Below are 57,671 nucleotides of genomic sequence, written 5' to 3'. Positions count from 1 at the left end.
TGGGGCTCAACCTCAACCAGACCCTGACCGCGATCTTTTTCTTCCGCGTCGCCAAGGGGGCCAGTTTCGAGGATGACTACGTCGACCGCTTCCCGATCCACTACGGCGAATTCAAGGCCTTCTTCCTGCGCCGTCAGATCAAGAAACTGGTGGGCCTCAACCATGTGCTGGTCAAGCAGATAGAAGCCTTCAAGAACAACAACTTCGTCAGCACCCTCGACGTGAGCGGCCTCGACGAAAACCTGCAACCGGTGTTCCACGGCCTGACCGACCTGGGCACCGTGCTCGACCAGGCCAACCGCCATCAGGAACAGATCGCGGGCCAGTTGCAGCACTATTCCCAGGAGCTGCACCTGTCGATGGACGACCTGGCCACCACCATCGACCGGCAACACGACGTCGCCGCCGAAGCGCGCTCGACCTTCGACGGCCTGTCCACCCAGGCCGACGAAGTGGTCGGCGGCGCCCGTGAGCTGGCGCAATCGAGCCTGCGTATCCAATCGATCGTGCAGGTGATCCAGCAGATCGCCGGCCAGACCAACCTGCTCGCCCTCAACGCCGCCATCGAAGCGGCCCGGGCCGGCGAAATGGGCCGAGGCTTTGCCGTGGTGGCCGATGAAGTGCGCAAACTGGCGGAGATCACCCGCAAGAATGCCGGGGAGATCGGCGTGGATATCGATCGACTGTCGTCCGAGATCCAGAAAGTCGCGGTGCAGATCGAAGACCAGTCCACGGCCGTGGGCACCCTGCGCAGCTTGCTCGACGCCCTGGAAGACTCCGGCCAGATGACCGAAGGGACCTCTCGGCGGACCAAGACAATTGCCGATACACTAACGGGGCTGACACGCCGCGGTTGAAGGCCCCCCAGCAATAGCAGACCCCGGGAACGATAGGGCCGCGTAAGCCACGCGCGCCCATCGTCCCCGTGCTTCACCCACGCTACAGGTATTCCCATGTCTATCCGGATCTCATCAAATGCCCACCCGGCCAAAGCCAACGCTTAACCTGCGCACTCTCATCCTGCTGATTGCACTACTCTCCGCAGTCACCACCCTGGCCAACAGTTTCTGGGTTATCTACAAGGTTCAGAAACAGGAACTGATTACCCACGCACTCGATAACAACAAGGACTATGCCTCAAGAATCGCCGCCGGTATCGAGCAAGTCCTCAGCTCCGACATCGACAAGCTCAAATACAGCGCCAGTGTTATCGGCAAGGGTTTTAACGACCAGGGACGCCTGGGTGACGAAGCCCTGCGATTGCTGAATCAGGACAACAGTTTCAACTCCATCCTGATGGCCAACGCCTCCGGCACGGTCGTGGCATCGGCGCCAGAAAGTCTGAACATCAATGGCCAGGCGCTGCGCAACACAGAGCCCTTGCAAAGCCGCGAGCCGAAGATCAGCAACGCATTCAAGTCGATCGCCGGCAATCTCGTGATCTTCATCTCTTATCCCGTATTCGGCGCCAGGGGAGAATACCTGGGCCTTATCGGCGGCACCGTCCGGCTCGACCAGGAAAACGCCCTGCACACCCTGGTCGATCAGCATGTCCGCCATGACGGGGCCTATGTTTATCTGGTCGACAAAACACGTCGCGTGCTCTATCACCCTCGACCCGAGAACATCGGCACCATCGTGGGAGATGACCCCATCGTGGATGCTGCCTTGCAAAACAAGAACGGTAGCCTCCAGTCCCACGATGCCAACGGCATCGAGATGCTTGCCGGCTTCGAAACCGTTTCCAGCAGCGGCTGGGGCGTGGTTTCACAACAGCCGCTCAACAATACCCTGGCGACGCTGAATCACCTGATGGCCAAGGTCGGCAAGGGAATAGCCCCGCTGGGACTGCTCGGCCTCGTGCTCATCTGGTGGTCGGGGACGAAGATAGCCAGCCCCCTTTCCCTGCTGGCCAGGTATGCGAAACGCCTGGATGCGCCTGACAGCTACAAGCGCATCAGTGCGGTTTCAGCCTTTTTCAACGAAGCCTGGCAAATCCGTCGGGCCCTGCTGTTCAGCGTCGGCCTGCTGCAGGAAAAGATCAGCCGGCTGAACCGGCAGGCCCAGAGTGATGCGCTGACCGGGCTGGCCAATCGCCGGGCTATGCAAGATGCGCTGACGCTCTGGGAGGAAACCGGTCATTCATTCGCCGTTGTGTCCCTGGACATCGATCACTTCAAGCGGGTAAACGACACCTTCGGTCATGGTGCGGGCGATGAAACCCTTCGAATCGTCGCCGACCTGATGAAACAGAACTCACGGGCGAACGACTTGCCCTGCCGGGTGGGCGGTGAAGAGTTTGTGCTGCTGCTCCCGGACAGCTCGCTCAAGACGGCGGCCGAAGTGGCCGAACGGCTTCGGGTCTCGATCGAAAGCAAAGCCATCGATACCGTCGGACATATCACGGTTTCGTTCGGCGTTGCCCTCTGGACACCAGAGAAGGAATCCGTCGCCGCGGTATTCGACAAGGCGGACAAGCTGCTGTACCGGGCCAAGCAGAACGGCCGCAACTGCGTGATGGTGGAAGAAGCGGAGCTACCCGAGAAAACCTAGACTGGCGCCGGGCCGACCACGTGATCGTTGCTCGGCACACTTGGCCGCCATCAGGGTACATCTCTGCGTCAGTCGTCCAGGCGCAGCCCCATTTGCTCTTCATCATAAAAGCGTCCGCCGACCCACAGCACGCGGGGCTTGATGCCGAAGGACTCGAAGCCAAGCGAGCGATAGAAGTTGCTGGCGGCGAAGTTCTCGGTATTGACGGACAGATGGAGCTGAATGACGCCAGTCGCCCTGGCCTGCGCGACGACGGCTTCGAAGAGTTTGCGCGCGACGCCTTGTCGACGATAAGCCGAATCAACAAAGACGCCCCATACAAAGCCGGTGTGCTCGGCCTGTCGAACAGGCTCACGGTGCAGGCTGGTGACCCCTATCAGGTGTTCTCCGACAAAGGCCCCGAACACAATCTCATGCACAGTGGCATGAAGCAGGGCCTCGGTTTGCGCCACGGGCCACGCCAGCTCTTCCTCGGCCGTTGGCCACATGGTGGAGGGGGCATCGACAATCGCGCGAAGGCGGATTTCCCTGTACGGTTGCGCATCAATCTCCGACAGCGGCCTGATGGTGATATGGCTGTCTTGCATAGACGCGAAACCTCTTCTGCGAATTGAAAGCCAAGTTCCGGCATGCGGTGTCAGGCCGGGTGCCTGGCTGTTGAGTCTGAGGACTCTATATAGGGGTATAGCTGAGACCGGCGATATTCGCTGATGCTATGAAACACCTCAAGCTTTCGAACATGAAACTTTTCGAGCAGGCGAAAGTGGCGTGCCGCCGCTCAGGAGAAGCTTACGGAAGTTACTCAAGCATGCACAAATCGACACCAGAGAACATGAAAAAATGTGTCAAAAGTAGCTACAATTTGATACACATCCATAAGAAGGCATTTATTAAAACTGTTGCCATCCCCAATAAATGATAGCAATCGATAAAAACAGCATCCCTAAGTAAAAAGGGACGACGAACCAGCGCCTGAGGGTTATTGGAATGGACTCCAACTCTTGCTCGGTAAGCCACCCACGTCGTATGCAACGCGTTGAAAACACGAAAAGCCCACCGATGGCAAACGTCCTCGCCATTCGGTCGTTGTAGGAGTTACCTCTCCAGTATCGGCGTTCCGCCATCACCACCACATTATCCTTGAGGTAAACCTCAGCCAGATCCAGCTTGGTTTTAGCGACATAGGCCGAAAGACCGAGACCAAAGAAAATCAGGAGCAGAACTAGAAAAGCACCCGCGATCTCTAACGTCATCATCAATGTGCCCCCTCATAAATCACATCCCCTGTAAACTCTCCCGCTCCTCCCCCGAGCAGTCCGCCGATATAGCCACCTGCGGCTCCACCAATGATTCGGCAACTCAACGCTCCCCATCCCCCTGATACGATGCCCAATCCAAGGCCGCAAACCAGCAGCCCCGCACGTGCTCCAAATTTTCCTCCGTAGTAAGAGCCCGTAATCCCGCCCGCCGCTTTGGCTCCTTCCACATAGCGCGCCTTCCTGCACTGTTCCTCCCGCCCCATCGAACACGCCTCCTGAATCGCCAACCCCGCCGCCCCCACGTCCAGCGCCATACCCACATAGCCACCTTTGCTCAGGAAACGGGAGGTGCTGGCAATCTTGTTGATCCGTTGTGCATACCCGTCGACTTCCTGGCGATGCAGGTAGCTCCGGGTGGAAATGCCGAGCATCTTCTTGATCGACTTGTTATGCCGCAGGCTGGTTCCGTAATGGCCGACGCCCTGGAGTTGCGTGTCCAACTTCTGGAACAGTACCTGCCGCTTGGCGATGAACTCAGCCCTGGCTGAAGCACCGCCTTTCAAATGCTGCTGATGCAGTTTTTCGATTTCCTTCAAGGTGTCCTCAACCCCACTCAAATGCCGTCCCCAGGCCGCCGTGGTGCTGCCGATGCCAATCGAGCTGTAACCCAGCAACCCCTGCAACAAATCATAGTTGTTCAGGATCTCGACACCTGCCCTGGGTTCGAGGCTCAGGGCCAGATCGACTTCCCGGGCCCGGGTCATCAACCAGGCTTCTTCAAAGGTGCAGGAGGCCGTGCTGTCGTCGGGTACGATCACCAGTTGCCCTGGGGTGACCATCGAGCGGCGCAGGTGACTATTGGTCGTGTCAAACTTGGTGAACGCATGTGAGCCGCGCTGTATCAGCAACTGGCTTTTTAGACTGGGGTAATGGGTGGTCTTTTCATTGATGAATCCGTGCGCCATGCTCCACATCCTTGATGTGTGAAAGATGACGACGGATATAAGGGCAGATAAACACTGAAAAAAAGAGCAGCTTCGCTGCTTAATACAGATCCTAACTAATTATCAGAAAAATCCTACTAATCAGCCAATACTGATAATACCTTACAAAATAGGAGCGTGCTCGCTCGACCGCGATCAAATAGCCCGTGATCATTTCGTTGAACGCCACGCCATGCCGCGTCAGGGCCTTATGCGCGATTCAACAAACCACAACACATCACAACCAGCTTGCAGACTCAATCCTGGATCGTTTCAAATCCCCCCCTCACTCCGGGACTGAACACCAAAGCCCTACCCTCGGAGATCTGTAGTGTCCCCAAAGCATTGGCGTTCCTATGTCAGGGTGTACAAAAAAACCGCCGATTAGGGCAGCTTTTGCTGATTCAAAGGTACTTCAGCCGGCAAGGCGGCCAACAGGCTCGAATTCGGCACCCTGAGCAAGGGCAACGTCAAGGAAACGGTTGCGCTTGTCAGAGCGCTTGACCAATGCGGCACGGGCCTCAGCCTGGAAGCGAGCGGCCATCATCGGCTTGGGTTCATGCTTAGGCTTTTTCATAGACACCTCACGGGTCATGAGATTTGATGGAGTAGCATTAATGCTCAACGGCAATAACAAGGCGGCCGATCGGAGGATCTGGTAGCGGTATCCATTTCCACGATTTTTAGACATGCAAAACCAATGGGACAATGCTGATTGCCGCCAGAATAACGCCTGAGAACTAGATGGGTTGGAGCCTTTCGTTTCGAGGCGTTACATAGAGCTTTCCGCTGACACCAATACAGAGTCAGCTAGGCTGGAATCGTTGGACCAAGGTGCAAAACGGTTGCGGGACCAGCCCTGAAGGTAGGGTTGTGTGTACCCGCCGCAATCATATGAGGCGTAAGGTCATGAGCCGCCAGGGCTGATGTCGATGCCCATCGCTCCATCAAAACAAACTGGTCGTCATTGCCAGCAACCCGATGAAGATCGTATTGCAGGCATCCCTCTTCATTTCTGACCAGTGGGGCAAGCTTTTCAAATGCATCAATCTGCGCCTGCCCTCGCCCTGCCTGGGTGGAAATCAAAACAACCAGCTTCACTTCACTCGACATAAACAGGCCCCATGCTGGTATTCAGAAGTTTGATTGCACATTGCGGTAATGCCACCGATCCGACGGATATGGCTGGAAAGCATGATTGGCGCCCGTACAGCAAGCCGGGTCGGAGTAGCACTTGCCCTTGGGGGCCATGCTGGCAATGTCTTTTCGGCATCCAGCCCTGAATAACCAATGGCATCAAATTGATATTGCAGCTTCAGAATTGTCAGCTAGCCTTATCGGCCAGGACGTTTGAAACCCCGACCCCAATAGCCGGCCCATAACGATGCTCCTCTTTCATGGAAGAAGACATGACCAGCCCAGGTGTCACCTCGAGTGTGCGACACCTCTTCTTCGCCCTGACAGCCCTTCCCCCGCCGAACCGGGTTGCCCCGGCCTTCGCTGACAGTAGATTTCTTTCTCCTGCACAGGCGCACAGCAGTGCGCGGGTACAGGCGCGGTCGACACCCACCATCTGGTTTCCATAGAGAGAGGCGACATCATGAAGTCATCGCAGCTTGCGCATCCTCCTGTTCCTGTTCCCATTCCCCCGTCCGAAGTGGTCCTCCACCTTCCCAAGGACCAGTACCTGCACGTCGGCGCACCGACTGAATGGTGGTGGCATACCGGCACGCTCAAGGCAGGCGAGCGTGTCTTCGGCTTTGAGATCAACACGGCGGCGTTCTATCCGTTGGGTTTCTTCCAGGTGATGCTGACGGATGTAGAGAACCAGAAGCACTATCAACTGACCTCCTTGATTCCGGGTATCAAGGATTGGGCGGAAAGCGACCCGAGCAAGGACTGGTGGGTGAAACAGACAGGCCTCGACGGTGTGTCCTATGTGACGATGAAAGCGCCGCAGGCTGATCCGACAAAAAACATGCAGGTAGAAGCCGTGATCGTGGACACGGACACCAAGACGGTCGTGAAGTTTTCGTTGAGGATGTCACAGGAAGGACGCCCGCTGTTTGTATGGGGCCATGGTGTGCGGGACTATCCGGAAAAACCGGGTGGCCTGAAGCAGAACAACTACTACTACTCGCTGACACGGATACACACGGAGGGGACACTGACCGTCGGCGACGATGAGTTTGCGGTGAAGGGGCTTACGTGGATGGACCACGAGTATGGCAATTTCGGAGACGCTGCCCACCCGGTCATGTGGTTCCTGCAGGCCATGCAGTTGGACAACGGAGTGCACATCTCGCACTACACGACATTCAGCAAGAGCGCTCCTGCGCCAAAGCTCGATGTGCCGGTGCCGAGCAAGGCAACGATCGAGTTCCCCGATGGAACCACCTACTTCCAGACGGATTGCACGATGACGCCGACCGGAAGAACCTGGACCGGTCCGACCGGCGTGGTGTTCTTCATGGAGTTCAAGGTCGAGATTCCATCGTTCGATGCCGTGCTCCATGTCGTCAGTTTGGTGGATGCGCAAGACTTTCCCTTCCCCACGCTTCCTGGCACCAAGCCCAGTGATACCTATGAAGGCGTGGCCAAGGCCAGCGGTACCTTCAAAGGCAAGCCGGTGCAGGGCACGGCCTGGAACGAGCAACAGTCGTAGGGGGATGGCCCCGATGTCTTTGTTTCAGGCATCGGGGCCGGTCTTGCTCGGAGGAGAGATCAATCGATCGACGCTCCCACGTTGGGCACTCCGCTGTCAGCTTCTTATACGTTGCTCGACGACCCGCAACACATCACAACCGTCTTGCAGCAACAACGCGGCCACGCCAGAAATGCGCATCAAATCGATGCCGTCCGAGTGATGAGTGCTCATGCACGACACGCTGTCCAACATATCCCGCGCAGACGTAATGCGTTGGGCGGCACAAGCCAGCAGATCATGCAGTGGGGCTTGTCTGTCGATGAAGAGGATGGTGTGTTCGGTGGGTTTGGATGAATCGAGAGGGGTGTAGTCCATTGAGTGAAGCTCCCGTTGGTTGCCAAGAGCTGTTGCCATTCCGACCGGCCAAAGTCGTTCGCGGAGTTTGCCGCGAAGGCCAACTGTAGGCCGCAGGGTATGGCGATGCAACCGAAAGTAGTGGTGCAGCAACCTTCAGCAACACTCACACATTCGGAGCTTTGTACTCACTCTACCGCCGCTTCTTCGTTGACCAGTACGACGTCACCACGATGATGGCTTGGGCAGCTTAATAGCTCTTCCCCCTGCTTTACCTAGGCCAGGTAACGACTCCGGCAAGCCCAAAAATCACCAAAATGATCGCGGCGATACCACCTGCATCTGTGACCACATATCAGCGTAGGTAATCAGGTCGATTCCGTGCAAAAAATCCGCCTATTTTGAAGAAAAATTTTTCGCCCTAGCGTGATTTTTTTGTTGATATTAGTGATTGCAAATTGCCATTATACGCCATTAGGGAAAGCTGAGAGGGCATGATGCGAGTATTAACTAAAGAAACTGCTATCGGTAAGTACACTCAGGGATCAATTTTCAACTGCCTACAAGTTTCAGATGGGAGTGAGCGATTTGGAATAATCGTAACGGCTCGATGCGACATCGCACATCAAAAATCACGCCCCCTCGTATGCTTGCCGATCTATCATCTGTCTGACTGGATGCAACACAGAGGAAACAATGAAGTCGCAGAGCAATCTAGATCCGCAATTCACAACCTAATTTCAGACATACTTAAGAAATACGACATTTCAAACAAAGCGATTGAAATATACGGCCTAGATAAAACATTGGAAATTTTAGACCAAAAAAAAAATCAAGAGCGCAGACAAACTAAAGCTACAAGAACTTGAAGGTTTTATCAAGAGAAACGAAGTAACAACAAAAAACAAAACAATAAAAGAAAATCGAAAAAAATATTTAGACACCATAATTCAAAATCTACGAAACGATACATTTTTTTTGGAGCGAATAATTCACAATAACGAACCTCCAACAGGTTACGTAATAGACTTGTCAGAGCCTATCTGCCTTTCAAAAAAAACTCTAGGCGAGATATCAAAGGGGCTTGAACACATAAAATATGAAAGAGAAAAAGATACAAACTATAAAAACATAACCATAAAGCAAGGCGAACAAGCATACTTCATCTCAACTCTAATTTCCCCTTTTGTAGAGCTACTACTTCAACGATTCTCACATCTCTACAATAGAATAGGCACCCAAGACATTGCAAAAACCGATCTAACTACAGTAAGGAAGCTATATGAAATTGACTGAATTTTTAGGCATAACGGAAGAGTCTGCAAAAGCGATAATAAGCAATAGAGAGCTGCAGAGTATTGATTTTGAAACCTCTCTTTCACTAATCAACATACTGTGTGGGCGTGGAGAGCCTCAAGATGCTGGCGCTATAGGTTTAAGGCTTACACCGTATAAAAGTGGACAGATTCTGCTTTCCCCAGGCGAACAATATAACGCCGAAAAAAACACAATAACCATTGACTTTGAAACACTAAGTTTTTCTGACGTATCGCCGGCCATGATTTTAACTGCGATACAAAAACTATTAAGATTCGCAATAAAATTCTGGAATAATTTAAATCTTAACAACAATGAGTACTTACCACCAGGCTCGACAAAGGCGATAATTTTTCCATTCCCAATTACAGCCGGAACATCTTACAGGCTAACCATTGAGCGAAATGCAGGAGAGCGCAGGCTTTCAAAACGCTTTTTAGGGAAGCACTTATTAACGTATAAGTTTGGGACCACTGAAGGCAACGGCGCAAAAGAAGAGTTCTCCACCACAAATTTCAACAAGTCAATTGAAGCAATATTTGATAGAACCTTATATAAATCTGAACCTGAGCCATCCCCTCAAAGCAGTTTGGTCTTCAACACCACAAATTTAGACGGCGAACAACTTTCAACCTCCCTTTTGTTAGGAGCGGAAGATCCTTATAAAAAACTATCTTCAAAACAAATTGAGTTCATAAACAAACCTTTCAACTTACCATCTAGAATCGAGGGACCAGCGGGTAGTGGAAAAACAATCTGCTTGGTATTAAAGTGCCTACACTGGCTTAGAGAAGCACATGGATCGGGAAACGCTGTAAAATTTCTGTTTATTGTACCAAGCCAAGAAATGGCACAAAACGTCCAATATTTTTTTGAGATTTTAGACCGAAATCAAAGCTTTGATAAAAACAACGACTATCAGAAAGTGGAAATAAAAACACTTCAGGACGTTTGCAGCGATTTTTTAAAAAACGACATTCATGAATCTGAGCTGTTAGACGAAGACACATTCGAATCAAAAAACATTCAACTCCTTCATTTAGTCGAGGTACTGCAAGAGTACATATCAGATTTAGCAGGCCACAAGGAATTTATCTCAAAAGAGCTGTACGAGTTTTTTGAAAAGGACGACCTGTTCAAGATTGCCGAACTAATGCGGCACGAAATAAGCGTAGTAATAAAAGGACGCTGCGACGAAACATTTGATAATTATCGTTTAGTCTCCAGACCTGCCTACGGCCTTCCAATCAACTCGGAAGAGGATCGTCGGTTCATTTTTGATATCTTCAACAAATACTCAGAAATACTAAACAAACTTTCACAGTTCGACGTAGACGATATTGCAATATCAGCCATATCCAAACTAGACTCACCAATATGGCGCAGGAGACGGAACCAAGAAGGGTATGATGCGATCTTTATAGATGAAGTCCACCTCTTCAACATGAACGAACTTTCGCTCGTTCACTTTCTAACAAAAAACTCCAAAACGACACCTATAGCGTACGCAATTGACCTATCTCAAGCATTAGGCGATATTGCATGGAACGATGCCGAGTTCTATGAATCCATAGGAATTACTTCATCTGAAGAAAAAACCACATTAAGCGCAGTTTTTAGGTGTTCGCCATCTATCACTGACTTAGCGTTCTCTATTACGTCTCACGGGGCGAATATTTTTACAAATTTTGACAACCCCATATCACAAACCCCTTATATCTATGGAGGCCTTGTCGAAGAAGAAGCACCACAATATTTCATGCTGAACAATCAGAAAACCCTGCTAGAGCAGACATTCAAAGCGGCGGAAAAACTACGCACCACGAAAGGTCTAAAACGGCATCAAATTGCAATTATATTTTTTGATCGATTTCTTTTTTCAGAAGCAATAAAATACGCGTCAGATAACAAAAAACCCATTTCTCAGATTCTAAAGCGCGGAGATATAGAGGCGATAAAGACAGCTGAAAAAAGCTCGGCGAACATAGTTGCTATCTCAGACTATGTAGGCGGATTAGAATTTGAAGCAGTTATATTAGCAGGTGTAGACAAGGGCAGAGTACCTAACACAGCAAACATCACATCAACGGCAAGTAAAATGTACCAAAACTACATATCACATAACAGACTTTATGTTGCAGTGACACGGGCAAAAAATATCGTATGGATTATAGGAGAGGAAATTCGCGGCTCTTCTGAAGTCCTCGAATCAGCAGTCCACAACAACAAGATAATAGTACAGAAAACTTATAGTTTCTAAAACAGCCTTGCCTAGATGTGGCAGCCAAAATAGAGCTGTCACATCCGAGTCTAGATAGCGATGTTACTTACACAACGCACCCTAGACGCCCCCATTACTCCGCCTTTAATAGTGCGTCGAGTGATTCTTGGCTATGCCACTGACTAGTCGCTGATAATGACACAGACGAAAGTACGACTCAGCCGTAGACAACGATGAGAAAACAGGTTCAACCGATTAGGTGGTATAGAAAAGTTGACAGATTTATTTAACCCTCACTGATAGCCAACAGGCGCGAAAATGAGATGGATCGATTTAACTTCAGAGACAGCCTTCAAGCACCAGTAGCGGAAAAACTGGAAAATAAATCCGTTCTATTCCCCACGCTCTACGCCATCAGACGAAACCAATCTTTCAAAGTCAATTTTGGAAATGGGGACGGATTTATTTAACTCAGGCTGTATCAGCCCAACGCGCCCACACTTTCACGAACACCGGATGCGAGATCCTCCAGGCTTGCTCCAACATGAGATGTTCTGCGCATGACATAATTATCGCCGACTTTATCGAGATCAAAAGTCATCAATGTATCGGGAACAACAAGATCACTATCAGCGACATTTATTTTCACACAAAACACCCCCATCATATGCAACTGAACGAGAACATAAACATCGCTTGCAACGCACACTGTTGCCAGAAGATAGCTAAAATTCAATTCTACGGGGAAAGCGGTAGGCAACAATTGCAACTGCAATACCGGCCCATTCCACGCCATCGACGAATCGATTTTCCCGTTAAGAATATATTGCCTCATAGACTCGAACTCATCACCAAAGCGGCAGCTTTCATCAAGTACGCTGAGCAAGTAAGTGAACGCTATTTTCGATAATCCTCGATCACGATAGCCGACACTCCAGTCCAAAGAAAAACTCATAGAAGCATTTCCTGTAGCTAAGCAACTTGCCATTGCTAAGAGCTGACGCCGATTCGCCCAAGCTACGAACATTTCTAAAAGGTCACGCCAGCCGTTAGCCGTTATGAGGTCGCCGTCGGCCCAAAACGCGACGCCGACCGCCGTCTCTGGTACGTCATTCACGACCTTATCAAAGAAGTCTAGAGCGAGCGGGCGCGAGAGGGTATCAGGAAGAAAAAAATAGCTGATCGGCGCTTTATCGGCACTGGTCAAAATCACCTGTGGCGGCCGATAAAGTCCCGATGCCCCTAACCCCAATCGGATCGGTGGAAATCCAGGCTGAATCTCTAGACTCAGCGGATGCCCATGTTGGTCGAACCCAAAAATAGGAGCGTTACGTCGTCCTCGCAATCCTAGTTGAGCCCGTATCATCGAAATGAAATTCGATCCTTTCAAAAATTGCTGTTCGAAAGAGGAGTTACAACGCGTCTGACATCCATGGCATGATGCGCGCTTCAAGAGAAAATTACTGGCAAGAGCTTTAGGAATTATGTGCTCGTCGGTGAGCATGTCTTTTTCTTCACAACAAAAAATGCACTGCATATCTTCCTCCAACAAGTTGCATCATGCCGCCCCTATGTTACAGCTTGTCAACCCAAACAATTGCAGTATGACCAACGAACCAGCAAACTTAAAATAACGCATCCCCCTCCCCCCCTTGCCAAACACTGCTTACTTAAGCAACCGAGTATCCAGCCCAAACTGCTCCTGCGACACAAGCCTGAACTGCTCAGCCGCCAAATCGCAGCTCACCAGCAAATTCCAGGAATGCCGAGTCACCGCCGAAGGGATCAGCACGAAGGGATGCTGCGCCAACAACTCATCAGCAAACTGTCGCTGATTGGGCGAGGGTAACGAAGGGACAAGCCAATTCGGGTTCGGCACATCTTCTGGCTGCACAACCTTGATAAGCGACGAATCCAGCACCTCAAAGCACGTCAGCACATGGGGCACCCTATCCAGTGCATCGACCCCCAAGTGGGCCGCAACTTCCAGAATAGCCGTGGACGGGTCGGACGACGCATAAATCACCCGGCGGCCGGGTGGGTTCCATCGGCCACCGGATCGTTGCGCACCAATGCCACTGTCCCAGGTGTCCTTGTAGATCTCTCGGTCAAGGCGCCAAGCGTGCCACCGCCCGTCCCAGGGCAAAGGAATCATTGGTAGACCCCGTGTTCAATCCGGGTCAGGTAATCCTCCACCACCTGGAAGCCAAGCGAGTTCTCGATCAGTTCCAGCGGGACATTACCGTCCAGGTACTTGCAGGGTTTCTTCAGCCAATCCTCAGCCAACTGCTGGCTGCCAAACACGTTGGTGGCGTGCTCCAAGGTCTGGGCATACTGAAACGCAACCGTACTTTGCTGCTGGTTCAGGCGTACCGGCTTGGTCTCTTTCGCCAAACGCTGGACGGTCCTGACAGACTTCCCTGTAATGCGCTGAACCAGGTCGTGCTCCATGTACAAAGCGGATGTTGAAAGCATGTCCCTGACGTCACTCAGGTCAAAGCCTTCCTGCGTGTACCGGATAATCAGCATGCGCTCATCACCTTTGCGGCCATGTAATAGCACCTCAGTAGGTTTTCTGGTAACACTCTCTGTCCTTGGCACCGTTACTCCTTTTCCTGTGGATTTAACGGTTGGCTTGTTAGCTGGCTTCGCTGCAGACATGGCGGTGACCTCCCTACGACATTTGGCACAATCATAGCGCCAAATGTCGCGATGCGAGCAGCTGAGTTTACCGGCCTAAGCGTCGCGCCCTTCATCTGCTTCCAGCGCGGCATCCAAGGAGAGTGCTTTCGCGCAATACAGCAGAAGGGAGAATGGGCAGCAACAATAAGGGTAGTGGGGCACTCGAAGCGCTCAAGCCAGCATTTGAAGCGAAACATTTCAAACGCCTGCTGCCCTCGCCAGCCCCGGCGATCAAACCCATTTCCTGATAAACTGCGCCCCATTCAGCCTCACGCCACTCAAGCCCGCGCCCTGCCCCATCCGCGCCGGCTGCGCCTACAGCGACAGACCTTCCATGCCTTTGAACGACGCTACACCTTCCCGCTCCGAGCCATCTCGACGCTTTAGCGTTGCACCCATGATGGACTGGACTGACAGACATTGCCGATTCTTCCTACGCCTACTCTCCAAGCACACCCTGCTCTACACCGAAATGGTCACCACGGGCGCCATCCTTCATGGCGACCATGAGCGGTTCCTGCGTCATAACGAAGCCGAGCACCCACTGGCCCTGCAATTGGGTGGTAGCGTGCCGGCTGATCTCGCCGCCTGCGCCCGTATGGCCCAGGACGCCGGTTACGACGAAGTGAACCTCAACGTCGGCTGCCCCAGCGACCGGGTGCAGAACAATATGATTGGTGCCTGCCTGATGGGGCATCCGGAGCTGGTGGCCGATTGCGTGAAAGCCATGCGCGATGCCGTGTCGATTCCGGTCACGGTCAAGCACCGTATCGGTATCAACGGCCGTGACAGCTACGCCGAACTCTGCGATTTCGTGGGTAAAGTGCAGGAAGCCGGTTGCCGCAGCTTCACCGTGCATGCGCGGATCGCGATTCTGGAAGGTCTGTCGCCGAAGGAGAATCGGGATATTCCGCCGCTGCGGTATGACGTGGCGGCTCAGTTGAAGCAGGACTTTCCGGGGCTGGAGATCATCCTTAACGGCGGGATCAAGACGCTGGAGCAGTGTCACGAGCATTTGCAGACGTTTGATGGGGTGATGCTGGGCCGTGAGGCGTATCACAACCCGTATCTGCTGGCTGAGGTGGATCAGCAGTTGTTTGGCAGTGCAGCTCCGGTGATTTCACGGGCTGAGGCCCTGGCGCAGTTGCGGCCTTATGTGGCGGCCCATATCGCTGATGGCGGTGCGATGCACCATATCACCCGGCATGTGCTGGGGCTGGGTACCGGGTTTCCGGGGGCGCGGCGGTTTCGGCAGTTGCTGTCGGTGGATATTCACAAGGCCAAGGATCCGCTGGCTTTGCTGGATCAGGCTGGGGAGTTGTTGGAGGGACGGTAGCGTGATCGGCTAGAGACCGCGTTATCGTTCATCGCTGGCAAGCCAGCTCCCACAGGGGACCGCGTCAAGCCGGCACCTCCAGGTTCGGGAGAAGCGCAAAAAGGGCGGCACCTGGGAAGGTGTCGCCCTTTTTTGTACGCGCTCGGCGTCAGTCGGTCAGGAACGCTCCAGCGCATTCACCAGGTCGTGGAAGGCTTCGCGGTTCGAGTCGTTCAGGCCCATCAGGATCTTGTGCGCTTCCAGCACCTTGACCCGCACCACCTCTTCCGACTGGTCCTGCGACGGCAGGTCGGTCAGGCAATCCGTGCACGGGATCGGATGGTTGACGATGTTGAAGACCTGGTCAAAGCCCATGGACTGCAACAACCGGGTGATGTCTTCGTGGGTGGTGACCACGGTCGGCAACAAGCCCACCTTCTGCCGCGACAAGATCGACAGTTTGGCCAGCAAACCCAGCGTGGTGCTGTCGATGCTGCGGGTTTCCGTCAGGTCGATCACGATCGCCGAAAAGTTCAGCGCCGTGAAGATCCTTTCAATTGTTGCATCCAACGCTGAACAGAGGGTCAGGCGAACTTCACCGACAAACTTCAGAACGAAGGTGCCATCCTGCTCGGCGAACTGGATTCTACCGGTACTCATCAAATGTTCCTGCTCAACACTAACAGGGCGATATCATCCGGCATCTCCCCTAGCGTGGCCAATCCAAAGACCTGGCGCAAGCCATCCAGGCTGCCCCCGGCTGTTTTTACCAGTTCAGGTAAAGCAGCCTCTTTCTCTTTGAGTGTATCTTGCTTCAAAAGGTCCAGAATGCCATCAGACATTAGCGTCAAGCTGAACGTCGGCGGCAGTTCCAGGATGTGATCTTCATAGGTGGCCTCGTTGAACAAGCCCACCGGCAAACCACGCCCTTCCAGGTAACGCACGCTGTCCGGGGTGTAGAGCACCGGCAACGGCAAATGCCCACCAATGCTGTAGGTCAGCAATCCGGTTTCTTCATCGATCACGCCGCCGACCATGGTCACGTGCTTGCCCAGCTTGCAGTTGATCAGGCCGCGGTTGATATGGCCCAGCACCTGCGACGGGGTGAACTCCGGCAAGGTGCCGTTGCGCTTGGATTCGAACAGCAGGCGCGTGGTCATGAATTTCAGCAGCACGGTGACGAACGCCGACGATGCCCCATGGCCGGACACGTCCGCCAGGTAGAACGCCACGCGGCGCTCATCGACGCGGAAGTAGTCGACAAAATCGCCCGACAGGTACAACGACGGAATGATCTGGTGCGCGAACTGGAAGTCGTCGATGCTCCACGGGCTGGTCGGCAGCATGTTCATCTGCACCTGGCGACCGGCGTTCTGGTCTTCCTGGAGCAGGTGCAGGCTGGCTTCGAGCTCGCGGTTGGCGGTTTCCAGCTTCTCGCGGTAGCGCTGGTTCTCCAGCAGCAGCCGCGCACGATCCAGCGCCCGGCGCACGGAGTGCTCCAGGACGGCAAGGTCCTCAAGGGGCTTGATGAGGTAGTCCGCGGCACCCAGGCGCAACGCTTCGACAGCGTCGTTCATGACGCCCGCGCCGGACACCACGATAACCGGCGTCTGCGGCGACAGGTCGGTCACCTGACGAATCAGCTCGAGGCCGCCCATCTGGGGCATGCGCAGGTCGCAGATCACCAGATCAGGCTTGGACTGCTCGAATACCTCAAGACCCTGCAAGCCATTGCCGGCCTGCAGGACGCTGAATCCGCTGTCTTCCAAGTAGGCCGCAAGGCTTGCACGCACTACTTCGTCGTCATCAATTATCAGCAGCGTGGCACTGGTTTTTTGCATGTGGGCAAACGGCGCCAGAATTAGGTTGGCGTAGACAGCAAGGCAACGTGCCCGACTCGTACTACTGGATTCGCTTTCTAGCCTCTCTGTCCCGAATCGGGTCGGACGATCACGTCCGGTGCATCGGTATCAGAGGTGCCCTTCTAAGGCGCAGACGGTACTCCCATCCGCCGGGCGTTTCAAGCTCATGCCGATGGTCGCCTGACGTCTTTACACCTCAAATCACCGGGAGTTATAAGAACAGTGCAAACCACAACGGAATCGAAGGACAGAAGTGATGAGCCGAACCGATCAGGACTATAGTGAAAAGCGCGATTACATCCGTATGCGCGTCGACGCCGACGTGACGCTGATCCATGCCGGGCTGGAGATTTCCGCGACCTGCCTGGACCTGTCGAGCAGCGGCATGCAGATCGCCGCGCCACGGGCCTTCAAGGCCGGCGACACGTTGCTGGTGCGTATTGATTCCGACCATCCGGCGCTCAAGGGCCTGGAGGCCGAGACGGAGGTGGTCTGGGTCCAAGACGAAGGCGGCGGCCAGCGGCTGGGGTTGCATATCCTCAAGATGAACTGAGGCCCGCCAGGCACAAAAAAGGCGACCTCGTGAGGTCGCCTTTTTCATTTACCCGACAAGCCCTTAGAAATCGTCTACAACCTTGCCGTCCTTGACCTTGAACTCGCGGTTCTGCAGGTAGGCGTTGCGGATGAAGATGTACTTGTCGCCGGTGATCAGCTTCTCGCTGGACAACAGGCTGGTGCGGGTGTCGATCACTTCCGCGCCGAGCGCCATGTTGCGCGCCGGAATGTCGTTCATGTAGCGCCAGGGCTGGGTGTAGGTGTCGACGTACTTGGACGGCGCATCACGCAGGGTGCTCGGGCCGAAGAACGGGATCACCACGTACGGACCGCTGCCCACGCCCCAGTGTCCCAGGGTCTGGCCGAAATCTTCGTCGTTACGCTGCAGCCCCATTTTGGTGCCGACATCGAAGAAACCCGCGACACCGAAGATGGTGTTGAAGAAGATCCGCGAAGTATCGACGCCCGCCGCGTGCGGCTTGAGCTGCAGCACGTCGTTGGCCAGGTTCTGCACATCGCCGATGTTGCGGTACATGTTGTGGATGCCGTCGACCACGAACTGCGGCGTCACCGCCTGGTAGCCCTGGGCCAAAGGTTTCAGTGCGTAGGTGTCGAGCACATCGTTGAACTTGAAGATGGGGCGGTTGACGCTCTCCCATGGATCTTCGTCTGCCGCCTGTGCGGCAAATGGCACCAGCGCAACGCCGGCACACAGGGACAGTTGAGCTAGACGATTGATCCAGCGCATAAAAAGAACTCCTTGGATAACACGGGGCTGGGCAACCGCACCCTCGAAAAGCGGCCAGTATAAAGCGGATAACTTCGATTAGGCAGTCTGCTCGAGACAAGTCCTGCAAAGATTTACAGATGACACGGGGGCAGGCCGCCGTCATCCTACTGTCATGGCAGTGTCTTAACCTGCGGAGTCATTTCAGGGACGTTGCCATGCCATTACCCGCCGCCGTACCGCTGCCCGCGCCCACCGCCCTGCTCTTTGGCCTGAGCGGTTGCCTGGTGGATTTCGGCGCCCGCGCCCGACCTCATCTGGACCCGGGCGAGCACAACCACGCGACACCGGGCGCCCTGGAAGTACTCCAAGGCCTTCAACAACGCGGCGTACCCTGCGCCTGGCTGGATGAATTGCCCCACAGCCTCAGCGCGCCCCTTGCCGCAACCCTGCCGCACTGGGTCAAAGCCTCCCGCCCCCCGGCCAATTGCGTTCAATGGCCGGCGCCCAACGCCTGCTGGCATGCGCTGATGACCCTCGGCGTGGGTCAACTGGACGGCTGTGTGCTGGTCAGCGGTGAGCCGCGCCTGCTGCAATCGGGCCTGAATGCCGGGCTCTGGACCATCGGCCTGGCCTCCTGCGGGCCCTTGTGCGGCCTGTCGCCCGTGGAGTGGCAGGCATTGCCGCAAAAGGAACGGGAACGCAAACGCGGCAAGGCCACCGTCGAGCTGTTCGGCCTGGGCGTGCACTCGGTGATCGATCACCTGGGGGAACTGGCGACCTGCCTGGACGATATCGCCCTGCGCCGGCTCAAGGGCGAGAAGCCCTGACGCGGCGATCTTGATCAAGGTCATGCAGGCCGCGCGCGAGTGGATTACTCTGACATCAGGTACAGACCTTTATCGCCACATGGCGGTCTATGTGCCAGAGATTATCCAAAGAGGAAGTACCACAATGCCTGCCCGCGAACTGCAAGACCAACTCAATACCCTGCGCGTGCAACTGGAGCAGAACCCACCGCTCTCACCGGAAGAGCGTGAACACCTGCACGTGCTGATGCAGCAGATCGAAGCACAAATCAAACTGGAAACCCTGAGCCAGGACGCCAGCCTGGCGGACGGCGTCAACCTCGCCGTGGAGCGCTTCGAGATCAAACACCCCGCCATCGCCGGCACCTTGCGCAACATCGTGCAAACCCTGGGCAATATCGGTATCTGAACAGGGCCATGCACCGGCCCGTCCCCCTCCGACGCAGCAGCGGCTGTGTTCAAGGGACGGGCTTCACAGGTCTGAACTCTCGGGCACCTGCTGCGCACGGTCCAGCGCGCTCTGGGTGATCCGCACCTCTCCGGCCTTTCGCTCACGATCGATCTTTTCGAGCGCCTGCTCATACACCGTATCGCTCATTTCCCGGCCCATGGGAATGTCCCCTTCGGCGATCCCCAAGGCACTCGCCCCCTGCCGCACCGTCTCGGTCCAACGAGTGATGTCTCGCGTCGAGGCTTGTGGCTGGCGTGCCAGCTCTTCCAGCGCCTCACGCAGTTCTTCCAGGGTTTGCAACTGCTCCTGTGCAACGACCCCATGGCGTTCCGTCTCGGGCAGGGTCTTCAGGTAATCTTTCCACACCGGCTGCTCAAGCAGCAGCTCGACCTGCTTGCCGGGTATGTTCTCGGCCGCCAGGATGCGATCACCCGCTTCCTGGGTCATATCCCGGGTGACATTGCTGGAACCCCGATACAGCATGGCCAAAGGTTGCCAAGGGAGCGCCAGGCGTACCGCGAGATCGACACGGTAGGCCAGATAGATTTCGACCTCATCGACATGGGGCCAGCGTTCATCGGCGGCCTCGGCAGCCACACGCCCAGCCATCTCGATATCGGCCTCGCTCTGGTGCCGCTCGCGCGCCGCGGCCATGGCCTGGGCCCTGGCGTCGTCGATGCGGGCGGCCCTGGCAATCTCCTGGCTGGAGGTTTCGACTTTGGAGATATCGTTCAGTCGCGCCAACCGCGAGCGTCCCCGGGCCAACGCGAGGTACGCCGCTTCCCTGGCATCGCCCACCAGTTGATTCGCCTCGTAGAGCAATACCTCGCCGCCCAACCGGCTGAACACCTCGGTAAAGCCATCGGCACAGGTGTCCAGGTCGGTCGTCCAGTCGAACAGGATCTGACGCAAGGTGGTGCTGGCAGTCGCCGCCTCGATCATTCGCCAGACACGTCGGCTCAACTGGCCCCGGTATTCGACGCGATAGTCCGCCGAGGTGCGCAGTGCGGCGATGGACTCCAGGAAGGTTTCGCTTCCAGGCTCCTGGGCGACCAGTTCCCACAACGCCCTTTTGCGCTCCTGCTCCTCAATCGAATAACTGCTGTCCAGCCAGCTTTCCACGAAAGGCGTCAGCTTCGGCACCCCCTGCTCCGGGATGTCGGTGTCCCCCGGCAAGGCGAAACGTATCGAGGGTCGATCCATGAACTGGGCAATCGTATAGAGCGTCGTGTTATCAAACGGATTGCCGTAGAGCAATACCGTTCGCATCCTGCGACTGCTCAGGCTGAAAAAGCTCCAGGGGATGGAGGTCAGTTGGTTGCCCTGCAAATCCAGCACCGCCAGATCGAGCAGCTCCAGTACCCCGGTCGGCCAGGCGGACAATTCGGTACGCTGCAACTGCAGCCCCTGCAACTGGAGCATGCCCCTGGCACTGAACAGCCCCAGGGGGTTGCCATTCAGGTTCAGCCGCTTCAGGCGCGCCATACTGCGCAATTGCTGCCCCAGTAACGAGGTCCAGGCGATCCGGTTGTCGTTGAGCTGCAACCTGCGCAGCTCACCCATCGCGCCCATGCTCGAAGGCAACTGCGTCAACCTGCCCCCGGTGATCTGCAACTCACGCAACTTGGGAAAACGCTTGAGAAAGGCATCGAAGTCACGCCGATCCCGACGTCCGACCAGGGTCAGCTTCAATGAGACCACATGCTCGAAGCTGCCTTCTTCCAGTTCAGGCAACTTCAGCAGGCGCTCACTCGACAGGTCCAGCTCATACCCCAACGGTTGGCCACTGGCGTCGAGCAGCAATTGCGATTCCCGGCGCCAGCACTTTTTTATCCGGCTCGCGACCCGTGACTTGGAAGCCCGGCTGACCAGCCAACTGCCTGTGCCGCTACCGCCATGCTCATACTCACTGTCGATGCTCCAGTATTCGAGCGCCAGTTTCAGCTTGTGGTACTCGACCTGCTGCTTCTTGAGGACCTTCAGGAACGCCTTGTCATTCTGCCCTTCGAGCGACAGGAACTGTCGAACCGTCTCCAGATCCCTGCCGGGATAAAGCTTGTCCACCAGCAGCCACAAATGACTCGGCGACACCGCCTGCGCCCCCGGCTGTCCACCCAGCGTATAACCGAATCGCCCATCGCTCAAACGCATTGGCGACCTGAACCCGGGCTTGATCGCCTGTATGTTCAGCAACGCGCGAATGCGCGGACGGGACAGCATCAGGTGGTTCACCACCGCCTGCTTGAACAGCTCCGGGCGGGTTGTACGCGAGAATCCAAGTGCCCGGAGCTGGTTATTCGGCAGAGCCTGCAATAGCGTCACCTGGAGGTTGCCAGGCAGGTCCTGCCCTTCGATCTCATAGCCCCCCGACTTGCGCAGCAACTCCAGCGGTGCTTCGGAGGAGGTCGCCCCCAGGCTGTCGACCAGGCGGCGCCCGCCCGGTGCCAGTGCGGAAGGCTCATACAGCTCGATGCGCAGTTTTTTCGACCAGCCCGGCAGGTTTTCCAGTGAGTGCAGGAACAATCGATCAGCATCCAGACTGACCGATGATTCGATGAAAAACCCTTCATAGGCCCGTGCGATACGGACCTGTTGCGCATACCAACGACTTTCCTCCGCCAACCGCAGCGGCACCCTCCCCGCCTCCAGCGACGCGACCTCATAGCTGTTGGCCGCACTGGCCAACTCATCGGCAATCACCGTCGGCAAGCTGGGGAAATCTTGCTTGAACACGGCGACAAAGGCATTTCGCGAACGGGTACGAAACTCGTAATAGGCCTCGAACAGCGCACTGCGCTGGTTCTGCGCCTCGACGGCCAGTCGCCGGTTCAGCGCCGACAGTTGTTCCGTGCTGGTCAACCGCGCCTCACCCGGCCGACGCCCGAGCAATAGATTGACGTCGTCATGATCAAGCCCCTGCAACACCACGTTCAGCAGTTCGGCGTCATGGATCTGGGCTTCGCTGACGATCACCACCGGCAACCCCGCGTTAGCCACCGGGCCGTATTCCTTCAACACCCGCCCTTCGCCATTGACGAAGCGCAAGACCTTGGTCGGCGGCCACAAGGCCTCCAGCAACTGTTCCTGGATACGCCAATCGACAACGCCGCCGTTGGTGGTGCCGGTCTCGATAAACCGCTGGATATCGGCATCGACCCTGAAGCGCTCCACCGTATCGCTCAGCAGCGCCGGCCGGCTTATCTGGTCCAGGTAGACCGGACGCAACTGATCGACCTCCACGCCGCTGATGGTCATGATTCGAGTCGCCTGCTCCGGGGAGAAGTCCGCCAGATCAGGCCCCAGGCGTTTGAACAGCTTGAATGCGTCCCAGCGCAACGGCTCCTCCAACTCATGGGTCCAGGCACCTGAGCCGTTATGGCTGAACAGCGGTGAATAGGTCGCCCGGGTGGGATGCTCGGCGCGGAACTCATGGCTGACACGGCTGGGCTTGAGCTTGTAGTAGTCGCCGTCCAGATCCAGGAAAGTATTGCCATTGCGCACATGCAGCCCTGACTCGTCGGGCTTGAGCCCCTCGGGCAAGGCCGGTTGATGTCGATAGGGCGCCAGGTCGGCTTTCCATAACCGCTCTCCTCCATCCGGCAGCTTGACCCGCTTGAGGGAGTCAATAAAAGCCGCCGCCTCGTCGTCGCGCGCCAAGACCTGCATGAAGGCGCCGAGCTCCAGGTTCAGCACCACACCGAGAAACACCAGCACGGCCTGCTTCTTGTCGCCGTGCTCCCACTCCTCGATCCCCTCGTAGAGCTGGACGAGCATCTGGGCACCGGCTACCGCCAACATCGCCTCGCCAAGCCCCGGCACGAAAAACAGCAGGTTGACGCCCCAATCCAGAAAGGCATGCCAGCGAGCGCTACGGCTCTTCTTGTCCTCCGCATCCGTCGACACCGCCAGCATCCGGGCATCATCGAGCATCTTGTCGGTGTGGTGCACATAGAACTCGAAGAAGGGATCTCCGGTTACCCGGGCGAGTTGCAGTTGCAGGCGCGCCTGTTCATCGGGCATACGCCGGCGCGTCTCGGCACTCAAGGGATTCAGGCGTTCGTTCAGCTCGGTGAAAAAAACCGGTTGCGTGCGCAAATGGAGATAGCGCCGAAATGCCTGCTGATAGCGCTGATCACGCAACCTGCGCCTGAGGTCATCCTCGAAGGCCGCCAGGCTTGAATACTGCTTGAGCGCCTGCTCGGCATCACCGGACAGGTACACCACACAAGGGCAAGACTCGCGGGATGCCGAGACGTCGAAACGGATCAGCAGTACACCCTTGAGCAAGGCGCCTCGATAGCCGCTTTCGGGAATACGCACATCGAGCATCTTGATCTCATGAAACTGCACGGCATGCTGGCTCCAGAGTGGGCTGGCGTTCCCACTCACCCACTGCTTGAGCATGCGGTAGGCCGAGTCGTCGATATGCCCTTTCATCACGGCAATATCGGCCTGGAGCGCCAATTCGGAGATCTCCTGGGCCACGAACAATCGACGAAACTCATCATCGCGCTGCCCGGAAGCACTATTGCGCAACAGAAAAGACTCGATATGTTCCTTATATTTCCCGCCCAGATCCAGCTCACGGCATAACCGCGCAAACGCCCGTGGCGTAAACGCCTTGAGCAAGACACCCTGCCCCTTGCGAAGTATCTGCGAACCTCGATCGAAGCCAAAGTAAGTCGTTTCACTTTCTTCGAAGTTCTGCAAGGCCGCCTGTAACAACGTCTGTTGCGTCAGTCGTTGCTGATAAGATGTGGAGGGGGTTTGTGCCGATAGTATATGAACATGCCTGAGCTGATCCTCATACACATCCAGGCCAGTGCCGAATTCCTTGTCCAGGGCACCTTGCAAGAGCGGTGCGGCAAAGTCCTCCGGGCTCTGCAAGCCCTCCAGATAAGCGCTCAGGTCGGCCTTGCTCGCCTGATTGCGCTGCATGTTGCCCACGTAGGAACTGCGGGTTTCGAAGGGCGCGGCCTTCAGCCAATCCGGCAGTCGACTTTTCACCAGGGCATGATATTCCTCACCCTCAAGAGCCACTGCAACATCCGATGTTTCAAGCGTGGATACAGCCATCTCCAAAAACCTTAAATAACTTCAATCTTTTTATACTAATCTTCATCCGCACGATAAAAAGTTCAAATAACCAATCACTTCCTCTACCGTCCCATCTACATTACCCACCCATGACATAGATATTAACGCCCTCCAACAGCTCAACCCGTGAACGGCTTTCGGTTGATCACGAAGCCCTTTATAAAACCGCGAACATTCTTATATCGTTCTAACAAAAAAAGCCCCGACTCTCACGAGCCGGGGCTTTTGGTTACCACTTGCTTCAGGCTATCAAAGCACCGGTTGACCGCTCAATGCCAGGTCCATCAGCTCACGGTTGGCCACCGCGTACATGGCGTAGTCGGTGCCGCTGGCGGCACGGATCTCCACCAGCATCGAACGCCAGCGCTCGGCCATGCTCGCGTTGCGCTCAAGCCACAGGGCCACGCGGGCTTCCATGTCTTGCGGCGCGTCGGCCAGTTTCAGCACCGAGATGGTGATCGCACGTTGCTGCCAGTCCACATCGTCGCGGAAGGTTTCACGGGCCTGGGCCTGCCAGTTGTTGCTCACGCGCAGGTCACTGATCTGCTGGGAGTACCAGGTCAGGTCCAGCTCACTGCCCACCGCGAAGTAGGCCTTGGCCACTTCGGCGGCATCGTGGCCGGAAACGTCGGCGGCTTCGATGATCGGCAACAGGGTGTACAGGTGCGTGGTACCGGCCACCATGCGTGCCAGCAACTCCGGCACACCGGCCTGGACATAAGCCTGGTAACGGGCCTGCCAGACTTCCCGGGTCGGGCCTTCCAGCAGTTCGTCGAGTTTCAGGCCCAGGGCCGCCAGGTGCGGACCGAAGTGCGCGACATCACGGGCAGCATCCTGCTCGTTGCGACGGCTGCGCAGGAACCAGCGCGTGGCACGACGGCCCAGGCGCATCAGTTCATCCATCAGCTCCAGCTGGGTCTCGGCCGACACCTTGTAATCCAGGGCCTCGATCTGACGGAACCAGTGCGGGAGGTGGAAGATGTCACGCACGATCACATAAGCACCGGCCACGTTCGCCGGGCTCATGCCGGTGGACTCCTTCAGGCGCTGCACGAAGGTGATGCCCATGTGGTTGACCAGGTCGTTGGCGATCTGGGTGCTGACGATCTCGCGCTTGAGGCGGTGACGGCGCATGGCGTCGGCGAACTTGCTCACCAGCATCGGTGGGAACGCGGTTTCCATGTCGCGGGTCAGGTACTCGTCGTCCGGAACCTTGGACTCGAGCAACGCCGCCTTGAGGTCGATCTTGCTGTAGGAGATCAGCACCGACAGCTCGGCACGGGTCAGGCCCTGGCCTGCCGCGACGCGCTCGACCAGTTGCTCTTCCGACGGCAGGAACTCGATGGCACGGTCCAGCTTGCCACGGGCTTCCAGATCACTCATCAGGCGCTTGTACTCGGCGATCCGCTCGACTGCGCGACGGGCCGCCAGGGACAGGGCCTGGGTCTGCTTGTAGTTGTTGCCGAGGACCAGGCCGCCGACTTCGTCGGTCATGCTGCCCAGCAGCTGGTTACGCTGCTTCTCGGTCATATCGCCGGCCTGCACGACTTCGTTGAGCAGGATCTTGATATTCACTTCGTGGTCGGAGCAATCCACGCCACCGGCGTTGTCGATGAAGTCGGTGTTGGAACCGCCGCCATTGAGGCCGAACTCGACGCGACCGAGCTGGGTCATGCCCAGGTTACCGCCCTCACCCACGACCTTGCAGCGCAGTTCGTTGCCGTTCACGCGCAGTGCATCGTTGGCCTTGTCGCCGACATCGGCGTGGCTTTCAGTGCTGGCCTTGACGTAGGTGCCGATACCGCCGTTCCACAACAGGTCCACCGGTGCCTTGAGCAAGGCATTGAGCAGTTCGGTCGGGGTCAGCTTGTCGGCGTGGATGTCGAAGCGCTCTTTCATCTGCGGGGAAATCGCGATGCTCTTCGCGCTGCGCGAGAAGATCCCACCGCCTTCGGACATCAGGCTGGCGTCGTAGTCCGACCAGGCCGAACGCGGCAGGTCGAACAGGCGCTGGCGCTCGGCGAAGCTGCTGGCCGGCTCCGGGTTCGGGTCGATGAAGATATGCAGGTGGTTGAAGGCCGCGACCAACTTGAGCTTGTCGGACATCAACAGGCCGTTGCCGAACACGTCGCCGGCCATGTCGCCGACGCCCACCACGGTGATGCTGTCTTCCTGGACATTGATGCCGCGCTCACGGAAGTGGCGCTGTACGCCGACCCACGCGCCCTTGGCGGTGATGCCCATCTTCTTGTGGTCGTAACCGGCCGAGCCGCCGGAGGCGAAGGCGTCGCCGAGCCAGAAGCCGTAGTCGATGGCAATGCCGTTGGCGATGTCGGAGAAGGTCGCGGTGCCTTTGTCCGCCGCCACCACCAGGTAGGGGTCATCGTCGTCATGACGCACGACGTTGGCCGGTGGCACCAGGGCGCCGTCCTTCAGGTTGTCGGTGATGTCCAACAGGCCCGAGATGAAGATGCGGTAGCAGGCGATGCCCTCGGCCGCGATCTCGTCACGACCGCCGCCCAGTGGCAGGCGACGCGGCAGGAAGCCGCCCTTCGCACCCACCGGCACGATCACCGAGTTCTTCACTTGCTGGGCTTTTACCAGGCCCAGGACTTCGGTGCGGTAGTCTTCTTCGCGGTCCGACCAGCGCAGGCCGCCGCGGGCGACGTTGCCGAAACGCAGGTGCACACCCTCGACCCGTGGCGAGTAGACGAAGATTTCGAACTTCGGTACCGGCTTGGGCAACTCGGGAATCGCGTGCGGGTTGAACTTGAAGCTGAAGTACGACTTGTTCTGGCCGTTGGCGTCGGTCTGGTAGAAGTTGGTCCGCAGGGTCGCCTTGATCAGGTCAAGGTAGCGACGCAGGATGCGGTCTTCGTTCAGCACCTGGACGTCGTCCAGGGCGGTCAGGATCGCTTGTTCCAGGCGCAGTTGCTTGTCGTCGAGGTCTTCGACGCTGAGCTTGCGGGCCAGGTAGAAACGGGTCTTGAACAACCGGGTCAACTCGCGGGCGATGTCGGTGTGGTTGTTCAGGGTGCTGGCGATGTAACCCAGGTCGAAGCCCAGGCGGATCTGCTTCAGGTAACGGGCGTAGGCCCGCAGCAGCGCCACATCGCGCCATGGCAGGCCGGCGGTCAGCACCAGGCGGTTGAACGCGTCGTTCTCGGCATCGCCACGGACGATGTGGACGAAGGCGTCCTGCAGGGTGTCGTTGAGCTGCTGGATATCCAGGTCCAGGCCTTCGGCGGCGGTGAAGGCGAAGTCATGGATCCAGAACTCGCGACCGTTGTTGTGACGCAGGCGGTACGGGAACTCACCGAGCACGCGCAGGCCGAGGTTTTCCAGGATCGGCAGGACATCGGACAGGGCCAGCGGCGTATCGGCGTGATACAGCTTGCAGTGCAGCTCGCGCTGGCCGGACACCTGGCCCAGCGGCTGGTAGAAGCTCATCACCAGCGGATTGCTGTCGCTCAGGCTCAGCAGGTGCTGCATGTCGACCACGGCCGAGTGCGCGGCGAAGCGCTCGCGGTAGCCGGCCGGGAAGCCTTTCGGGAAGTCCGCCAGCACATTGGTGCCCTGGGCCTCGCCGAAACCTTCGACCACCAGGCTCTTGTAGTCGTCCTGCCAGCTGCGGCAGGCCTGGATCACTTCGTTTTCCAGTTGCAGCGGGTCGATATCGAGACGGTTCTTCGGATCGACCCGCAGGATCAGTTGTACACGGGCCAGCACGGACTCGGAGAAGAAGGTCCAGAACTCGCAGTCGGTGGCTTTCAGGCGATCCATCAGCACTTGCTGGATCTTCTGCCGCACTTCGGTGGAGTAGACGTCACGCGGCACGTAGGCCAGGCAGTAGCAGAAACGACCGTACGGGTCTTTGCGCAGGAACACGCGGATCTTGTTGCGTTCCTGGATCTGCACGATCGACATCACGGTGTTGAACAGCTCGTCCACCGGGGTCTGGAACAGATCGTCGCGGGGCAGCACTTCGAGGACCTGGGCCAGTTCCTTGCCCAAGTGGGCCTTGGCCTGGAAGCCCGAACGGCGCTCGACTTCGGCGACCTTGCGGCTGATGTAAGGAATGACCCGCACGCTTTCGCCGTACACCGAAGAGGTGTAGAGGCCCATGAAGCGGCATTCCTTGATGACCTTGCCGTCGGCGTCGATCTCACGGATCGAGACATAGTCCGGGTAGGCGTTGCGGTGCACACGGCTCGGGTGCGCGGCCTTGGCGAACGACAGCGGCGTCGGTTCGCGCAGGTAGTTGACGGCGTAGTCTTCGATGCGGGTGTCGTCGGGGGTCAGGCCGGCGCGGAGCAATTTGGTCAGACCGAGGAAGGACTGGGCGTCATATTCGATATGACCGCCGTCCTGCTCGTCACGGACCACGAACTCTTCGTAGCCGAGGAAGGTGAAGTGGTTGTCCACCAGCCACTGCAGGAAGGTCTTGATCTCGGTTTTTTCTTCCGGGTCGATGGCGAACTGGCTGGCGTCGATACCGGCCAGCAGCTCCTGGACCTTGGTCTTCATCGGCTCGAAGTCGGCGACGGCGATACGCACTTCCGTCAGGACCTGTTCCAGCTCCTTGGACAGCACGCTCAGCTCGGCGGCGTTGGCGCAGCGATCGATTTCCAGGTACATCAGGGATTCTTTGTCGATCCCCTCGCCCTGGGTGCCCTTGGGCAGGACTTCAAGCAACTCGCCCTTGCTGCCGCGACGCACGCTCAGCACGGTGGTTTGCAGGGTGTGGATGCTGTAACCGCGGCGGTTCAGTTCGGTGCGGACCGAGTCGACCAGGAACGGCAGGTCGGGGTGCAGGACCTCGACGGCGGTGTGGGTCGACTGCCAGCCATGGCGTTCATAATCCGGGTTGTAGGCGCGAACCTGTGCCTGGGTGTGGTCAAAACGCTCCAGCAGACGCCAGGCCGAAAGGGTGCAGCCGGCGAGATCGGAGAGCCGGCGCTGGGTCAGCTCGTCCAGGGAAATGATGCCGAAGAACTGCTCAGCGAACAGCGCCACTTGTGGCAGTGCCTGTTCGTTGATGTGCTGCGCCAGTGCCGCCTGCAGTTGGTGCTGGAAGTCGGCTTTGCTGGCTGCGGTGAAGAACGCCATCTGTGGTACTCCGCTTGGGCTTGTTATATAGAGAGAAGCGTCGCGTTTTCTTCCCCGGAAAAGGGGACCTGCATCACTCTGCAGGGTAAAGCTGGGCAGTACAGAGTGACAGGTTGATGAAGCTGGCCGCGACCCAGGGGTCACATTCACGTTCAAGATAGTCGCACACGATGGCAACGGCCGGGTGCACAGGCTGTATTTTCGTGGACGACGCTCCGTTGCGCAGCTTAACGAGTGCGCGAACGCCGCTGCTTGCGACGCTGCGACATATTCGGACATTGGCAGGTAGTACGGGGAAAATCAGGCGTTCGATACGCTCGACGCGTGCGCCCCCCAGGCAGGATGCCCCGTGCTCTAGGGGGACTTCATCGCCCAGTGTGAGGGCCACCCGCCGAGATCGTGCTCGACGTCGATGCCACCGATGGGGCGGTGCATGGTGAGCAGGAGGGGTCAAAGCCAAAAAACACTTATAGTCCGGAGGACTTGACCCACTCAAACGTATCTTGAATGCCTTGAGAAAACTCAACTTTAGGTGTCCACTTCAACACTTCAGCAGCTTGCGCTATATCTAAAACACTGACCGGCACATCCATATTACGTCGTGGCATATAATTAATTTCTATTTTTTTTCCCAGCACATTTTCCAGCGTGAGTATGATTTCATTAATACTCAAACCTCGGCCCGAACCAATATTGAATATTTTTTTATCAGTCCCATTTAGAATAGCTAATTCAATGGCACTCACAACGTCATCAATAAAAATATAATCACGAACGACAGAACCATCCCCCCATACATCTATAGGCTCACCGTGAATGGCACGCCGTAAAAACGCAGCGATCACACCTTGATTTTTCTTATTCGTTTGATACGGTCCGTAGGGATTGGCCACCCGCAAAATAGTATAATCAAGGCCGTAAAGATGACGATAAAGAAAAAGGTATTTTTCAATGATCAGTTTACTGACACCATAAGCCGTAATAGGATCATTATCGGCCGTTTCCGGGGTAGGCACCACGGAGGGGACGCCGTAGACAGTGCCCCCCGAAGAAATGAACACTATTTTCTTGACCCCCGAACTAACACACACATCCAGCAAGTTCAACGTAGAAACAACATTGGCCTCTAGATCCATCACTCTGTTGAGGTTCGCACTGGCGGGCGTTGTTGCATTAACCAAATGGATGACTGTATCGCAACCCGCAATAGCATGGGCAACTTGATTGATATCAGAGAAATCGCCCTCAATCCATCGACACCGGCTAAACGCCGAGGGGTACAACGGATTTCGACCGAACGCTTTAAGGTTTGGAATTTTAGCGCCCATTACCTCACACAGCCTTGAACCGATAAACCCGCTCGCGCCAAGAACAATGCACAGCTGGCCATTAGGCATTTTAGCTCTCCAGTGTCTCGGAACTTGATATCGAGGCCAGCGCTCGGCTCAGTTTAAATGCTTCTCGCTCCCAACTTGAAAAATTGGCAACCCGAACACCTTCTGCCTTAATACGAGCATGAAGCGCTGAATTGGTCAGCAGCTCACAAATACCATTGGCAAGATCTTCAACCGTTGCCTTGGCCAAAATAGAGTTTTCATTAGTGAGAAGCCATTCCGTGCACGGCGATCTGTTACTGACCACTGGAACGCCGCAGGCCATCAACTCGAGCGGGAGAAGTGAAAGATTGGTAAATGACAAAACCAGCGCAACGTCACATTGATTATAAAGATCCGGCAGCTCTGCAACATCCAGCGTCCCCGCATTTAAATGCTCGAACGGAATCTCATAATTCGACACGTCCCAGCCTGCAAAAACAACCTTCACGTAAGGAAGCCGCTTCACCACCTCATTCAAGGCAAGCAACCCCAACTCAAACGCACGACGTTGGGTAGGCGGTCGAGCATAGAAAAATACTCGTTTTATTTCTGGCTCGCGTCGAGGCATTAACCGATAAAGATCACGATCATAAGAAAAGCTAATGGGGAACGTGTGCGCCTGGTATTCATTTGTTAATTTTTCCGCCAACCAGCCCCCGGCGGTGATTGCGCTAAAACCAAAGGAATAAGTCGCCTCCGCCATTGCGGACTCAGAACCCACAGCATAAAAGTACGGTTCAAAATCCTGCACAAAATAGCATTTATATTTAGTCGATTGAAAATTCTTGACATAGTAAGCCGTTTGCCAAGATGTCGCCACACTATAAAAAGCGGCCGGCACCCCCTCAGTCCCGTCATAAACAGGAGCTGCCAAAGGAAAAAACCACTCAGCAATCTGAGACTTCGCTTCAACCAAATCATACCTGGAGTGACCACCCACGATGATAATGCGACATTCATACCCGAGGCGCTCCAGCAAAAAAACAAATCTGAATATATTAAGGTGCCCGCCCGACCCGCGACCATAAGGAGGAATAAACCAATTGATAGTTTTATTGCCCACCTCACCATTGAACGTTGAACCGAATGGCCGTTCCAAAACAAAATCGTAAAACCCCAACACATCAGTTTTTTTAAACAGCGTGACGGAAGAGTCTTGAATAATTGCATTGACTTTACGCAGCAGCGCAAAAAAACCATGCACTTTGCAATATGAAAATGCCTGCTTTGCTTTATGCACAACCCTGTAAATATTCATTCAACCCCCTTACTGCGCAAGCAGTTTTTTGTCCCTAGAGATCTGTTTCCTTAAAGGCGTTGGTATTTTTTCTCCGCGACTACCTAAATAGTGCCCTAACAGGCGCATCACATTGTCCATCACTGCGTGCACGACTTGAAGTGGAGCCCGTCTTAACATCCCAATACTTCTAGCGTACCTAACATCCCTTCGGCTCAGCGCCACAACAGACTTAAACATCGATATGAGATCAGGACATAAGATATAGCCAAAAATTCGCTTGAATGCGTAACTCTCATCGAAGCTTCTTTGCAGGCGTTCAAAAAGACTGTAGTCATGCGAGTGGTACACAGCCCCGGCGTCAGAATAAGCCTTATAGTACCCAGCCTCTATTATAGATTTTGCCCAAGACTGGTCCTCCGCAAAATCGACATCCGGATAGGGGATTGTTTCCCATACTGAGCGACGTAACAACGCATTGTTATCGGAGAAAAAGTGTAAAAACTGCCGATAGCCCACATCCTCAGCATAGCGGTTGGCATCGTCCAGATGCACAATGGGCGCTTCCTTGAAACCTGCAAAGTGCAGCTCCAACTCTCGACGAGTAAAAACAGAAGCCTGCGGATAAGCGATATGTTTACCAAAGACGCCCGCGATTCTGGTATCGGACTCAGCAATCTCCACCAAATGCTGTAGCCAGTGCGGGTCTACAGGCTGCGCGTCATGGGTGATGACAGCGGCATACTCGCCAACCGAGTTGGCAATGGCAGTATTTCTAGAGCGACCATGACCAAATTCATGAGCCGGGATTTCAATTAACTTCACATTGGCCTTGCTCCTGACGAATTCCACTGTTCCATCCCTGGACCCGGAATCGATGACCACCACTTCGAATGGCCAATCAGTCAACTGACTCAGTACAGAGTCAAGGACAGGTCTAAAAATCTCGCCTGGATTCTTGGTGGGTATTATCACTGAAGCCTTAATATTACTCATAACATGCCTTTCCAACCCTATAATGATCATTGTTATCAAGCACTATTTTTTTTCAGCCTGCTCAGACAGCAACAGCTTTTCTTCCATAGCCTTTATCAACAGATCTCTATAGTTAATCTGCTCAACCGCATTTTTCTTTTCAGCGGACAGCAACGTTTCTAAATCTCTAATCAGCAGATCCCTGTAATTAATCTGCTCAGCCGCGTTCATTTTCTCGGCTCGGAGCTGAGCCTCCTGACTGGCCAGCTGATCACGAACAATCGACTCACGAGCGCAAGATTGACCATGAGCGGCCTTGTAAAGGCGGTCAACCGCTATAGAAAACGAAGACAGCTCTTTACCATCACTTTGCAAAAGCTCTTCCAAAAACAGCATGATTTTTTTATATTTTAGCTCAATCAATGCCGCTTTATCTGAAGTGTCCCTCAGCAGGCAGTCCAGCACAGTATGAATCTGATGTTTAAGCGCCGAAAAATCTTCAAACAGCACACCATGGCCTGCCTCTGAAAAATACTCACTTATTTTATGAGAGTACTTGCCAACGTAGGAAACATTATTGATTCCGTACGCATTGGAAATAATATTGCCATGCAAACTGGAACCGATAAAACCAGAACTGCATGCCAGCACCGATATCTTCTGCTCGATTGTTATACCTGGATGGGTGACCCTGCTTATAAATGGGTAACCTGTGACTGTCGCGAGCTCTCGAAGGTATTCAGTATCACCAAGACACCCGCCAATTTCTATCAGGACAAAAGGCTTATCAAGCGCCTTTTCAATCTCTTTTAATACGTTAGCCACGTCTTCAACCGAGGCACACACATCAGCATGCCCCTGAAAACAAAGATACCCGCCATCATATCCAGCCAGCACATCAGACATCATGGATTCGCAGGCTGCCTTATCTAGCACATACGGCAAGGAATGCACAAAATCGGGCACGATAGCGTAACTAACACCCGTATGCTCCTCCAAGAGTTTGGCACTCCTGACATCTCTGACGCCCGCAGATACCACTCTTGAAAAACTATTCGTCAAGAATACCGAAAACACATCATCGACATCGTAGGGTAGCCCTACCGCCAGTAAGGCAAGTCGACGGCTGTTCGTTTGGGTGGGAGACAAAATTTGCGTAAAGGTCAATTCAGGTGAATTTTCGCCATACACCTGATACAGAGAATAATCGTCATTACGAATTAAATCTCCCCCTCCCATTAAAATAAAATCGAATGGCGCTACGGCATCGTCATGATCCAACTGAGAGATAGCTGCATAAGGCACCTGATCCGGATACAAATATGCCTCAGGACGAGTTGGGCTATAGAAACAAATTTCCACCGTCGACCTCGAGCCACAAACAAGATGAATCAATTTCTCCGTAACCCAAGGAAACAACAGGTCACCCAGATTATCCAAATCAAATGTACCGATCTGTGCAATTTTCATTTAGCTAGATACTCAACACTGACTTTAGAGTTCAAGTCAACCAACCCAATCACCGTTTTATCCGCCAATATCGTCAGCTTGGCAGCTTCGTACCTGCGATCAAGCGGTGTGCTGACGCCATCAATAAAATCTGACAATCCTAACGATAAAGAATACTCGCCTGGGGCCAAGCTCAGTATCTGCCTGAACGATATACTCATCACAGTCCCTTTGGACTGACTCCCGAGGGGGCAATTGAGATAGTGAGTATTGCCGCTGTACAACTCGATGCCCCGTCGATCCTTTATGTAAAACCCAGAGACAGGACTCAATACATCTTTTAGAAATTCGATTTTTAACCTGATTTCAATACACTCATCATTTTGTACAACCCCGTCAACTTTATTTCCGTCGGTTTTATACAACCCAAAATCAACAATCACAGCACCCTTCGTACCATACCTATACTCTGAACCCTCCTCTAACGACGTCTTTTCCAGCTCTGTTTCCAAGGCCACGCTGGCCTCGTCTTGCTGATCCATCACCTTCTCTACAGCAGCCGTCTCACTTTCACCATGGGAATTTATTTTAATATATTCATTCACCACAGCCTTGGGTTCTCCGATTTTAATCAGCTCTCCCTTATGCAACAAAATAGCCTTATCACACAACAGCTTTACGGAAGTCACGTCATGTGAAACAAACAACAGAGTGATGCCCGATGCCTTGAGCTGCTTGAGTCTTTCAAAACATTTTTGCTGAAAAAAAACATCACCGACCGCCAGGGCTTCATCAATGATAAGAATCTCAGGTTCGCTATGAATCGCTACAGAAAAAGCAAGACGAATAAACATACCACTTGAGTAGGTTCTCACTTGCCGATCAATATAAGCCTCAATTTCAGAAAAGCCGATGATATCCGCAAGCTTGTTATCGATCTCTTTTTTACTTAGCCCCAAAATTGAACCATTCAAATAAATGTTTTCCCTTCCGGTAAAATCGGGGTTAAAACCCGCTCCCAATTCCAACAGCGCCGCAACCCTTCCATTTTTAGTAATACTTCCAGAGGTCGGTGTCAGGATGCCGCAAATCATCTGAAGCAATGTTGATTTGCCAGACCCATTCCGGCCAATGATCCCCACCGAATCTCCTCTATTCACTTTAAAGCTGAGAGGGTTCAGTGCCCAGAAATCACAGTAAAATACCTTTTTCTTTCCGTTAAGCCTGGTATAGACAAACTGCTTTAGCCGATCTTCAGGCTTGGCATAGACATGATAATTTTTCGAAACATTATCCACTATGATAGAGGGCGCGACAGTACCCACTTGCAGTTTAGAGGACATCGGCAAAACCTCTTCGTGCTTTTTGAAACAAGAAATAACCTAGCGCAAAAACAATCAAACTCAGCGCCAGTGACATCGAATATTGCACCCCATCGATAGAGCGCCCCTCAATCAGCACCAACCTCGACTGTTCGATGATGTTAGTCAACGGGTTCAAGCGCAGCCATGTTTGATATTTTTCGGGTAGCGCATTGACGGGATAAAAAATCGGACTCAAGAACATCAGTACGCTGGTCAACACCGTCATGACCTGACCGATATCCCTCAAATACACACCGGCGGCGGACAAAACCCACAGAATACCGGCAGTCGAAAACATCAACGGCATCAACACGACTGGAAATAGCAGCGCCGTTATCGGCACCCCCCCCTTCACGACCCACTGCACAACCAACAACACAACACAGCTCATTGCCAGCTGAAACAGCGACACACCTATAGCAATAAACGGCAAGATTTCCAAAGGAAATACTATTTTTTTCACATAACTTGTATTCGACGTAATAATTTGCGGCCCTTTGAGTAGGCACTCTGCAAAAAAAGTGTACACCATCAAACCGGCAAATAGCATAATGGCGAAATCCGATTTGCTTTCGGGCACCCCATTACTCCAACGGGACTTAAAAACCTCGGAAAAAATAAATGTATAAACGCCCAACATAAAAACAGGTGTGAAAAATGCCCACCCCAGGCCAACCAATGAATCTTTATACTTAATCTGAATCTCCCGCCGAACCATTCCATAGATCAGCTGCCTATGCGTTGAAAACGTCTTAACAATTGCAAGCATAACGCCATACTCCTATCCAATAAAAACAGCGTCAGGAATAGCTTTCACCGCACAGGGGACATCGACGTTGAAAGCGTTTTCTGTTTCATCTTGCGTACATTAATGAGGCTGATAGTGATAAACGGACTACTGATAATTCCAGTCGACACAGGATCGCGATGCGACCTGATCAACAGGGCTTCGTGGCACCAGTGCAGTGGTTTGTGGTCATGTTGCTCGCCGTCGGCGATCGCGACCTGGATCACATAGTCGCCCTTGGCCAGCCAAGGCATGAAGAACTCGAACTGCGCCGATAACAGCGAGCCCGCCGGGGCAGTACGATCCTTGCCGATCCAACTGATATAGGTGTTGTCTCCGAACAACGCCTGTCCCAAGCGATCCTTGAAAAAAAACTCGATAATGGGGCCGTCCAGCAGAACAAAGGTCTGCGCCTCGACGCAGAGCGTCACACGCTCACCACCCAGCACCCATGTCAATTCAGCACCCGAAGCGTCGTTGAGCCTGACGTCGACAATGCGCGCGTGGTCCCCACCAAATGCATCTACGTCAGGCGCCTGTGGGTCGAATCGGAAAACTTCCAAGTCATTTGAATTGATCGTGTCGGCACGCTGGTCACGCCACTCCAAGCCATCATGGCCGTGGCGCTTGATCATGCTGGTATGCCCGTCGGCATGAACAATCACCGCGTCCGTGAGTTCGTCATCCATCGAACGACATAAATCGTCCAGGTACGCCTCGCAGACCCACTGGGATGGGCCCGCCTGCTTTTCTTCTCCGTGGTCCAGCCAGATCACCCGATCACACAAATGGATAATGGCCGCTGTATCGTGGCTGACAACAACCAGTGAATGTTCTTCCTTGAATGTATGGAGAAAACGCATGCACTTCTGGAAAAAACAGGCATCCACCATGGAAAGGGCTTCGTCAATCACCAGAATATCGGCGTCTACGTGAGCAATAACCGCAAAAGCCAAGCGGATGTACATCCCGCTTGAGTAGGTCATGAGCGGTTGCTCCATGAACCCGCCGACATCCGCAAAAGCGGCAATTGCGGAAAAACGCAGATTGATTTCCTCATGGCTCAGCCCATACAGCGAAGCCGCCATATAGACATTTTCACGCCCGGTGAACTCCGCATTGAAGCCGGCCCCCAACTCCAACAGTGCCGCAACACGTCCCTGAACACGGAGATTTCCGGAGGTAGGGCTCAAGGTTCCATAGATCAATTGCAGCAGGGTTGACTTGCCAGAGCCCTTGTGACCGATGATGCCAATGGCTTCGCCCTTTTTCAGCTCGAACGAAACATTCTTCAACGCCAAAAGCTCCCGATAACGACACTTTCGCCCCGGCGACAGCACTTGAAAGAGCCGATCACTGGCTTTGTGGTAAATCAGATAGCACTTGCTGAGCCCTTCAGCGCAGATGGCAATATCAGAGGACATCGGCAAACCCTCCACGGGTTCTCTGGAAAAAAGCCAGCCCGAGGCAGGCAACCACGCCACTGACCAGCAACGACAGGCACCAGGATCCGAGACCAGGAAGCCTGCCCACAATCAAAACCAATCGGGCATTTTCAATGACCTGAGCCAATGGATTCAGATACATGAGCGCCTGGAAGCGTTCGGGCAATGCAGTGACGGGATAAAAGATCGGTGACAGAAACAACATCGCGGTGACTAACACACCCACTCGGCGACCGATATCGCGCAGGTAAGTCCCCAATGACGCCACGACCCAGGACACCCCCAGGGTAAATAGCAGCAAAGGCAATACCACCAGGGGTAGCAGCAGTACCGTCAGAGGCGGACGTTGGAAAAACAGGATATAGAACAGCAGCCAAACACCTAGATTGAGCAGAAACTGAAACAGCGCCCCCGCCAGCAACACAACCGACAGCACTTCAAGAGGAAACACAGTTTTCTTGACATAGCGGCCATGGGCTAGCACCACGCCCGGCGACCGACGAATGCACTCAGAGAACACATTGAAAACCATCATGCCGATAAAAAGAACCAGGGAAAACTCCAACAATGAACTATTGCCCATTTCCCAACGAAACTTGAATATCCCACCAAAGACAAAAGAGTAGATAGTCAACATGAACAGGGGATAAACCAGCGACCTGAGTACACCCAGCAACGAACCTCGATAGCGTCCGATAATGTCACGCCGCGCCAACATCAACACGAGGCCTCGGTGACGCCACACGCCCCTCGACATCTCCTTCGACCTGCTGGTGAATTCATCCATGCGGTCAATGCCTCTGAAAATCAAAAAACGACGACCTCTCGGCCAAGCGAAACAAACAACCCATCACAAAAGACGTTCAGATTTTTCTGATCAAGGCAGCAAACAGCAGTCCCAGATTGCCGCCGAGTGTCTGTCGATAGACGCCGGAACGGCGAATACCGGCGAGCCGAGGGAACAGTGGCTGATCGCGAGCCGCTTTAAAGTTTGAAAGGATTTCAACACTCTGCTTATCCAGGCGATGGCTCATCACTTCCAGCGCTCGGATATTTTTCCTGCTCCACTCATGAAAGCGCCCATGGAGCACCATCCACAGTCGATAAAGACGCGCCCACCAACTGGCATTACTGCCCACCAGATTGCTCTTGTGCTGACGATAGAGGGTCTTGGCATGGGGATCGTAAAAGACCACGCCGCCCTTGGCACCGGACACCAGTTGATAAGCCCACCAGTCATGGGAAACAATGGCGATATACGGGCCCGCTTCGCGTAGAAGCTCCCGGGCGGCATGATTGAATACCATGGTATTACCACCGCCGATGCACTGTACCAGGGCATTGGCAAACTTCGGCGGCTGGGAAAACTTCGGCGACTGGCCGGCGGCGATGCCCAACTCACTGATCAATTGGGTGCGACCACAATAAAGTGCCGGGACCTGCTCAGGCACACTTTGCAGCCACATCAGCGCCGTTTCGAGTTTGTCCTCGTTCCAGATATCGTCCTGATCGGACCAGGCGTAAAAATCCGCCTGAACTTCAGCACGACAGGTCAATGAGAGAAAGTTGGCCGCAAAGCCCTTCTTCGGCCCGGAAAATATTTTCAGGCGATCTCGCGGCCAATCACTGGCACAACGGCGGACGACTTCCAGAGTGTTATCCGTGGAGCCGTCGTCGGATATTGCCAGGCTCCAGTTGAAATGGCTTTGACGCTCAAAGGAGTTGATCTGTTCGGCCAGAAACCGCTGGCCATTATAGGTACACATCAAGATTGAGACTTTCAAGGCCCAGTCCTCCGTCAAAAGATTCTTACGAAAAATCTTCAACCGGACGACAAATGCTGGAACTCGGCTTGACAGTGATTATCAAGACTTCCGGCGGCAACGTCTACTGTCAGAAATGACAGGTCTGTACGAGTGCCCCTTGATGATAGAAATAATCAAACCATACCCGGATGCGTCTTATAACCATTAAGCTTTCCAGTCACTCAACCCTGAAAAATATCCCGAATACAGGCAAAATAGCGCTCCCCCCGCCCAGACAGGACATTCCCCCATGCAGCTCAGCACAGCCCACCTTATCGCCAACCCCTGCGACGATGAAGAAGACAACATGGCCATGCTCTGCTGCCATAGCGACAAGGGCGAAATGTTCCTGATGACCCGCTATCCCGACGAGGATGAGCTGGAGATCACCCTCGATGGCGAACCCTCCACCCTGGACGGCATCAAGGTGACCCTCAGCGCCACGCGCCTGCTGATCGAAATCGCCGCCGCCGATGCCGATGCGCTCAACGGCGACGATCACCTCGAGATCCAGCACCAGACCGCCGCGGCCGACCTGGCCGAAGTCGAGCAGACCCTGAAAAATATTCTCGCCGGTACCGGCACCTATATCAGCGAACTGGGCTGACAGCCGATTGGCTTGAAACATCCGCGATCAGAATCGACACAAAAAAGCACGAAGAGCTGGTTTAGAGTGTCCCGGTTTTTACTTCTGATCAGGAAAGTGGCATGAGCAAGTGGCTGAAAATTTCAGGGCTGGTGTTGGTGGTCGCTGTACTGGCGGCGGGGTCCTGGCTGATCTGGGGACTCGGCAAAGGCAATGCGCTTTGGCAGATTGTCGGCCAGCAATGCGTGCCCCATCAGCAGGACGCCCAGAACCCCGCGCCGTGCCTGAGGGTGGATCTGCAGCAGCACGTTGCCTTGCTCAAGGATCGCCAGGGCCCGCTGCATGACCTGACCATTCCCACTGACCGGGTCACCGGCATCGAGAGTCCGCTGCTGCTCGAGGACAATGCCTACGCCTTTTTCGCCAGTGCCTGGCAGCAACGTGGGCGCCTGTCCGCCGAAGCCGGCAAACCGATCAAGGACGAGTTTCTCTCGCTGGCCATCAACTCGCCGTATGGCCGCTCCCAGGGCCAACTGCATATCCATCTGGCCTGCCTGCGCCCCGGGATCTACCAGCAACTGGTCGAACAAGCCCCGCGGGTGACCCAGGCGTGGCAGCCCCTGGCGGTCAGGCTGAACGGCCATGAGTACCTGGCGAAACGCCTGAACGGCCAGGACCTGAAACAGGAAAACCCGTTCAAGGTGCTGGGTGAATATGCCCGACAACAGGGTGACAGCCTGTCCCACTATGGCCTGGCCCTGGTGGTAGCGCCCGGCGGTGACCTGTTGCTGCTGGCGAACCGTTTGAGCCTGGTCGGTTTCAGCCGCGGCTCCGCCGGCGAGATCCAGGACTATGGCTGCGCACTGGCCCAATAACCCGTGACGCGAGCGCCCCCCCGCCCGGTGAGAAATCGCCTGGGCGGGGCTGCTTACAGGAGATGATTCCCAACCAGGTAAGACTTTTCCTCAAAATCCATAAAAATCCCCATAGCCGTTAGTCGCCACCACCCCCGATGCATTAAAGTAACGCCCCCAGCCGTGACATTCATTCGAATGCCGTCGGCCACCCTCTCCAGGAACACTCATCGATGGAACATCGTGAAGCGCTGCTTGCGCTGCGAACCTTTCTCTCAGCCCAGATCCTCGGCCAGGAAAAACTCGTCGAGCGCCTGTTGATCGCCCTGCTGGCCGACGGTCACATACTGGTCGAAGGCGCCCCGGGCCTGGCCAAGACCAAGGCCATCAAGGAGTTGGCCGAAGGCATCGAAGCGCAGTTCCATCGCATCCAGTTCACCCCCGACCTGCTCCCGGCCGACATCACCGGCACCGAGATCTATCGCCCGGAAACCGGCAGCTTCGTGTTCCAGCAAGGCCCGATCTTCCACAACCTGGTGCTGGCGGATGAAATCAACCGCGCGCCGGCCAAGGTCCAGTCGGCCCTGCTGGAAGCCATGGCCGAACGCCAGGTCAGCGTCGGGCGCAGCACCTACGACCTGTCGCCATTGTTCCTGGTGATGGCGACCCAGAACCCGATCGAGCAGGAAGGCACCTACCCGCTGCCCGAAGCCCAGCTCGACCGCTTCCTGATGCACGTCAAGATCGGTTTCCCCGATGCCTCGGTCGAACGGCGCATCCTGCAACAGGCCCGGGGCGAAGCCCTGAACGGCGAAACCAAGCCCGAGCGCCGGGTCAGCCAACAGGCGATCTTCGCCGCGCGCAAGGAAATCCTCGGCTTGTACATGGCCGATGCGGTGGAGGAGTATCTGGTGCAACTGGTGATGGCGACCCGTACGCCGGCCAAGTTCGACCCGGAGATGGCCGAATGGATCGCCTACGGCGCCAGCCCTCGCGGCTCCATCGCCCTGGACCGTTGCGCGCGGGCCCATGCCTGGCTGGCCGGTCGCGATTTCGTCAGCCCCGAGGATATCCAGGCGGTGCTGTTCGACGTACTGCGCCACCGTATCATCCTGTCGTTCGAGGCCGAAGCCGCCGGGATCGACCAGGATCGGGTGGTGCAGCGCATCCTCGATGTCGTCGCCGTCGCCTGACCCGGACCATGATCGCGCCCCTGCCCGCCGAACCCGGTATCCGCACCACCCTCGCCGAACTGATCGAGATGCGCCATCGCGTGCGCGAAGTGCAGCTGTTCTCGACGCCGAGCCAGCGCAGCCCGCTGATCGGCCTGCACCACTCGAAACTGCGCGGGCGTGGGGTCGATTTCGACCAGGTGCGGGTCTACCAGGCCGGCGACGATGTGCGCACCATCGACTGGCGCGTCACCGCCCGCACCCAGGAACCCCATACCAAGCTGTTTCACGAAGAACGCGAACGGCCGATCTTCATTCTGGTGGAACAGAGCCGCCAGCTGTTCTTCGGCTCGGGGCTGACTTTCAAGTCGGTGCTCGCCGCCCAGGCCGCGAGCCTGATCGGCTGGGCCGCCCTGGGCCACAACGACCGGGTCGGTGGCCTGGTCTACGGCGACAACGAGCACTACGAGATCAAGCCGCGGCGCAGTAAGCAAAGCCTGTTGCAACTGCTCAACCGCCTGGTGCGGGTCAACCACTCGCTGCACACCGAAACCGCCGCCGATCCCAATGCCCTGGGCCTGGCGCTGATCCGCGCGCGCAAGGTGCTGCGCCCCGGCAGCCTGGTGATCGTGATCTGTGACGAGCGAGCCCTGAGCGATGCCGCCGAACAACAACTCAGCCTGCTCTCGCGTCATTGCGACCTGCTGATGCTGCCGGTCTCCGATCCCCTCGACCATGCCCTCCCCGCCGCCGGCCTGTTGCGTTTTGCCGAGCGCGGCGCGCAGTTGGAACTCGACACCCTCAACCTGGAGCTGCGCCAGACCTACCGCGCCCAGGGTGAAGCACGGATTGCCCGCTGGGAGCTGCTGGCGCAGAAACTGCGGGTGCTGTTGATGCCCTTGAGCACCCAGAGCGAAATGGTCGAGCAGTTACGCGAGTACCTGAACCCCCAGCGACCGGGGAAACAACCATGAGCAGCCTGGAGCAACTGCAACCGCTGATCACCCCGCCGATCCAGGGTTTCTGGCCACCGGCACCGGGCTGGTGGCTGCTGCTGGCACTGATTCCGCTGCTGGGCGTCGGGCTCTGGTACCTGCGTCGCTTCCTGCCGGCCAAGCGCCCCCTCGCCCGCGCCGAACAGCCCCTGGACCCGGTGCGCCTGGCCGCCCTGGCGGAACTCGCGCAGTTGCCCAAGCCCTATGATGGCGCACCGGCCGGAGCCTGGCTGCAACAACTCAACGGCCTGCTCAAGCGCCTGTGCCGCAACCATTACCCCTACAGCCAGAGCCACACCCTCAATGGCCGTAAATGGCTGGCATTCCTCGACAACCGCTGTCCAGCCGCCGGCCTGACCCGCTGGATGGTGCTGGTGGAAGGCGCCTACAAACCCGAATGCAAGCTCGACGACAAGGCCATCGCCGGGTTGAGCCAGGCGATCGACACCTGGATCCGCAAACATGTTTGAGTTCGCCTGGCCCTGGCTTTTTGCCTTACTGCCGCTGCCCTGGCTGATGCGCATCCTGCTGCCGGTGGCCGACAGCGGTGAAGCATCGCTGAAGATCAGCTTTCTCGCCGACCTGGAAAGCCTGGCCCGCCGCCGGGCCCGGGTCAGCCTGCCGAGCTGGCGCCAGCAACTGCCGTTCATCCTGCTCTGGCTGCTGCTGTTATGCGCCGCCGCGCGGCCACAATGGCTGGGCGACCCCTTGCCGCTGGCCGCCAGCGGTCGTGACCTGCTGGTGGCGGTGGACCTGTCCGGCTCCATGGAATACCCCGACATGCGTTGGCAGGACGAGGACATCAGCCGCCTGGGCCTGGTCCAGCACCTGCTCGGCGATTTTCTCGAGCACCGCGAAGGCGATCGCGTGGGCCTGATCCTGTTCGGCAGCAAGGCCTATGTGCAGGCTCCCCTGACCTTCGACCGACGCACCGTGCGCATCTGGCTGGATGAAGCGAAGATCGGCATCGCCGGCAAGAACACCGCCATCGGCGACGCCATTGGCCTGGCCATCAAGCGCCTGCGCCTGCGGCCGGCGCAAAGCCGGGTGCTGATCCTGGTCACCGACGGCGCCAACAACGCCGGCGAAATCGATCCGATCACCGCCGCGCACCTGGCCGCCGAAGAAAGCGTGAAGATCTACACCATCGGCATGGGTGCCGATCCGCAACAAACCGGGACCCTGAGCATGCTCGGCCTGAACCCGAGCATGGACCTCGACGAGCCGGCGCTGAAGGAGATCGCCAGCATCACCGGCGGTCGCTATTTCCGTGCCCGCGACGGCCAGGAGCTGCAAGCCATCAAGGAAACCCTCGACCAGCTTGAACCTGTCGCTCAACAACCCACCCAGGCCCGCCCCGCCCGAGCGCTGTATCACTGGCCGCTCAGCTTGGCCCTGCTGATCAGCGTGTTGCTGGTGATCCGCGAGCGCTGGCCGGACAACCTGCTGCAACGCTGGCTGGCACGCCGGCAGTTCCTGCCGCAGCGCCCGGAATGGCGCCAACGCCTGGAACGCCTGCGTCTGCGGAGGCGTCGATGATCGAAGCCCTCTGGCCACACTGGTTCCGCCCTATCTCGCTGTTGGTCCTGCCGCTGCTGGGTTGGTTGCTGTGGCAACTCTGGCACCGGCAGAAGCGCGCCGGCCGCTGGCAGATGATCCTGCCGACGGCGTTCCATCGGGTCCTGCTCAATGGTGGCAGCCGCAACAGCAGCAAACTGCACCTGATCGCCCTCGGCCTGGGCTGGACTCTCGCCGCCCTGGCCCTGCTCGGGCCGAGCTGGCAGCGGGTCGAAGAGTCCACCCAGAAACCCTTGGACCCGCTGGTGGTGCTACTCGAGCTGACGCCGGACATGCTCGCCACCGACACCCCGCCAAATCGACTGGAACAGGCCCGGCGCAAACTGTTCGACCTGTTGCGCGCTCGCAGCGACTCGCAGACGGCGATCATCGTCTACGCCGGCAGCGCCCATACGCTGGTGCCGCTGTCCGATGACCTGGGCACCAGCCGCAATCTGCTGGACGCGATCAAACCCTCGATCATGCCCGAGGAAGGCCATCGCGCCGACCTTGCAGTGAAAAAGGCCCTGACCCTGCTCGAACGTGGCGCCCTGGGCGAAGGCCGGCTGCTGCTGATCGGCTCGTCCCTCAGCGAGCAGGAACGCCAAGGCATCCGCCAGGCCCTGGACGGCAAGCCCCACAGCCTGCTGATCCTCGGGATCGGCACCCGCGATGGTGCGCCGGTGGCCCAGGAGAACGGCGGTTTCCTCAAGGACGCCCAGGGCACGATCCTGGTGCCGCATCTCGACAGCCAGAGCCTGAAGGACTTCGCCGGCGAAATCGGCGGCCGCTACCGCCAGGCCCGCCTGGACGACAGCGACCTGCGCGGCCTCGGCCTGCTGGACGGCCCGCGCCACCTGCGCAAGGACGGCCAGACCGTACAGCTCGACAGCTGGGCCGACCAGGGCTACTGGTTGCTGTTGCCGCTCCTGCTGCTGGCCGCCTGTGCCGGACGGCGTGGCTGGTTGTTCTGCCTGCCACTGTTCTTCCTGTTCCCACAGCCAAGCCAGGCCTTTGAGCTGAGGGATCTATGGTTGCGGCCAGACCAACAGGGCCAGCAGTTGCTTGAGCAAAAGCGCCCGCTCGAAGCGGCACAACATTTCGAGGACCCGCAATGGCAAGGCCTGGCCCTCTATGAAGCCGGCGACTACGCCGCCGCCGCGAAGAAGTTTGCCGAAGGCGACGATGCCAACGCCCACTACAATCGGGGCAACGCCCTGGCCCGCAGCGGCGAGCTGGAAGCAGCGCTGGACGCCTACGAACAGGCCCTGGAACGTCAGCCGGACTTGCGACCAGCCTTGCAGAACCGGACACTGGTGGAAGAGTTGCTCAGGGAAAAACAGGCCAAGCCACCGGTTGAGCCAAGCAAGCCCGCCGACGCCGCCACAACCGGCAACGAACAAAACGCCGCGCAATCGGCCCCGGCCGGGACGAATTCGTCCAGTACTGCCACGACGCAGTCCGCGCCCCAGGAACAGAACCCGGCGACCGGCAACCAGCCGCCGGACGCCCAGGCCAGCCAAGCGGGCAATCAGCCCGGCGGCAACGAGGTACCCGGCAGCGAGCTGGGCGACGAACAGACCACCCACCCGCCCTTGCGGGCCGCCGCCGATATCATCGACGGTGAACGCCACCAGGCGTTGGAACAATGGCTGCGACAGATCCCCGATGACCCGGGAGAACTGCTGCGGCGCAAATTCTGGTACGAACAACAGCTCCATCAGGACAAGACCCGATGACCCTGCGCTTCTCCCTGTTCCTTACGCTGCTGCTCTGCGCCAACCTGTCGGCCCATGCCGAGGGCTTGCTGGCCAGCGTCGACCGCACGCGCCTGAACTCCGGCGAGTCGGTGGAACTGACCCTCGAATCCAAGGATGTCACCCAGTTCGGCAAACCCGACCTGGCCCCGCTGGACCCGCAGTTCGAAGTGCGCGGCACCCGCCAGGTCAACCAGTTGACCACCCTGGGCGGCGAAAGCCAGGCCACCACGCGCTGGATCGTCACCCTGACGCCAAAGGCAAACGGCAACGTGACGATCCCGGAATTGCACCTGGGCGAACTCAGCAGCGAGCCGATCACCCTGCAGGTGCTGCAAGGCGAGGACCAGGCCGCGGCCAGCAACCTGGCGCCGGTGTTCATCGACGCCAGCCTCGACCAGGACAGCGTCTACGTCCAGGCCCAGGCCGTGCTGACCCTGCGCATCTATCACTCGGTGTCGCTGTATGACGACAGCAGCCTCACCCCCTTGCAGATCCCCGATGCCCGTATCGAGCAGTTGGGCGAGTCGCGCACTTACGAAAAGCTGATCAATGGCGTGCGCCATGGCGTGATCGAGTGGCGTTATGCGATCTACCCGCAGCACAGCGGTGAACTGACGATCCCCGCGCAGGTGTTTACCGCCACCCTGGTGGACGCCCAGCCGAATCAAAACCAGGGCCAGGTGCCCCAGGGCGCCAAACCCGGCAAATTGATGCGCGTCAGCTCCGAGCAGATGCGCTTGCAGGTCAAACCACAGCCCGATACCTGGCCCGCCGACGTGCCGTGGCTGCCGGCCCGCAGCCTGAGCCTCAGTGAAAGCTGGAGCCCGGAACCGGATCACAGCCAGGTCGGCGACTCCCTGACCCGCAGCCTGACCCTCAAGGCCGAAGGGCTCTCCAGCGGGCAACTGCCGCCGCTGCCGGCGACCACCCTCAATGGCTTGCGACGCTACCCGGACCAGGCGCAACTGAGCAACCAGAACACCGAACGCGGCCTGATCGGCACCCGCGAGGAACGCGAGGCGCTGGTGCCGACCCACAGCGGCAGCTTCGACCTGCCGGCGGTGGAAGTGACCTGGTGGAATACCCATGAAGAGCATATGGAGCGCAGCACACTGCCGGCGCGGACCCTGCAAGTGGCGAACAACCCGAGCCTGGCGGTGGACACGCCGGTGAGCAGTGCCGCCAACAACACGCCGCCGCAACCGCCGCTGCTGTGGGCCTGGAAGCTCAGCACGCTGATCCTCGCCTGCACCACCCTGCTGGGTTTCGGCCTTTGGTGGCGGGCCCGCTCGCAGCCGGCGGTGCACCGCGCCGCCCAGACCGGCCCGAGCCCACGGACGCTGCTCGACGACCTCAAACGGACCTGCCTGGCCAACGATCCCCAGGCCACCCGCCAGGCCCTGGATGCCTGGGCCCGGCAGCAACCGGAAACCCTGGCCGACATGGCCGCGCGTTTTGTCACCCTGTCCGATGCCCTGGACGGCCTCAATGGCGCGCTCTACAGCGAAAGCGGCCAGTACTGGCAGGGTGAGGAACTGTGGCGGGCGATCCGCGCGATCCCGGTCGCCGAGCGCGTCCAGGACCCGGCCAGCGACAGCAGCCTGCCGCCGCTCTACCCCAAATAATCGATAAGTTGGAGTTTGCCTTGCGCCTGTTTCACACCTCCGACTGGCATCTTGGCCAGAACCTTCATGGCCAGGAGCGAGATTTCGAACACGCCTGTTTTCTCACCTGGCTTCTGGCCCAACTCAAGCAACAGCAGCCCGATGTCCTGCTGATCGCCGGCGATATCTTCGACACCGTCAACCCGCCGGTCAAAGCCCAGGAGCGCCTCTACGACTTTATCGTCAGCGCCCACGAACAACAGCCGCTGCTGACCATCGTGATGATTGCCGGCAACCACGACTCCGGTTCCCGTATCGAACTGCCCGCACCGCTGATGCGCCGACTGCGCACCCACGCCGTGGGCCGGGTGCTGTGGCTCGACGATGGCGAGCTGGACAGTGAACGCCTGCTGCTGCCATTGCCCGCCGCGAACGGTGAAATCGCCGCCTGGTGCCTGGCCCTGCCCTTTCTGCGGCCCGCCGAAGTCACCGGCACGCAGTTGGGTGACCACTACCTGAAGGGTATCGGCGAGGTGCATCGCCGACTGATCGCCGCGGCCAACGCCAAGCGCCAGCCGGGCCAGGCCCTGGTCGCCATCAGCCACGCACATATGGCCGGCGGCTCGATCTCCGAGGATTCGGAGCGCAGCCTGATCATCGGCAGCGCTGAGGCTCTGCCGGCAAGCCTGTTCGACGCCAGTGTCAGCTATGTCGCCCTTGGCCATCTGCACAAGCCGCAGAAGGTCAACGGCGAGGAACGTATTCGCTACTGCGGCTCGCCGATTCCGCTGTCGTTTTCCGAAATCACCTATCAGCACCAGATCCTCGATATCGTCCTCGACGGCGAAACCCTGGTCAGCGTCGACAGCCGCCTGATTCCCCGCGCCGTGAACCTGCAGCGCCTGGGCCCGGTGCCATTTGCCGAGATACTCGAACAACTGGCGCAGTTGCCCGATGTCGACCTGCTGGCCGACCTGCAACGCCAACCCTGGCTGGAAGTGCGGGTACGCCTGGATGAGCCGCAGCCGGACCTGCGCCAGCAAGTGGAAACCGCCCTGCAAGGCAAGGCCGTGCGCCTGGTGCGGATCGCCGCCGAGTACGCCGGCTCAAATGGGGGTGAAGGCGAAACGGACAACGAGCGACTGATCAATCTCGATCAGCTCAGCCCGCAGGAACTGTTCAGCCGTGCCTGGCAGGACAGCTACGGCAACCCGGTGGACGAAGCGACCCTCAATGACTTTGCCCTGCTGTTGCAGGAAGTCCAGTTGGAGGGCGAACAGCCATGAAGATCCTCGCCATCCGCCTGAAAAACCTGGCCTCCCTTGCCGGCCCCTTCGAACTGGACTTCACCGCCGAGCCCCTGGCCAGCGCCGGCCTGTTCGCCATTACCGGCCCCACCGGCGCCGGTAAAAGTACCCTGCTCGATGCCTTGTGCCTGGCCTTGTTCGGCGCCGTACCCCGGCTGAACAATGCGTCGCGCGATGCCAAGGTGCCGGACGCCGATGGCGAGATCGGCACCGGCGACCCACGCACCCTGTTGCGTCGCGGCACCGGCGCAGGCTATGCCGAAGTGGATTTTGTCGGTATCGACGGCCGCCGCTACCGCGCACGCTGGGAAGCCAACCGCGCCCGGGACAAAGCCGGCGGCAAGTTGCAGGCCAGCCGCCAGAGCCTGCGCGATCTGGACAGCGACCAACTGCTGGCCAGCCAGAAAGGCGAATACAAGACCCTGCTGGAAAGCCGCCTGGGCCTGAACTTCGAACAGTTCACCCGCGCCGTGTTGCTGGCCCAGAGCGAGTTCAGCGCCTTTCTCAAGGCTGACGACAACGAGCGTAGCGAACTGCTGGAAAAGCTTACCGATACCGCGCTCTATACCCGCCTCGGCCGGCGTGCCTTCGACAAGACCAAGCAGGCCCGCGAGGCCCACAAGCTGTTGCTGGACCAGGCCGGTGGCATCGCGCCCATGGACGCTGAAGCACGGGTCGAGCTGGATCGACAATTCGGTGAAGCCCAACAGCAACTCAAGACCGGGCAAGCCCAGCTCAAGCAGCTTGAGCTACAGCACACCTGGCTCAAGGAACTGCTGCAACGACAGGAACAACACCAGGCCGCCGCCGAGCAACTGCAAGGCGCGGAACAGGACTGGCAGGCCCATGGCGCCGAGCGCCAGCAACTCGCCCGCCTGGAACAACTGGCGCCACAACGGCATCAGTTCGCCCGCCAGCGCCAACTGAACGAGCAACTGGCGCCACTGGCCGCGCAGATCCAGCAGCATCTGGACCAGCAGGCCGACTTGCAGGCCCGTCAGCAGCAGCTTGAACAGAGCCGGTCGAATGCCCATACCCAGTTGACCGAAGCCCTGACCCGGCAAAGCGATAGTGCGCCACTGCTACGCCAGGCCTTCGATGAACAGGCCACGCTGACCCACCTGGGCAAGGACCTGGACGATGCCGAGCGGCAGAAGCAGGCCGCCGAACAGGCCGGCAGCGAAGGCCGCGCGCAACTCACTTCACTGCTGGAGCAACAGCAGCAGGTCGCCACGCGCCTGGAGCAAATCGCCGAACAGTTGCGGCACAGCGCCGCCCTCGCCCCGTTGAGCGAGGCCTGGAACGCCTATCGCGATCGCTTGCAACAGTTGATGCTGATCGGCAATCGACTGAACCAGGGCCAACGCGAGCTGGAGCAGTTGCAGGCACGGGTCGCCCACACCGACCAACAGCTTGCTGAGCAGCGTGGCGCGCTCGAAGTGCTGTACAGCGAAGCCGGAGCGGAACCGGCCGCTGTCGGCGAACAGATCCAGATTCTCGGCAGCCTGCTGCAGGACAATCGCAAGCAACTGCGCGCCTTCGAAGAACTGCAACGACTGTGGAGCCGCCAGCGCGAGCTGGACCAGCGCACCCAGCAGTTGCAGGAACGGCAGCAGAACGCCCAGCAGCAACGCGATGAACTCAACCGCGAAGGCCTGCAGGCACGGGATGAACTCAAGGTCGCCGAGCAGGCCCTGACGATTACCCGGCAGTTGCTTGAACGCCAGCGCCTGGCCCGCAGCGCCAGCGTCGAAGAACTGCGCGGACAGTTGCAGGACGACCAGCCCTGCCCGGTATGCGGCAGCCATGAACATCCCTACCATCAACCCGAGGCCCTGTTGCAGAGCCTGGGTCGTCACGACGAGAGCGAAGAGGCCGCCGCACGGCAGGCCGTCGACACGCTGACGGAAAAGCTCAGCCAACTGCGGGAAAAGGTCGGCGGGCTGATTGCCCAGCAGAAAGAGCTGCTCACCCAGCAGGAACAGCTGGCCCAGCAACATCAGGAACTGGCGCCGAGCCTGCAAGCCCATCCGCTGCACAGCGCGCTACTGGAACAGGATGGCGCTCGCCGCGAGGCCTGGCTCAACCAGCAGTTGCACCAGTTGCAGCAGAACATCGGCCAGGACGAGCAACGGCAAACCGCCCTGCTCACCCTGCAACAGGATGCCGCGCGGCTCCAGCAACAATTGCAGGCCGCCACCGAAGCCAGCCAGGCCGCGCGCCAGCACTTGCTCGATCAGCAACGCCAGATGGGTGCCGATCAGGAACGACTGGAACAGGAACTGGGCACCTTCGCCAGCCTGCTGCCGGACGAGACCCTGCAAGGCCTGCGCAAGGATCCGGCGGCGACCTTCATGCAGCTCGATCAACAGGTCGCGCAACGTCTCGGTCAGTTGGAACAGCAGCGCGAGGAGCAGCAGGAACAGCGCGAGCGCCAGGAAAAAATCGAACTGGAGCAAGTTCGTCAGCAAACCCGAGAACAACAATTCGAAGAGCTGAAACAACGTTGCGCCGCACTCCTTGAGCAGCAGCAGGCCAGCCAGCTCAAGCTGGTCGGCCTGATCGGCGAACACGCCAGCGTCGAAGCCTGGCAGCAGCAGATGGACCAGGCGGTGGAGCATGCGCGGCAGGCCGATGCTTCGGCCAACCTGCAGTTACAGGAACTCGGTAGTCAACTGATCCAGCTCGGCGCCGACATCAAGGCCCGCCAGGAACGCCGGCAGGCCCTGGAACAGGAAAGCCTGGAACTGGCGCAACAAGTCGCGGACTGGCGTGCCCGCCACCCGGAACTGGACGACGCCGGACTTGAGCAACTGCTGGCCTGCGACGATGAACATGTCAGCCAACTGCGCCAGCAATTACAAGTCAGCGAAAAAGCCGTCGAGCAAGCCCGGGTGCTGCTGCAGGAGCGGGAGAAACACCTTCAGCAGCATCAAGCCCAGCACAATGGCAACCTCGACGCGCCAGCACTGGACGCCGCCTTGAGCGATCTGCAAACCCAGCTGATTGCCAGTGAACACCACTGTGCGGAATTGCGCGCGCAACAAACCGAAGACCAGCGCCGCCAGGACGCCAACCAGGAGCTGCAACAGCGGATCACCGAGGCCAACAACGAGTATCAGCGCTGGGCACGCCTGGACGCGCTGATCGGCTCGGCCACCGGCGATCGCTTCCGCAAACTGGCCCAGGCCTACAACCTCGACCTGCTGGTGCACCATGCCAACGCGCAATTGCGCCAACTGGTGCGGCGTTATCGCCTCAAGCGTGGCGGCAGCATGCTCGGGTTGTTGGTGATGGACACGGAAATGGGCGACGAACTGCGTTCGGTGCATTCGTTGTCCGGCGGCGAAACCTTCCTGGTCTCGCTGGCCCTGGCCCTGGGCCTGGCGTCGATGGCTTCGAGCACGCTGAAGATCGAATCGCTGTTTATCGACGAAGGCTTCGGCAGTCTCGACCCGGAATCCCTGCAACTGGCGATGGATGCGCTGGACGGCCTGCAAGCCCAGGGCCGCAAGGTCGCGGTGATTTCCCATGTGCAGGAAATGCACGAGCGGATACCGGTGCAGATTCAGGTACGCCGCCAAGGCAACGGGCTGAGCACCCTGGAGGTGAAATGACGCCGGCCACGCTGTATTCGTTCCGCCGCTGCCCTTACGCCATGCGCGCACGCATGGCGCTACGGTATTCGGGGGTGGCGGTAGACATCGAGGAAGTCAGCCTCAAGAACAAGCCGGCGCGGATGCTGGAATTGTCGAGCAAGGGCACGGTGCCGGTGCTGGCGTGTGCTGATGGGCGGGTGATCGAACAGAGCCTGGAGATCATGCACTGGGCGCTGGCCCAGCATGATCCGCAGGATTGGTTGCTCGGCAGCGATCCCGTGACGGCACAGGCCACGGGGCTGCTGATCGAAGAGAATGACACGGTTTTCAAACGGTGGCTGGACCGCTACAAGTACGCGGTGCGCTACCCGGAGTTCCCCATGGAGCACTACCGGGAACAGGGCGGGCAATTTCTCTTGAAACTGGACGGTCTGCTTGCGCATAACGGCCATCTGCTGGCCGAACACCTGAGCCTGGCGGACATTGCAGTCGCACCGTTCGTGCGTCAATTTGCCCATGTGGATCAGGTGTGGTTTGCGCAAGCGCCGTACAAACATCTACAGAGCTGGCTGGAACAGTTCCTGGCATCGGAACTGTTCAACTCCGTCATGGCCAAGCCCTGACAGGGGCTTGTTCACTTGAAAGCGCTCAATCTGAAACCTGCAACATAACCCGAACCTGGACACATACCTTGTGGGAGTGGTGTGGGAGCGGTGCTTGCCAGCGAAGCTTTTGGTGGCCCCAAGGGCCTCTTCGCGACGGTCCAAACTCCCACAAGGTATGTGTCCAGGCGTCGGTGCTCAGTGCTGGGCTTTGTGATCCAGGGCGGCGTAGAAGTTGGCGCTCTGTTGCAGGTATTTCTGGGTGTAGCTCTGGGTGTGGCTTTTAGGGCTGTTGATTTCCACGTTGGCGCTGGCAGGCAGGGCTACGGTGGCGGAAACAGCGGAAGCGGCGATGATGGAGAAAAGATTGAAGTTCATGATGGTAACCCTCGATGTCAGTTGGCTTGCTTGCCCTTTCAGGCCGTGAGTCAAAAGTACATCCGAGGGTGGACATCGTTGAAATTCATTGCAGCAGTAGCGGATATCAGCGTCATTAATAGAAGCGCAAGTGCCTGATTCATCAGGGTCTGCGGTCTATTGTCGCAGCGCGCGCACCTCGGAGGACGAGGTGAAACGATGCAGCTGACGCCTTACTCTTCTTCGTCGCGACCGGTGAAGGCGCTCATGCAGACCAGCCGATGCTCGCTGTAGTCGTCGCTCAGGGTCCAGCTTTGCAGGGCCTCGTCGAAAGTCGCCGCTTCAAGCTGGGCACGGGTGAAACTCCAGCGTTTTTCGGCCCGGCCATCCATGCATTCGATCAACAGGCGGCTGTCGTCGAGGGTGAAATCGAAGGCGTGCAGGCCGTCGACTTCGAGCATGTTGCTGGTTTCGAGGGCATTGAGCAGGGTGTCGGTTGCAGCGGTCATGGTGTTCTATCGTGTTTGGGGAAGTGCTCATGATAGGCGATATTGCCCTGGGGCCGGGTGATCGTTTATCACGATCACCCGGCCATCCGCCTCCTCAATGGGAAAACAACGACCCGCCCACCTTCCCTGCCAGCTTCTCCGGCTTGATCAGGAATCGCGCCAGCGCCGGCAGCAGCCACAACGCGCCGAACATGTTCCAGAGCAGCATGAAGGTCAGCATCAGCCCCATATCGGCCTGGAACTTGATCGCCGAGAAGATCCAGGTGCAAACCCCGATCGCCAGGCACAGGCCGGTGAACAACACCGCCTTGCCGGTGGATTTCAGCGTCTGGTAATAGGCTTCCTGCAATGGCAGCCCGGCACGCAGGAAGCTTTCCAGGCGACTGTAGATGTAGATGCCGTAGTCCACGCCAATCCCCACACCCAGCGCCACCACCGGCAAGGTCGCGACCTTCACGCCAATGCCCATGAACGCCATCAACGCATTACCCAACACCGAGGTCAGCACCAGCGGCAGAACGATGCACAGGGTCGCCGCCCAGGAGCGGAAGGTGATCATGCACATGGTCGCCACGCAGACGTACACCAGGATCAGGATGGTCAGTTCCGACTCCTTGATCACTTCGTTGGTGGCCGCCTCGATCCCGGCGTTACCCGCGGCAAGAAGGAATTCCAGGCCGTCCTTGTTGTTCTCCTTGGCGAAGTCCTGCACCGCATGCACCGCACGGTCGAGGGTCGCGGCCTTGTGGTCGTTGAGGAACACCAGCACCGGCGCCAGCGAGCAATTGTTGTTGTACAGGCCATCGGCCCGGGAGATGGAGTTGTTCAGCACATCCGGGTTGCGCGACAGGGTTTCCCATTTCAGGTTGCCTTCGTTCATGCCCTTGATCATCTGCTTGGACACGGTCACCAGGGAAATCGCCGACTGCACGCCCTCGGTGTTCTGCATCTTCCACATCAGTTCATCGATGGGCGCCATCGCCTCATAGTGCGAACAGCCCTCGGGCGGGGTCTTGACCATCACCACCAGCACATCGGAACTGGTGGAGTAGTTGTTGATGATAAAACTGTTGTCCTTGTTGTAGCGCGAGTCGGGACGCAGCTCCGGCGCGCCCTGGTCGAGGTCGCCGATCTTCAGGTTCTGCCCGTACCAGAGGCCGCCGCCCAGGGCCAGCAGGGCCAGGACGATGGACACCGGGGCGACCCTGGGGCTGGCGAAGTTCGCCAGCAGGCGCCAGAACGGATGCTCGCGGGTCGCATCCTTCTTGCTGCGCTCGACCGCCCGCTTGCTGATGCCGACATAGGAGATGGCCACCGGCAGCAGGATCAGGTTGGTGAACACGATCACCGCCACGCCGATGGAAGCGCCGATGGCCAGTTCGCGGATCACGCCGATATCGATGATCAACAGGGTGATAAAACCCACGGCGTCGGCGAGGATCGCGATCATGCCCGGCAGGAACAGTTGCCGGAACGTGCGCCGCGCCGCCGTCAGGGCGTTGTCGGCGTCGCTGGACTGCAAGGCGATGCCGTTGATCTTCTGTACGCCATGGGAGATCCCGATGGCGAAGATCAGGAACGGCACCAGCATCGAGTACGGGTCCAGGCCGAAGCCGAACGCGTGCATCAGCCCCAGTTGCCAGACCACCGCCACCAGGGTGGTGCTCAACACGGCGACGGTGCTGCGGATGCACCGGGTGAACCAGTACAGCAGCACCAGGGTGATAACGAAGGCGACGCCGAAGAACAGCACCACCATGACCAGGCCATCGATCAGGTCACCGACCTTCTTGGCGAAGCCGACGATATGCACCTTCACATTGGGGTTCTGTGCTTCGAATTTGTCGCGGATCTTTTCTTCGAGCTGGTGGGAGAACTTCTGGTAGTCCAGTGCCAGCAACTTGCCCTGGTCCTTAGGGTCGGGATAGGACTCCAGCAGCGGGATATCGACGATGCTCGACTTGAAGTCGTTGGCCACCAGGCGCCCGACCTGGCCGGACTTGAGCACGTTGTTGCGCAGTTTTTCGAGACTGTCGGCCGAGCCGTTGTAGCTCTGCGGGATCACTTCGCCGCCGGCAAAGCCCTCCTCCGTCACCTCGGTCCAGCGCACGCTGGGGCTCCACAGGGACTTGAGGCCGGAGCGGTCGACACCCGGAATGTAGAACACCTCGTCGTTGACCTGACGCAGGGTCTCCATGTAGTCCTTGGTGAAGATATCGCCGTCCTTGGCCTCTACCGAAATCCGCACGGTGTTGCCCAGGTTGGCGAGGTCGTTGCGGTGCTCCATCATCTTTTCAATGAACGGATGCTTGAGCGGAATCATTTTTTCGAAGCTGGTGGACGGCCGGATCAGCGTGGCCTGCCAGAACAGGAAGACACTGACCAGCAGG

At 57.3% G+C, this 57,671-nt stretch carries 45 protein-coding genes (2 of these 45 running past the window's edge); 19 read left to right on the top strand and 26 right to left on the bottom strand.

Annotated elements, in window-relative coordinates:
- Both M5C71_RS19320 and M5C71_RS19315 read left to right on the top strand, forming a co-directional pair.
- Window positions 1-857, top strand: the end of a protein-coding gene (locus tag M5C71_RS19320; protein WP_177103528.1) for a methyl-accepting chemotaxis protein. It extends 1,168 nt beyond the left edge of the window; only the last 857 of its 2,025 coding nucleotides appear in the window; its start codon lies beyond the left edge, outside the window; it ends in the stop codon at window positions 855-857.
- Window positions 858-975: 118 nt separating this feature from the next.
- Window positions 976-2,553, top strand: a complete 1,578-nt coding sequence (locus M5C71_RS19315; RefSeq protein ID WP_248768514.1) for a sensor domain-containing diguanylate cyclase — start codon at window positions 976-978, stop codon at window positions 2,551-2,553.
- A 68-nt stretch (window positions 2,554-2,621) separates the two neighbouring features.
- Here M5C71_RS19315 and M5C71_RS19310 read toward each other — a convergent pair whose 3' ends face one another.
- The 5 genes from M5C71_RS19310 to M5C71_RS19290 all read right to left on the bottom strand — a co-directional run bounded on the left by M5C71_RS19310 (window position 2,622) and on the right by M5C71_RS19290 (window position 5,908).
- Entirely contained in the window at window positions 2,622-3,140 is a 519-nt protein-coding gene (locus tag M5C71_RS19310; protein WP_248768513.1) for a GNAT family N-acetyltransferase, read from the bottom strand.
- Window positions 3,141-3,443: 303 nt separating this feature from the next.
- A complete protein-coding gene (locus M5C71_RS19305; protein ID WP_248768512.1) occupies window positions 3,444-3,809 on the bottom strand; it encodes a hypothetical protein in 366 nt (121 codons plus the stop codon).
- On the bottom strand, window positions 3,809-4,777 hold the full coding sequence (locus M5C71_RS19300) for a hypothetical protein (RefSeq protein WP_248768511.1): 969 nt from the start codon (window positions 4,775-4,777) through the stop codon (window positions 3,809-3,811). The genes M5C71_RS19305 and M5C71_RS19300 overlap by 1 nt, the downstream gene beginning before the upstream one ends.
- Before the next feature lie 433 nt (window positions 4,778-5,210).
- Complete coding sequence (locus M5C71_RS19295) at window positions 5,211-5,486, bottom strand: hypothetical protein (protein WP_248768510.1); 276 nt, start codon at window positions 5,484-5,486, stop codon at window positions 5,211-5,213.
- A gap of 119 nt (window positions 5,487-5,605) precedes the next feature.
- Window positions 5,606-5,908 carry an antibiotic biosynthesis monooxygenase family protein gene (locus M5C71_RS19290; RefSeq protein WP_103495755.1) on the bottom strand — a complete coding sequence of 101 codons (303 nt, stop codon included), beginning with the start codon at window positions 5,906-5,908 and terminating at the stop codon, window positions 5,606-5,608.
- A gap of 487 nt (window positions 5,909-6,395) precedes the next feature.
- Between M5C71_RS19290 and M5C71_RS19285 the strand changes: the two genes are divergently transcribed.
- Window positions 6,396-7,460 carry a carotenoid 1,2-hydratase gene (locus M5C71_RS19285; RefSeq protein ID WP_248768509.1) on the top strand — a complete coding sequence of 355 codons (1,065 nt, stop codon included), beginning with the start codon at window positions 6,396-6,398 and terminating at the stop codon, window positions 7,458-7,460.
- 96 nt (window positions 7,461-7,556) lie between these two features.
- Here the strand turns inward: M5C71_RS19285 and M5C71_RS19280 are convergent, their stop codons facing one another.
- Window positions 7,557-7,817 (bottom strand): hypothetical protein, encoded by a 261-nt coding sequence (locus M5C71_RS19280; protein ID WP_121138785.1) that lies wholly within the window; start codon window positions 7,815-7,817, stop codon window positions 7,557-7,559.
- A 1,261-nt stretch (window positions 7,818-9,078) separates the two neighbouring features.
- Between M5C71_RS19280 and M5C71_RS19275 the strand changes: the two genes are divergently transcribed.
- Window positions 9,079-11,373, top strand: coding sequence for a UvrD-helicase domain-containing protein (locus M5C71_RS19275; RefSeq protein ID WP_248768508.1), 2,295 nt, complete (start codon window positions 9,079-9,081; stop codon window positions 11,371-11,373).
- Window positions 11,374-11,815: 442 nt separating this feature from the next.
- Here M5C71_RS19275 and M5C71_RS19270 read toward each other — a convergent pair whose 3' ends face one another.
- From M5C71_RS19270 to M5C71_RS19260, 3 genes are all read right to left on the bottom strand, one after another.
- Entirely contained in the window at window positions 11,816-12,838 is a 1,023-nt protein-coding gene (locus M5C71_RS19270; protein WP_248768507.1) for a hypothetical protein, read from the bottom strand.
- A gap of 162 nt (window positions 12,839-13,000) precedes the next feature.
- Window positions 13,001-13,489, bottom strand: coding sequence for an RES domain-containing protein (locus tag M5C71_RS19265; RefSeq protein ID WP_248768506.1), 489 nt, complete (start codon window positions 13,487-13,489; stop codon window positions 13,001-13,003).
- Entirely contained in the window at window positions 13,486-13,995 is a 510-nt protein-coding gene (locus M5C71_RS19260; RefSeq protein ID WP_103495764.1) for an antitoxin Xre/MbcA/ParS toxin-binding domain-containing protein, read from the bottom strand. The genes M5C71_RS19265 and M5C71_RS19260 overlap by 4 nt, the downstream gene beginning before the upstream one ends.
- A 355-nt stretch (window positions 13,996-14,350) precedes the next feature.
- Between M5C71_RS19260 and dusA the strand changes: the two genes are divergently transcribed.
- On the top strand, window positions 14,351-15,352 hold the full coding sequence (gene dusA, locus M5C71_RS19255; protein ID WP_248768505.1) for a tRNA dihydrouridine(20/20a) synthase DusA: 1,002 nt from the start codon (window positions 14,351-14,353) through the stop codon (window positions 15,350-15,352).
- Between the two features lie 156 nt (window positions 15,353-15,508).
- On the opposite strand, the gene rssC is transcribed toward dusA, so the two are convergent.
- Window positions 15,509-15,991 carry an anti-sigma factor antagonist RssC gene (gene rssC / locus M5C71_RS19250; RefSeq protein WP_103495766.1) on the bottom strand — a complete coding sequence of 161 codons (483 nt, stop codon included), beginning with the start codon at window positions 15,989-15,991 and terminating at the stop codon, window positions 15,509-15,511.
- On the bottom strand, window positions 15,991-17,172 hold the full coding sequence (gene rssB, locus M5C71_RS19245) for a two-component system response regulator RssB (RefSeq protein WP_248744939.1): 1,182 nt from the start codon (window positions 17,170-17,172) through the stop codon (window positions 15,991-15,993). The genes rssC and rssB overlap by 1 nt, the downstream gene beginning before the upstream one ends.
- 277 nt (window positions 17,173-17,449) lie before the next feature.
- Here rssB and M5C71_RS19240 point away from each other — a divergent pair, with 277 nt between their 5' ends.
- The gene (locus tag M5C71_RS19240; RefSeq protein ID WP_103495768.1) at window positions 17,450-17,746 is read left to right on the top strand and encodes a PilZ domain-containing protein; all 297 of its coding nucleotides are present in this window, start codon (window positions 17,450-17,452) and stop codon (window positions 17,744-17,746) included.
- A 63-nt stretch (window positions 17,747-17,809) separates the two neighbouring features.
- Here M5C71_RS19240 and M5C71_RS19235 read toward each other — a convergent pair whose 3' ends face one another.
- A complete protein-coding gene (locus M5C71_RS19235; RefSeq protein ID WP_152737433.1) occupies window positions 17,810-18,496 on the bottom strand; it encodes a VacJ family lipoprotein in 687 nt (228 codons plus the stop codon).
- A 197-nt stretch (window positions 18,497-18,693) separates the two neighbouring features.
- Here M5C71_RS19235 and M5C71_RS19230 point away from each other — a divergent pair, with 197 nt between their 5' ends.
- Together M5C71_RS19230 and M5C71_RS19225 are read left to right on the top strand one after the other, a co-directional pair.
- On the top strand, window positions 18,694-19,305 hold the full coding sequence (locus tag M5C71_RS19230; RefSeq protein ID WP_248744938.1) for an HAD family phosphatase: 612 nt from the start codon (window positions 18,694-18,696) through the stop codon (window positions 19,303-19,305).
- A gap of 124 nt (window positions 19,306-19,429) precedes the next feature.
- Window positions 19,430-19,693, top strand: coding sequence for a DUF4404 family protein (locus M5C71_RS19225; protein WP_152737431.1), 264 nt, complete (start codon window positions 19,430-19,432; stop codon window positions 19,691-19,693).
- Between the two features lie 63 nt (window positions 19,694-19,756).
- Here the strand turns inward: M5C71_RS19225 and M5C71_RS19220 are convergent, their stop codons facing one another.
- The 11 genes from M5C71_RS19220 to M5C71_RS19170 form a co-directional block, all read right to left on the bottom strand.
- Window positions 19,757-24,811, bottom strand: a complete 5,055-nt coding sequence (locus M5C71_RS19220) for a DUF6543 domain-containing protein (RefSeq protein ID WP_248768504.1) — start codon at window positions 24,809-24,811, stop codon at window positions 19,757-19,759.
- Window positions 24,812-25,081: 270 nt separating this feature from the next.
- Window positions 25,082-29,941 carry an NAD-glutamate dehydrogenase gene (locus M5C71_RS19215; RefSeq protein ID WP_103495773.1) on the bottom strand — a complete coding sequence of 1,620 codons (4,860 nt, stop codon included), beginning with the start codon at window positions 29,939-29,941 and terminating at the stop codon, window positions 25,082-25,084.
- Window positions 29,942-30,408: 467 nt separating this feature from the next.
- Complete coding sequence (locus tag M5C71_RS19210; protein WP_248768503.1) at window positions 30,409-31,338, bottom strand: NAD-dependent epimerase/dehydratase family protein; 930 nt, start codon at window positions 31,336-31,338, stop codon at window positions 30,409-30,411.
- Window position 31,339: 1 nt separating this feature from the next.
- The gene (locus M5C71_RS19205; protein WP_248768502.1) at window positions 31,340-32,575 is read right to left on the bottom strand and encodes a glycosyltransferase family 4 protein; all 1,236 of its coding nucleotides are present in this window, start codon (window positions 32,573-32,575) and stop codon (window positions 31,340-31,342) included.
- A 9-nt stretch (window positions 32,576-32,584) separates the two neighbouring features.
- The gene (locus M5C71_RS19200) at window positions 32,585-33,550 is read right to left on the bottom strand and encodes a glycosyltransferase family 2 protein (protein ID WP_248768501.1); all 966 of its coding nucleotides are present in this window, start codon (window positions 33,548-33,550) and stop codon (window positions 32,585-32,587) included.
- A gap of 42 nt (window positions 33,551-33,592) precedes the next feature.
- Window positions 33,593-34,999, bottom strand: a complete 1,407-nt coding sequence (locus M5C71_RS19195) for a polysaccharide pyruvyl transferase family protein (protein WP_248768500.1) — start codon at window positions 34,997-34,999, stop codon at window positions 33,593-33,595.
- A complete protein-coding gene (locus tag M5C71_RS19190) occupies window positions 34,996-36,321 on the bottom strand; it encodes an ABC transporter ATP-binding protein (RefSeq protein ID WP_248768499.1) in 1,326 nt (441 codons plus the stop codon). Before M5C71_RS19190 ends, M5C71_RS19195 begins: the two co-directional genes overlap by 4 nt.
- A complete protein-coding gene (locus tag M5C71_RS19185) occupies window positions 36,311-37,111 on the bottom strand; it encodes an ABC transporter permease (protein ID WP_248768498.1) in 801 nt (266 codons plus the stop codon). The genes M5C71_RS19190 and M5C71_RS19185 overlap by 11 nt, the downstream gene beginning before the upstream one ends.
- A gap of 44 nt (window positions 37,112-37,155) precedes the next feature.
- On the bottom strand, window positions 37,156-38,553 hold the full coding sequence (locus M5C71_RS19180) for an ABC transporter ATP-binding protein (RefSeq protein WP_248768497.1): 1,398 nt from the start codon (window positions 38,551-38,553) through the stop codon (window positions 37,156-37,158).
- Window positions 38,543-39,361 (bottom strand): ABC transporter permease, encoded by an 819-nt coding sequence (locus M5C71_RS19175; RefSeq protein WP_248768496.1) that lies wholly within the window; start codon window positions 39,359-39,361, stop codon window positions 38,543-38,545. The genes M5C71_RS19180 and M5C71_RS19175 overlap by 11 nt, the downstream gene beginning before the upstream one ends.
- Window positions 39,362-39,437: 76 nt before the next feature.
- Window positions 39,438-40,400: a glycosyltransferase family 2 protein gene (locus M5C71_RS19170; protein ID WP_283094028.1), complete on the bottom strand. Its 963-nt coding sequence runs from the start codon at window positions 40,398-40,400 to the stop codon at window positions 39,438-39,440.
- 229 nt (window positions 40,401-40,629) lie between these two features.
- Between M5C71_RS19170 and M5C71_RS19165 the strand changes: the two genes are divergently transcribed.
- The 11 genes from M5C71_RS19165 to M5C71_RS19115 all read left to right on the top strand — a co-directional run bounded on the left by M5C71_RS19165 (window position 40,630) and on the right by M5C71_RS19115 (window position 54,436).
- Complete coding sequence (locus tag M5C71_RS19165) at window positions 40,630-40,986, top strand: hypothetical protein (RefSeq protein WP_177102210.1); 357 nt, start codon at window positions 40,630-40,632, stop codon at window positions 40,984-40,986.
- Window positions 40,987-41,087: 101 nt separating this feature from the next.
- Window positions 41,088-41,840 (top strand): CDP-diacylglycerol diphosphatase, encoded by a 753-nt coding sequence (locus tag M5C71_RS19160; protein ID WP_103495775.1) that lies wholly within the window; start codon window positions 41,088-41,090, stop codon window positions 41,838-41,840.
- Window positions 41,841-42,052: 212 nt separating this feature from the next.
- Window positions 42,053-43,012, top strand: a complete 960-nt coding sequence (locus M5C71_RS19155; RefSeq protein ID WP_103495776.1) for a MoxR family ATPase — start codon at window positions 42,053-42,055, stop codon at window positions 43,010-43,012.
- Window positions 43,013-43,020: 8 nt separating this feature from the next.
- Window positions 43,021-43,965 carry a DUF58 domain-containing protein gene (locus tag M5C71_RS19150; RefSeq protein WP_103495777.1) on the top strand — a complete coding sequence of 315 codons (945 nt, stop codon included), beginning with the start codon at window positions 43,021-43,023 and terminating at the stop codon, window positions 43,963-43,965.
- Complete coding sequence (locus tag M5C71_RS19145) at window positions 43,962-44,456, top strand: DUF4381 domain-containing protein (RefSeq protein ID WP_248768495.1); 495 nt, start codon at window positions 43,962-43,964, stop codon at window positions 44,454-44,456. Before M5C71_RS19150 ends, M5C71_RS19145 begins: the two co-directional genes overlap by 4 nt.
- A complete protein-coding gene (locus M5C71_RS19140) occupies window positions 44,449-45,525 on the top strand; it encodes a VWA domain-containing protein (protein WP_248744932.1) in 1,077 nt (358 codons plus the stop codon). Before M5C71_RS19145 ends, M5C71_RS19140 begins: the two co-directional genes overlap by 8 nt.
- Window positions 45,522-47,282 carry a tetratricopeptide repeat protein gene (locus tag M5C71_RS19135; protein WP_248768494.1) on the top strand — a complete coding sequence of 587 codons (1,761 nt, stop codon included), beginning with the start codon at window positions 45,522-45,524 and terminating at the stop codon, window positions 47,280-47,282. Before M5C71_RS19140 ends, M5C71_RS19135 begins: the two co-directional genes overlap by 4 nt.
- Window positions 47,279-48,928 (top strand): BatD family protein, encoded by a 1,650-nt coding sequence (locus M5C71_RS19130; RefSeq protein ID WP_177102216.1) that lies wholly within the window; start codon window positions 47,279-47,281, stop codon window positions 48,926-48,928. The genes M5C71_RS19135 and M5C71_RS19130 overlap by 4 nt, the downstream gene beginning before the upstream one ends.
- Window positions 48,929-48,948: 20 nt before the next feature.
- A complete protein-coding gene (locus tag M5C71_RS19125; RefSeq protein WP_248768493.1) occupies window positions 48,949-50,193 on the top strand; it encodes an exonuclease SbcCD subunit D C-terminal domain-containing protein in 1,245 nt (414 codons plus the stop codon).
- On the top strand, window positions 50,190-53,831 hold the full coding sequence (locus tag M5C71_RS19120; RefSeq protein ID WP_248768492.1) for an AAA family ATPase: 3,642 nt from the start codon (window positions 50,190-50,192) through the stop codon (window positions 53,829-53,831). The genes M5C71_RS19125 and M5C71_RS19120 overlap by 4 nt, the downstream gene beginning before the upstream one ends.
- On the top strand, window positions 53,828-54,436 hold the full coding sequence (locus M5C71_RS19115) for a glutathione S-transferase (RefSeq protein WP_248768491.1): 609 nt from the start codon (window positions 53,828-53,830) through the stop codon (window positions 54,434-54,436). The genes M5C71_RS19120 and M5C71_RS19115 overlap by 4 nt, the downstream gene beginning before the upstream one ends.
- A gap of 177 nt (window positions 54,437-54,613) precedes the next feature.
- On the opposite strand, the gene M5C71_RS19110 is transcribed toward M5C71_RS19115, so the two are convergent.
- The 3 genes from M5C71_RS19110 to M5C71_RS19100 all read right to left on the bottom strand — a co-directional run.
- Window positions 54,614-54,793 (bottom strand): hypothetical protein, encoded by a 180-nt coding sequence (locus tag M5C71_RS19110; RefSeq protein WP_103495784.1) that lies wholly within the window; start codon window positions 54,791-54,793, stop codon window positions 54,614-54,616.
- A 212-nt stretch (window positions 54,794-55,005) separates the two neighbouring features.
- Window positions 55,006-55,281 carry a DUF5629 family protein gene (locus M5C71_RS19105; protein ID WP_103495785.1) on the bottom strand — a complete coding sequence of 92 codons (276 nt, stop codon included), beginning with the start codon at window positions 55,279-55,281 and terminating at the stop codon, window positions 55,006-55,008.
- A gap of 94 nt (window positions 55,282-55,375) precedes the next feature.
- Window positions 55,376-57,671, bottom strand: partial view of an RND family transporter gene (locus tag M5C71_RS19100; RefSeq protein ID WP_103495786.1) — the 3' portion only. 89 nt of this gene lie beyond the right edge of the window; the window shows 2,296 of its 2,385 coding nt (coding positions 90-2,385); its start codon lies beyond the right edge, outside the window; it ends in the stop codon at window positions 55,376-55,378.

Source organism: Pseudomonas sp. MWU12-2345 (assembly GCF_023242385.1).
In the GTDB taxonomy this organism is placed as follows: Bacteria; Pseudomonadota; Gammaproteobacteria; order Pseudomonadales; family Pseudomonadaceae; genus Aquipseudomonas; species Aquipseudomonas gingeri_D.
The sequence above is the reverse complement of the archived record's forward strand: the minus strand, read 5'-3'. Positions and strand labels throughout refer to the sequence as shown.

What these genes read in the sequence shown, in the direction of transcription:
- M5C71_RS19315 (WP_248768514.1), top strand. Translation starts at nt 976, where the DNA reads ATGCCCACCCGGCCAAAGCCAACGCTTAACCTGCGCACTCTCATCCTG.
- M5C71_RS19310 (WP_248768513.1), bottom strand. Translation starts at nt 3,140, where the DNA reads ATGCAAGACAGCCATATCACCATCAGGCCGCTGTCGGAGATTGATGCG.
- M5C71_RS19305 (WP_248768512.1), bottom strand. Translation starts at nt 3,809, where the DNA reads ATGATGACGTTAGAGATCGCGGGTGCTTTTCTAGTTCTGCTCCTGATT.
- M5C71_RS19300 (WP_248768511.1), bottom strand. Translation starts at nt 4,777, where the DNA reads ATGGCGCACGGATTCATCAATGAAAAGACCACCCATTACCCCAGTCTA.
- M5C71_RS19295 (WP_248768510.1), bottom strand. Translation starts at nt 5,486, where the DNA reads ATGTCTAAAAATCGTGGAAATGGATACCGCTACCAGATCCTCCGATCG.
- M5C71_RS19290 (WP_103495755.1), bottom strand. Translation starts at nt 5,908, where the DNA reads ATGTCGAGTGAAGTGAAGCTGGTTGTTTTGATTTCCACCCAGGCAGGG.
- M5C71_RS19285 (WP_248768509.1), top strand. Translation starts at nt 6,396, where the DNA reads ATGAAGTCATCGCAGCTTGCGCATCCTCCTGTTCCTGTTCCCATTCCC.
- M5C71_RS19280 (WP_121138785.1), bottom strand. Translation starts at nt 7,817, where the DNA reads ATGGACTACACCCCTCTCGATTCATCCAAACCCACCGAACACACCATC.
- M5C71_RS19275 (WP_248768508.1), top strand. Translation starts at nt 9,079, where the DNA reads ATGAAATTGACTGAATTTTTAGGCATAACGGAAGAGTCTGCAAAAGCG.
- M5C71_RS19270 (WP_248768507.1), bottom strand. Translation starts at nt 12,838, where the DNA reads ATGCTCACCGACGAGCACATAATTCCTAAAGCTCTTGCCAGTAATTTT.
- M5C71_RS19265 (WP_248768506.1), bottom strand. Translation starts at nt 13,489, where the DNA reads ATGATTCCTTTGCCCTGGGACGGGCGGTGGCACGCTTGGCGCCTTGAC.
- M5C71_RS19260 (WP_103495764.1), bottom strand. Translation starts at nt 13,995, where the DNA reads ATGTCTGCAGCGAAGCCAGCTAACAAGCCAACCGTTAAATCCACAGGA.
- dusA (WP_248768505.1), top strand. Translation starts at nt 14,351, where the DNA reads ATGCCTTTGAACGACGCTACACCTTCCCGCTCCGAGCCATCTCGACGC.
- rssC (WP_103495766.1), bottom strand. Translation starts at nt 15,991, where the DNA reads ATGAGTACCGGTAGAATCCAGTTCGCCGAGCAGGATGGCACCTTCGTT.
- rssB (WP_248744939.1), bottom strand. Translation starts at nt 17,172, where the DNA reads ATGCAAAAAACCAGTGCCACGCTGCTGATAATTGATGACGACGAAGTA.
- M5C71_RS19240 (WP_103495768.1), top strand. Translation starts at nt 17,450, where the DNA reads ATGAGCCGAACCGATCAGGACTATAGTGAAAAGCGCGATTACATCCGT.
- M5C71_RS19235 (WP_152737433.1), bottom strand. Translation starts at nt 18,496, where the DNA reads ATGCGCTGGATCAATCGTCTAGCTCAACTGTCCCTGTGTGCCGGCGTT.
- M5C71_RS19230 (WP_248744938.1), top strand. Translation starts at nt 18,694, where the DNA reads ATGCCATTACCCGCCGCCGTACCGCTGCCCGCGCCCACCGCCCTGCTC.
- M5C71_RS19225 (WP_152737431.1), top strand. Translation starts at nt 19,430, where the DNA reads ATGCCTGCCCGCGAACTGCAAGACCAACTCAATACCCTGCGCGTGCAA.
- M5C71_RS19220 (WP_248768504.1), bottom strand. Translation starts at nt 24,811, where the DNA reads ATGGCTGTATCCACGCTTGAAACATCGGATGTTGCAGTGGCTCTTGAG.
- M5C71_RS19215 (WP_103495773.1), bottom strand. Translation starts at nt 29,941, where the DNA reads ATGGCGTTCTTCACCGCAGCCAGCAAAGCCGACTTCCAGCACCAACTG.
- M5C71_RS19210 (WP_248768503.1), bottom strand. Translation starts at nt 31,338, where the DNA reads ATGCCTAATGGCCAGCTGTGCATTGTTCTTGGCGCGAGCGGGTTTATC.
- M5C71_RS19205 (WP_248768502.1), bottom strand. Translation starts at nt 32,575, where the DNA reads ATGAATATTTACAGGGTTGTGCATAAAGCAAAGCAGGCATTTTCATAT.
- M5C71_RS19200 (WP_248768501.1), bottom strand. Translation starts at nt 33,550, where the DNA reads ATGAGTAATATTAAGGCTTCAGTGATAATACCCACCAAGAATCCAGGC.
- M5C71_RS19195 (WP_248768500.1), bottom strand. Translation starts at nt 34,999, where the DNA reads ATGAAAATTGCACAGATCGGTACATTTGATTTGGATAATCTGGGTGAC.
- M5C71_RS19190 (WP_248768499.1), bottom strand. Translation starts at nt 36,321, where the DNA reads ATGTCCTCTAAACTGCAAGTGGGTACTGTCGCGCCCTCTATCATAGTG.
- M5C71_RS19185 (WP_248768498.1), bottom strand. Translation starts at nt 37,111, where the DNA reads ATGCTTGCAATTGTTAAGACGTTTTCAACGCATAGGCAGCTGATCTAT.
- M5C71_RS19180 (WP_248768497.1), bottom strand. Translation starts at nt 38,553, where the DNA reads ATGTCCTCTGATATTGCCATCTGCGCTGAAGGGCTCAGCAAGTGCTAT.
- M5C71_RS19175 (WP_248768496.1), bottom strand. Translation starts at nt 39,361, where the DNA reads ATGGATGAATTCACCAGCAGGTCGAAGGAGATGTCGAGGGGCGTGTGG.
- M5C71_RS19165 (WP_177102210.1), top strand. Translation starts at nt 40,630, where the DNA reads ATGCAGCTCAGCACAGCCCACCTTATCGCCAACCCCTGCGACGATGAA.
- M5C71_RS19160 (WP_103495775.1), top strand. Translation starts at nt 41,088, where the DNA reads ATGAGCAAGTGGCTGAAAATTTCAGGGCTGGTGTTGGTGGTCGCTGTA.
- M5C71_RS19155 (WP_103495776.1), top strand. Translation starts at nt 42,053, where the DNA reads ATGGAACATCGTGAAGCGCTGCTTGCGCTGCGAACCTTTCTCTCAGCC.
- M5C71_RS19150 (WP_103495777.1), top strand. Translation starts at nt 43,021, where the DNA reads ATGATCGCGCCCCTGCCCGCCGAACCCGGTATCCGCACCACCCTCGCC.
- M5C71_RS19145 (WP_248768495.1), top strand. Translation starts at nt 43,962, where the DNA reads ATGAGCAGCCTGGAGCAACTGCAACCGCTGATCACCCCGCCGATCCAG.
- M5C71_RS19140 (WP_248744932.1), top strand. Translation starts at nt 44,449, where the DNA reads ATGTTTGAGTTCGCCTGGCCCTGGCTTTTTGCCTTACTGCCGCTGCCC.
- M5C71_RS19135 (WP_248768494.1), top strand. Translation starts at nt 45,522, where the DNA reads ATGATCGAAGCCCTCTGGCCACACTGGTTCCGCCCTATCTCGCTGTTG.
- M5C71_RS19130 (WP_177102216.1), top strand. Translation starts at nt 47,279, where the DNA reads ATGACCCTGCGCTTCTCCCTGTTCCTTACGCTGCTGCTCTGCGCCAAC.
- M5C71_RS19120 (WP_248768492.1), top strand. Translation starts at nt 50,190, where the DNA reads ATGAAGATCCTCGCCATCCGCCTGAAAAACCTGGCCTCCCTTGCCGGC.
- M5C71_RS19115 (WP_248768491.1), top strand. Translation starts at nt 53,828, where the DNA reads ATGACGCCGGCCACGCTGTATTCGTTCCGCCGCTGCCCTTACGCCATG.
- M5C71_RS19110 (WP_103495784.1), bottom strand. Translation starts at nt 54,793, where the DNA reads ATGAACTTCAATCTTTTCTCCATCATCGCCGCTTCCGCTGTTTCCGCC.
- M5C71_RS19105 (WP_103495785.1), bottom strand. Translation starts at nt 55,281, where the DNA reads ATGACCGCTGCAACCGACACCCTGCTCAATGCCCTCGAAACCAGCAAC.